Origin of the sequence: Roseibium album (assembly GCF_001404515.1) — a bacterium.
GTDB classification, from domain to species: domain Bacteria; phylum Pseudomonadota; class Alphaproteobacteria; order Rhizobiales; family Stappiaceae; genus Roseibium; species Roseibium album.
This window is the reverse complement of record NZ_CXWE01000008.1, coordinates 115,343-170,797: the sequence shown is the minus strand read 5'-3', so window position 1 is coordinate 170,797 and position 55,455 is coordinate 115,343. Positions and strand designations below refer to the sequence as shown.

Below are 55,455 nucleotides of genomic sequence, written 5' to 3'. Positions count from 1 at the left end.
ACGCCTGCGGAAATCCGTTTGGCAAAGAAACTTGGTGCGGACGCAGTCGGCATGTCAACGGTGCCGGAGGTCATCATCGCACGCTTCCTGGGCCTCAGGGTCGCGGCGCTTTCGATCATCACCAACTATGGCGCCGGACTGCAGACCCATGCTCTGTCCCATGATGAGACCAAGACCATGGCTTTGATGGGCATGGAACGGATGAAACAGCTCGTAAGGGCCTTTGTGAAGGAGATCGGTCAATGAGCGATATGATCGAAATTGCAGCGCGTGCCCTCGGGCTCGTGGACCTGACCAACCTGAATGACGACTGCACTGCTGAAGACGTCAGCAGTTTGACGGATCGGACCGTGACCGACCACGGTTCCGTGGCCGCTGTGTGCGTCTGGCCTCGCTTTGTTGCACAGGCTGCGAAGGAATTGACCGGAACGGGTGTCAAGGTTGCCACGGTCGTCAACTTTCCGGACGGCGGCGAAGACACGGACGCCGTTGTTGCCGAGACTGAGAAGGCGCTCGCAGACAGAGCCAACGAGATCGACCTGGTCATGCCTTACAAGGCTTTCTGCGAAGGCCGGAAGGGCTTTGCCGAGGAGCAGATCATCCGCGTGAAAGCGGCGATCCCGGAGCCGGCTATTTTAAAAGTCATTCTGGAAACCGGTGAAATCAAGGATCCGCTTTTGATCCACGCCGCATCCAATGTGGCGATCGCTGCCGGAGCAGATTTCATCAAGACCTCCACGGGTAAGGTTGCAGTCAACGCCACTTTGGAAGCCGCCGAGATCATGCTGACGGCGATTGAAGAAGCGCGCCGGGACGATGCGGAACGGGTTATCGGCTTCAAACCGGCCGGCGGTATCAAGACAGCTGAAGATGCGGCCGCATATCTTGCGCTGGCCGACAGGATCATGGGTCACAACTGGGTGTCGGCGACAACGTTCCGGTTTGGCGCAAGTGGCTTGCTGGACTCTCTGATTTCCACCATCGAGGGTCAGGAAATCGTTGACCATTCCCACCACGGCTATTGAGACGGCGTCAAAAAGGACAAGAAGAATGTTGCCGCAGGAACTCATTCGCAAGAAACGCGACGGTGGAACGTTGGACGCCGAAGAAATTGCATTCTTCGTTCGTGGGCTCGCAGATGGCTCGGTCACCGAAGGGCAGGTTTCCGCGCTTGCCATGGCCGTGTTCTTCAAGGGGCTCACGGTCGAGGAACGGGTTGCGCTGACCCTGGCCATGCGTGACAGCGGTGACGTAATGGACTGGATGGAAGTCGACGCGCCAATTCTGGACAAGCATTCGACCGGCGGTGTCGGTGACAATGTTTCTCTCATGTTGGCTCCGGCGCTTGCTGCCTGCGGCGCTGCCGTTCCGATGATTTCCGGACGTGGCCTCGGTCATACCGGCGGTACGCTTGACAAGTTCGACAGCATCCCGGGCTACCAGACGCAGCCGGACAATCTTCTTTTCAAGAAGGTGGTCCGCGATATCGGGTGCGCTGTCATTGGCCAGACCGGCAATCTTGCACCAGCGGACAAGCGTTTTTATGCGATCAGGGACGTAACGGCGACTGTCGAAAGCATCGATCTCATCACGGCATCCATTCTTTCAAAGAAACTGGCTGCCGGGCTCCAGGGTCTGGTGCTGGATGTCAAATGGGGATCAGGTGCTTTTATGGCGTCTCTGGAAGAGGCCCGGGCTCTTGCTGAAAGCCTGGTTCTGGTTGCCAACGGCGCTGGTCTCAAGACGACTGCACTCCTGACCGACATGAACGAGCCACTTGCGTCGGCTGCGGGCAACGCGGTCGAAATGCAGAATGCAGTCGATTTTCTGAAAGGCACAGCAGTGGACAACCGCCTCTGGGATGTCACCGTTGCACAGGGTGGCGAATTGCTGGCGTCCGGGGGCATCGCACCCACCGCCGAAGCGGGTGCTGAAATGATGCGTGAAGCCTTTGACAGCGGCAAGGCCGCAGAGAAATTCGCGCAGATGGTCCACGCGCTTGGCGGTCCGGTCGACTTCCTGGAAAAATGCGAGGTCTATCTTGCAAAGGCGCCGGTCCAGGCTCCGGTATATGCCGAAATGGAGGGTGTTGTGACCGCGGTTGATGCACGCGCTGTCGGCGTTGCTGTGGTGGCACTAGGCGGTGGACGCCGGGCCGCGGCCGACGTGATCGATCCTTCTGTCGGCCTGACGGATCTGGCCGGTATCGGCAACACCGTGGATTCGGACGCTCCACTTGCCATTGTTCACGCGCGTTCGGAGCAAGAAGCCGAAACAGCAGCAGTAGCTGTTCGAAACGCCTACACAATCGGTGCGGCGATGGACGTTGCAGACAACCCGAGCATTGTCGGCCGCATCGCTCCTTGAACAGGTATGCCGGGACTTCGGTCCCGGCGGTTTTCCGGTCCGGAGGACCGGCAACAAACAGATTTGTGGAGAAACCCATGCCTCGTGCAATCCTGTGCGTTCTGGACAGTTTCGGCATTGGCGGTGCCACGGATGCGGACGCCTTCGGCGATGCCGGGTCCGATACACTCGGCCATATCGCCGAGCACTGCGCGGACGGTAGGGGCGACAGGGAAGGGCTGCGCAGCGGTCCCTTGTCAGTGCCCAACATGGATCGGCTCGGACTTGGGGCTGCGGGGCGTCTTTCAACCGGAAAGGCTATTCCCGGCCTGGATTTTCCGGGAGATCCAGATGGTCTCTGGGGATATGCTGCTGAAGTCTCGCACGGCAAGGATACTCCGTCCGGTCACTGGGAGATCGCCGGTGTTCCCGTGCGCTTCGACTGGGGCTATTTCCCGGAAACAATTCCGGCTTTTCCGAAGGAACTTGTCGCAAAGATCAGCGAAGCCGCAGGGTTGGACGGAATTCTCGGTGACAAACATGCATCTGGAACCGAGATCATCGCAGAACTTGGCGAGGAACATGTCAGGACAGGCAAACCGATCTTTTATACCTCTGCGGATTCCGTCATCCAGATTGCGGCACATGAAGGACATTTCGGTCTGGAGAGGCTCCTGAAGCTCTGCGAAACAGCTCGTGAATTTGCCGACCCCTACAATATTGGCCGTGTCATTGCCCGCCCGTTTGACGGCGAGTCGTCCGAAACGTTCCGACGCACCGCCAACCGGCGCGATTACTCCGTCCTGCCGCCTGAACCGACTTTGCTGGATCGCCTGAGTGATGCCGGGAGAACGGTCATAGGTGTCGGCAAGATTTCGGACATCTTTGCGCATCAGGGTGTGGCCAGGGTTTTGAAGGGGGCAGGCAACGATCAACTCTTCGATCGGACCCTCGAAGCGATGGAGATGGCACAAGACGGCGATCTGGTCTTTTCCAACTTCATCGATTTCGATTCGCTATATGGGCATCGGCGTGACGTTCCGGGCTATGCGGCTGCCCTGGAACACTTCGACCGGCGGTTGCCGGAAATGATCAACAGAATGCGGGCGGGAGATCTGCTTGTTCTGACAGCTGATCACGGCTGTGATCCAACCTGGAAGGGAACCGACCATACTCGGGAAAATGTTCCGGTGATTGCGACCGGCCCGGGCATTGCGGGGAAAAGCGTCGGTGGTAGAAAAACCTATGCGGATATCGGCGAGAGTGTTGCGGCCCATCTCGGGATCGCGCAAGGTCCGCATGGAACGAGTTTTCTACAGATTGATTGATCCTCACACTCAAAGCAGGTCTCGCCGGAAATGAACGAAACGCTCAACGTCCCGAAGGCCGAACTGCATTGCCACATCGAAGGCGCTGCGCCGCCCAGCCTCGTACGACGACTGGCCGGACAGCATGGCGTCGACGTCACGGAAGCAATTGACGGCAACGGAAAATACATCTGGTCCGATTTTACCAGCTTCCTGAAGGCCTATGATGTTGCCAGTTCGGTGTTCAAGACACCGGCGGATTATTCATTGCTTTCGGAAACCTACTTCAGGATGTTGGCCGCCGAAGGTGCCATTTACGGCGAAATCACCATATCGCCGGACCATGCTCAGGCAGCCGGGTTGTCATACAGGTCCTATGTCGAGGGCCTTGCCGCCGGGATCGAACGAGCCAAGACCGATACGGCTATAGAAGGCCGCATGATCGCGATCGGAGTGCGCCATTTCGGGTCCGCATCCGTCGAGCGCGTGGTCAAGGAAGTCATCGGAAATCCGCATCCGCTTGTGACCGGGTTTGGTCTTGCAGGAGACGAACGCGCGGGCCATCCGGCAAATTTTGCCAAGGCTTTCAGAATGGCATCCGATGCCGGTCTTGGAACCACCGCACATGCAGGCGAGTTCGGCGGTCCGGACAGCATCATCGCGGCCCTGGAATTCTTGCGGGTCAAACGCATCGGGCATGGCGTTCGTGCCATCGAGGACAAGGAACTTGTGAAGCGGCTTGTCGATGAGGACGTTGTGCTGGAAGTCTGTCCGGGATCGAATGTCTCGCTCGGCGTCTATTCTCATCTTCGCTTTCACCCGGTGAATATCCTGCGCAAGGAAGGCGTGAAGGTCACGCTGAACTCCGACGATCCGCCGTTCTTCGGAACGACGCTCGGCAAGGAGTACACCTCTGTGGCGGAGACATTCGGCTGGTCGTTTGAAGATCAGATGGCCATTACCAGAACCGCGATTGAGGCAGCGTTCTGCGAACCGGCGGCGAAGAACCGGCTGCTGGTGCGCCTGGACAGCGCCAAACAAGATCGTGGCGGCAACTGAGGGGGGATACGTCATGGAGACATCAAACTCCACGCTGGATCTTTTTCGGCCCGAGGAAGTCCGGCGCCGGTCACAGGACCTTCTCGGCGTTGCCGGTTCTTCGGGTCTCCAACACGTTGACGTGGACCTCTCCGGACTTTCAGACATCCTTGTGATGCTTCTTGAGACCACCAGGGAAAACTATCCGGATTTTCATATTCCGCCCTACGGTGTTTGGCGTGACTTCGAGGCGGGCGACATCGACCGCTGGTCGGCTCTTGCCAATGCCCGTGCATTCGAAAGCGCCGAGGAACTGCTGGCCGCCGCAGCCGATCTCGCCATCCTGGGTGCCTATATGAAAACGTTGCATCCGTCCGGCTGGACCTATGAAGACCAGATGACCGAAACCCGGGTATCCGGCAATCAGGCGTCAGCTCTTGCCACTTTTCACATGTTCGCGGCCGGATCGTTTTCAAGCGAAATGACCGATCCCTATCGCGTGGACGCGGACACCTTGATCCGGATGGAAAAGGACGAACTCGCGTTTGGTCTTCAATGGGATCTTCAGGACGACGTGGATCTTCTCGAGGCAATGCAAAAGCACCTCAAGCGCCTTGGTGAAGCACTCGCCTTGCGTCCCGACCTGTTCTCGAAAGGCGACGATACCAGGCCGGGGCTGCTGGCCGTTGAACTTGCAAAGGAAAGCGGGGAGGCTGTCAGTGCGAATGTAATCTTGGACAAGCTTCTGGAAGCGCTGGCTCCTGTGTGGGTCGGTGGTGCGGAAACCGGTGACATCACGCTTGGGGACAGCTTCCGTCATTCAGGGACCGGAAGTGCGGAAACCGACACTGTCATTCCCTTTCACATGGCGGCGCAGGAAATGGTCTACGCTCTTGTTGAGCCATTCGCCTGGGCCGGTTTCGAAGTTTCGGAACTGGAACTCCTGACCGCACCGGCCGATGACGTGCATGCCAGCGTATTCCTGAAAGCCGGCGTGCTGAAGATCAGGGATGGTCCCGAGGCTCCGACAGAAGATGGTGTGCGGGACAGGATGGTTGAAATCCGCGCAATCACCATCGCATTGACAGACAAACTCGCGGACTTGTTGCGGCGTGAACTGGACGTTCCGGCTGAGCAATTGCCCCTGACATGCATCCTGGAGGGCGGTACCAGCCGCCTGGGGACGCGATTTTTGCGGGAAGGCTTCGGCGAAAGCGAAAAACTCGGGCGATATCTCAACCCGGGGGCTGTTTTTTGGTTGCCGTTCGGGGCATAGCTCCTGAACATTAAGAAACAACGGAACCGGTCCTGTCCGCAGGACCTGAGCAAAGAGAGGCAGACATGTCCGGAGCCAACGTCATCAGCCATCCGCTGGTCCAGCACAAGTTGACCATCATGCGCGACAAGGGAACATCGACACAGGGGTTCCGGCGCCTGTTGCGCGAGATATCGACCCTGCTGTGTTACGAAGTGACCCGCGATCTGCCCCTGGTCCGCCAGACCATCGAAACGCCGCTCGCCGAGATGCAGGCGCCAATGCTGGCAGGCAAGAAACTCGTGTTTGCGTCCGTTTTGCGTGCGGGCAACGGTTTGCTCGAAGGTATGCTGGAACTCGTGCCTTCAGCCCGGGTTGCACATATCGGCCTCTACCGGGATCCGGAGACGCTTCATCCGGTCGAATATTATTTCAAGGCACCTGACGATCTGAACGAGCGTCTCGTGATCGTCGTAGACCCGATGCTGGCAACCGCCAACTCGGCGATCGCTGCCGTTCACAAGATCAAGGAACGGGGGGCGAACAACATTCGCTTCCTGTGCCTGCTGGCCGCGCCGGAGGGTGTTGCGAAATTCAACGAGAACCACCCCGATGTTCCGATCTTTACCGCTGCGATCGACGAGAAGCTCAACGAAAAGGGTTATATCGTTCCGGGTCTCGGCGATGCCGGCGACCGGATGTATGGCACCAAGTAGACGGGCTGTTTCGTCATGATCACGGTTTTTGGCTCGATCAACCTCGACCTTGTTGTCGTCCTCCCGCGTCTGCCAAAGGCGGGAGAAACAGTCAGCGGTCCGGATCATCAGACGTTCCCGGGCGGCAAGGGTGCGAACCAGGCCCTTGCTGCAAGACGGGCCGGTGCAGATGTGCGCATGATTGGCGCAGTCGGGCAGGATGCGTTTGGTGCGCTGGCCCTGTCCAACATGCGTAGTGCGGATGTGGACCTTGCCGGCGTCAGATCATTGACCGGCTCGACCGGCCTGGCCCTGATCGGGGTTGATGCCGCAGGAGAGAACCAGATCATTGTGGCCAGTGGAGCCAATGCGCGCGTTGACTCCAGCTGGCTTGTTGGCGGATCGAACGCCGGCGGATTGCTGATGTTGCAGGGAGAAATTCCGTTCCCCGAGACCGAAAGGTCAATAGGGCACGCGCGCAACGCCGGCGCCGATGTTTTTTGGAATCCCGCACCGGTGCCATCGGAGGATCTCTCCGGATTGCTCGAGGGCATCACCACGCTTGTCGTCAATGAAGGTGAAGCTGCGGACATTGCATCGAGACTGGGAATATCGGGTGATCCCGATGCATTTGTGGATCGTCTGGCGGACGAAACGCATGCGATTGTCGTCACGCTCGGAGCAAGAGGCGTGTTGGCCGGTAAGGGCCCGGATCGTATTCAGATTGGATCTCCTGATATTGAGCCTGTCGATACAACCGGTGCCGGGGATGCTTTCTGCGGCGCGCTCGCAGCAGCGCTAGATGCCGGAACTGCGTTCGAGCGGGCGCTCAGGGAGGGCGTTGCCGCCGGTGCGCTCGCCTGTACCGCGACCGGGGCTCAATCGAGCGCGCCGGCAAAAGAAGACATTAGCCGACTGGCGGATCAAATCGTCTGAATTGGTTTTACAGGACACTAAGGAAATTGTGGTACCCGGAAGAAAGCTTCGAATAATCCGGGTGCACTATGCTGCGGTATGCCGTCATCTTGTTGATCCTTGTCGGGGTTGCCCCGATCGTGCCGATCCTCGTTGAGGCGCGTATCGGCACCGATGACCGCGCAAACACGGCGCAGGATGAGGTGGACGCTGGTTCGGGACCAAGGACACACCGGATATCGGTTGACCGCCGAGGACACTATGTTGCCGATGCCTATCTGAATGGCAGGGCGATCGATATGCTTGTCGACACGGGCGCAACCGTCACAGCCTTGCCGGTTTCGGTTGCCGAAGACATTGGAATCTTCCTGAGTTCCTCCGAGTACAAGCACCCGATCGGAACAGCAAACGGACGGGTTTACGGTGCCAGAACGGTGATCGACAAGGTCCGCATCGGCGCGATCCGTTTCCGCAATGTTGAAGCGATCGTCCTGAGCGATGACAGTCTGGGTGTGCCGCTTCTGGGCATGTCCGCGCTCAGCCAGCTCAGGCGGTTTGACATTTCCAGCGGCACGTTAGTACTTGTTCAGTAATCCCGAATACAATCCGATTTCCCGTACCCACGTCCGGGTTTCCGACCGGCACTGAGAGGCATCGATGTTTCCAAAACCACGCCCGGAGCTGTTTCCCAACACGTTCGAGTATGAATCTCTCCCCATGGTGAAACCCACCGGCTTCAGGGAGTACGATGCCCGCTGGTTGTTTGAAAAAGAAATCAACCTCATGGGTATGCAGGCGCTCGGAATGGGGATCGGTACTCTCATTCACGAGCGGGGCGTTCGTCCCGATATCGCCGTCGGCCATGATTTTCGCGGATACTCCTCGTCCATCAAGATGGCGGTCGTGAATGGCCTGCTCGCAGCCGGTGTCAATGTGCACGATATTGGCCTGGCATTGTCTCCGATGGCTTACTTCGCGCAATTTGCGCTGGATGTGCCGGCTGTTGCCATGATCACCGCGTCCCACAACGACAATGGCTGGACCGGCGTGAAAATGGGTATCGACCGGCCATTGACGTTCGGTCCGGACGAAATGGGGCGACTGAGGGAAATCGTGCTTGACGCGGCCTATGATTTGAAGGGCGGTGGCAGCTACCGTTTTGTGGACGGGTTCCCGGACATCTATTTCAAGGATCTTACCGACAGGCCCAAACTGAAACGCCCGATTAAGGTCGTCGCGGCCTGCGGAAACGGGACAGCTGGAGCGTTTGCACCGAAAATACTGGAAGCGGTGGGTGCGGAAGTCATCCCGCTTGATACTGAGCTCGATCACACATTTCCCCGCTACAATCCAAATCCGGAAGACATGCAAATGCTGCATGCGCTCCGGGACAAGGTTCTGGAAACCGGTGCCGATGTCGGCCTCGGTTTCGATGGCGACGGTGACCGTTGCGGTGTCGTCGACAATGAGGGTGAGGAAATCTTCGCGGACAAGGTTGGTGTGATGCTAGCGCGTGATATTTCTGCACTTCATCCCAATTGCCAATTCGTCGTCGATGTGAAGTCGACCGGACTGTTCAACACCGACCCGGTGCTTCGGGCGAACGGTGCCCGGACCGACTATTACAAGACGGGGCATTCCTACATTAAACGCCGCGTTACGGATCTTGATGCGATCGTCGGGTTTGAAAAGTCCGGCCATTATTTCTTCAACAAGCCGATCGGACGCGGATATGACGATGGGCTTGTCTCGGCAATCGCCATTCTCGACATGCTCGACCGGAATCCCGGAAAGTCGATGGCAGACCTGCGCCGTGATCTGCCGAAGACCTGGGGTTCTCCGACCATGTCGCCGAAATGCGCCGATGAGATCAAATATGATGTTGTCGAGCGTGTTGTCTCGAAGTTCCACGAAATGAAAGACAGAGGCGAGACAATCGCGGGCCATGAGATAACCGACCTGATAACGGTCAACGGCGTGAGGGTCGTCAGCAGCGACGGCACCTGGGGACTTGTTCGCGCGTCTTCCAACAAGCCGGAACTGGTTGTGGTGGTCGAGAGCCCGGTTTCGGAAGAAAGGCTGCATGAAATGTTCAAGGCAGTTGACGGCATTCTTCGTGAAAATCCGGAAGTTGGCGAATACAATCAGACACTCTAAGGTTTGGCGACATGTCACAGGGCAGCGAATGATTCCGCCGTCCAGGCGTATCTCAGGCAAGCCTTTTTGGAAAAATCTGCATGATCAGTGAATTCGGCACCCTTCCGGACGGCACGTCTGTCCAGGAAATCACGTTGAAAAAAGGGTTTCTTGAAGCGTCCGTCCTGACATTTGGTGCCATCATCCGAGACTTGAAGGTAGACGGTCAATCGGTGGTCCTCGGATTTGAAGATCTGCACAGTTATCTCGATCACTCTGCTTATTTCGGGGTAGTTGCCGGGCGCTGCGCCAACAGAATTGCCGGCGGAAAGATCAAGATCGAAGGGGAAACCTATCAGCTCGATTGCAACGACGGCGGGCTGCATCACCTTCATGGCGGCGCGACAGGGTTTTCTTCAAGAAACTGGCAGGTGGAACAGAGCGACAAGGCCAGCGTGCTTTTGAAACTTGTTTCCGAAGATGGAGACATGGGATATCCGGGCCAGGTCGAGGCACTTGTGCGCTACACGCTGACCGGATCAGGCGCCTTGAGGGTCAAGATCTCCGCGACAACAGACAAGGCGACACCCGTCAATCTGACCCAGCACAGCTATTTCAATCTTGAGGGCAGCGAGACAATTCTGGACCACAGCCTTGAGATTGCGGCAGAAACTTATCTGCCTGTTGATGAGACCCTGATCCCGACCGGCGAAGTCAGGCGCGTGGAATGGACGCCCTTCGACTTTCAGGATGGTCGCAGTCTTCGACGGAAGCCAGGCGAGGAGGATCTGCAATATGATCATAATTTCTGTCTGGCGGGAGAACCCCGGTCATCGATGGGCTTCGCGGCAGCGCTGGAAGATTCTACAGGCGAACGGCGGATGGAAGTCTGGACGACCGAGCCGGGTCTTCAGCTTTATGATGCGGCAAGATTGAACGTGCCTGTTCCAGGGCTTGGTGGCAAGACCTACGGTCCGCATGCGGGCCTGTGTCTGGAGGCGCAACGATGGCCGGACAGCATCAATCAGAAAGAATTTACACCTGTCCTGTTACAACCATCACAGACCTATAGTCATGTGACGGAATTCCGTTTTTCCTGAGATGGGTTACATTGAAGCAGGCGGCGGCAAAGCCGATGTGAAACGATGAAGGCAAAGGGGGCAGCGATTGAAGACGGTATTTTCTGACCTCCAGCTCGCGCATGCGCCGGCACAGGAGATTTCAGATGGCGAGTTGAAGCCGGCTGTCGAAATCCCACGCCGCGCCGAAATCGTTCTGGAAACTGTCAGGCAAAGGAAAGTCGGAGACGTCGTCGGTTCGGAAGAGTTTCCGATCCGTCCACTTCAGCGGGTCCATGCCTCACACTATGTTTCGTTCCTGGAAAGCTTCTGGGGGAGGTGGACGGAAGCGGGCCGGACCAAGGAGGCATTTCCGTTCGTGTGGCCCATTCGCAGTCTGCGGCAGGATGTCGAGATCGAGCATATCGACGGTTTGTTGGGCCGCTACTCGATGGATGCCGGAACACCGGTTGGAGAATTCACTTATCAGGCGGCACGCGCATCGGCGAACACCGCATTGACCGGCGCCAAACTCATTCTGGATGGTGAAAAGTCGGCTTTTGCCCTGTGTCGGCCACCGGGTCACCACGCCGGCTTTGATTTTTACGGCGGATATTGTTTCTTCAACAATGCGGCAGTCGCTGCACAATATCTGCGCGACTACGGTTTGAACCGCGTTGCCATTCTGGATGTCGACTATCATCACGGCAACGGCACGCAAGCTCTCTTCTACGACCGCCCGGATGTCCTGTTCCTGTCGATCCACGCTGATCCGAAGAATGAGTATCCCTATTTTCTGGGATTTGCGGATGAAACGGGTGAACATGCCGGAACCGGTTTCACCCGCAACTGGCCCTTGCCTCTCGGCACCGATTGGGATGCCTATACGCCTGCCCTTGAAGAGGCCTGCCGCTGGCTTCTGGTCTACAAGCCGGATGCGATGATCGTGTCGCTCGGGCTCGACTGCTTCGAGAACGACCCGATCTCGGGGTTCAGGTTCAAGAGCGAGGACTACATCCTGCTCGGGCAACGCCTTGCCAAAGTAGGTGTGCCGACGCTTTTCCTCCTGGAAGGGGGATATGCGGTCGACGCCCTTGGCACAAATTGCGTGAACGTCCTGGAAGGTTTCGGGGGCTCATAGCAAGCCGAGTTGCCTGAGATCTGCGGCGAGAATGTCTGCCGACGTGAAGTGATGCGCCCTCATGCCGACGCCTCTGGCGGCTTCGACGTTGGCGATGGAATCGTCGATGAACAGACAGGTTCCCGCGTCCAGCCGGTTTCGCTCAAACAGGACGCTGTAGATCCTTGGGTCAGGCTTGATCATCCTTTCTTCTGCTGAAACGACGATATCCAGGAAACTGGTTCTTAGGAACGGAAACCGGTCCTGTGCCTCAAGGAATTTCTCGGACGAGAAATTGGTGACTGCGTAAAGCGGAATACCTTTCGACCCGAGTTCCTCCAACAATTGCCGCGTCCCCGGTATCTCGCCCGGGACCATGTCGTGCCAATGATCCGAATAAGCCGCAATGAGCTCTGCCTTGTCAGGATGAAGCGCACAAAGCGTTTCCACGCCTTCCTTCCAGGAGCGGCCGAGGTCCTGTTGCAGATTCCAGTCGGGAGTACAAATTGATGCCAGAAACGACGTCCGCTCCGTTTCGTCTGGAATAAGGCGTCGATAGAGATATTCCGGATTCCATTCGATCAGGACATTACCTATATCGAAGACAACCGTCGTGATAGCATTGGGCATTGAATAGTCCGATATATGTTGTGAGAGAATTTTTGGGCGATGTGCGAATTTTCGATCTTGATCAAAGAGTTATGACAGGACTATGGCCTTGTTGACCAATATCACCAAACTTGTTGCTCTGATTCTTTGCCTTTTCGCCCCTGTTGTTTCTGCCGAGGCCAAAGATCCTGAAGTCATGCCAGACCGGCTGCGTCTCGGTGTCGTCGTTGGCGCGGATGAAAATGCACGCGAGCGCGTTGAACCTTTTCGGCTCGCGCTTGAGGAAATTGCTGATCTTCCGGTTGATCTGTTTTTGATGGAAACACTGGGGGAGGCGGTCGAGGGCCTCGTCAACGGACGGATAGACTATGTTCGCCTGTCTCCTTCTGCCTACGCGGCGGCTCATCGGCTTTGCAAATGTGTAGAGCCGCTTGTGACTGCCGGGCCGGACGATTTTCCAGCCCGCTTCTATGCCATCCTCGTCAGCAAGCGCGGCGGAGACAGCACCTCGATTGAGGATCTGAAAGGCACTCGTCTTGCTGTTGGAAACAAGCATGCAGTCGCGGCATATCGTGTGCCGATTGCCAATCTTGCCGCCGACGGAATTGACGCCAGGTCTCATTTTCAGACGTTGGTCGAGGTCCAGAACCCCGTGGAAGGCCTGCAGGCACTTCTGGATGGACGCGTTCAGGCTTCGCTCGCCTGGTCGAGCCTTGCAGGTGAGGCCAAGAACGGCTTCACGGCAGGGACATTGAACGACTACTACGTCTCGGGCAGCAAGGGCTTCAATGATCTGCAGATCGTCTGGCGGTCCCCGCCCATTCCATATTCCGCGCACAGCATTTCAAAAGATCTGCCCGACGCGCTCAAGCGGCGTCTTCGGGCCGGCTTGATGGACATGCGCCGAGAGGCGCCAGGCGCCTACCTGGCGATTGAACCTGACTTGCCCGGAGGGTTCGAGCCGGTGGTGCATGCGGATTACAGGCCTGTTCTCAGAACGTTCGAAGATGAGTATTCGAGCCTGCTTGAGGTGGAGGGTCGACGTTAGCTGCCTGCAGGAAAGGCTTCAGCACGCATCAGACGCTCAGTATGGCGGCGGATCATTTCTTCTTCGTTGGTCGGGATGACCAGCACCCTGACCCGAGATGTTTCAGCAGTGATATCTTCAACACGCGCATTGTTCTTCTCCTCATCGATGGAGAGCCCGAGCCAATCCTGATCGGCACAGACCATGGATCGGATTACCGCTGCGTTTTCACCAATCCCGCCAGTGAAGACGACAGTGTCCAACCCTTTCAGGATTGCTGCCATCGCACCGAGTTCCCGCCTGATGCGGAAAACAAAATAGTCAATTGCCGCTGACGCCCCGGGATCGTCGCTTTCCGTCAGTGTGCGCATGTCCTGGCTGATGCCGGACAGACCCTTGAGCCCGGATTGCTTGTAGAGGAGGTCCGAGATCTCCTCGGGCGTCATGCCTTTTGTCGTCATGAGATACAGCACGACCCCCGGGTCGAGCTGTCCGCAGCGCGTGCCCATTGGCAAGCCGTCGAGGGCAGTGAAACCCATCGTCGACCCGATGCTCTGACCATCCCGGATCGCGCACATGGAGGCTCCGTTACCCAGATGGGCGACAACCAGTTTGCCTGCTCCGAAGTCCTGGCCGGTTTCCTTGAGATGGCTGCAGATATATTCATAAGAGAGGCCGTGAAATCCATAGCGGCGCACGCCTTCTTCGTAAAGTGACTGCGGCAGCGCGAATGTATCGTTGACCCAGGGATGGTTGCGATGAAAGGCCGTATCGAAACAGGCGGTCTGGATCGCATTTGGAAACGCTGAGCGTGCCGCATCGATCCCGGCGAGATTGTGCGGCTGATGCAAAGGCGCCAGTGGTTCGAGCGACTTGAGATCCGAAAGAACGTCATCCGTGATCTGTAAAGGCGTTGCGTACTGCATGCCTCCATGAACGACCCGATGCCCGACCGCGTCGACCTTCTGCCCGTTTGTTTCCTCTTCAAGAATGGGAATCAGTGACGCGAGTGCCGACCGGTGCGTCCTGCCTGCTTCGGCGGATAGCTGTCTGTCTATTCGGCCGCCGGTCCTTTCTGATTTGAGGTCAATGTGCGGTTCTGCACCCAGACCTGAAATCTGTCCAGCCAACCGGGGGCGATCACCTTCAAAGAGGGTGAACTTGATGGACGAGGAACCTGAATTGAGAACAAGAATGACGGGTGTCATCGTCATTTCACGTCACGGTCCAGAAATCCGACCGGCGCACCGCTTGCTTTCCAGTGCACATAGAGCAGGGCAAGGGCGCAGGATGCGAGCCGGGAACGGCCGTCGTCGGCCCGGCTGGTCAGCATCACCGGAACTTTCGCGCCGATCACAAGACCGGCAGCTTCGGCATGGGCGATGAACGTCAGTTCCTTTGCCAGCATGTTGCCGGATTCCAGATTGGGGACAATCAGGACTTCGGCGCGGCCCGCGACCAGAGACGTGATGCCCTTCGTGCGCGCCGCCTGCAGGTCGATTGCGTTGTCCATTGCCAAAGGTCCGTCGACGACAGCGCCTGTGATCTGGCCACGTTCGGCCATCTTTGACAGCACCGCGGCATCAAGGCTCGACGGAATGGCCGGGTTGACCGTTTCGATGGCGGACAGAATGCCGACACGCGGCGTTTCCAAACCGAGTGAACACGCTGCGTCGATGGCGTTTTGCGTGATATCGACCTTCGTGTTGAGGTCCGGCGTGATGTTGATCGCCGCGTCGGAGATCAGAACAGGCGTTTTGCGGCCGGGAATGTCCATTACGAAAACATGGCTGATACGACGCTTCGTTCTAAGGCCACCATCGCGTTTAACCACGTGATGCAAGAGATGATCGGTATGAAGGTGACCCTTCATGACAGCTTTCACCTTGCCTTCGTGCACCATGGCGACGGCCCGGCCGGCGGCCTCCATCTCATCTTCGATATCGATCAGTTCGTAGGCATCGATGGTTTCACTGAGTTCCTTGGCCGCGTCTTCAATCCTGCTTTTCGCGCCAATAAGAACCGGCCTGATCAGGCCTTCCCGCGCTGCCATCAGGGCACCCTCGAGAGAATTGGGGTCATCTGGAGCAACCACCGCCGTCGGCAAGGCGGGGAGTGTTTTTGCGAGCTCGATCATTCTGTTGAAGTGGCGGTGACGTTGCACCAGCAGGGCGGGGATGTCGCTGGAATCGAATTCGATGGTCTCCGTGGGCGCGGCGACCTCGGCAACGCCTTCCACCAGGCGAAAACCATCGCCGCGGGTCACGGTCAGATCAAAGACGACAATGTTGTCCGGCCGCTTTTCGGTCGCGGTCACTTTCACGTGCAAATGATCGCCCACCGCAGCTGCACCTAGAAAACGAAACGACTGTGATTTATAAACCGTGCCGGGACCTGGCAGAATGTTTCCGAGAACCGCGGATGCCAGTCCACCGACCCACATGGCGGGCGCGACCGGTTTGTCGACGATACCGTCGCCGGTCCAGTCGGTATCGGGCAAGTGGATCGGATTGCGATTTCCGGAGGCATGCGCGAAAACCAGCAGGTCATTGCTGGAACACTCCCGGACGATTTCCGCCGTGTCGCCTACGGCAATCTGTTCGAAAGTCTTGTTTGTCGCCATCGGTTCAAGGTCCCCAACTGAAACAGGAATATTGCAATGCAATGTAGCCTGATGAGGGTACGCGCGCTATGCGACGATGCAAATACGGGAAAGATAGTGTTGGCCGCTGAAACCCGGGTCAGCAATTGCTGCAGGTGACAGTCCCCGTGATCCTTGGCGTCAGGAAATATGTGTCGCTAAGGTTCATGACCGAAGGACTCCATTCGAATATTCCCGAAAACAGTCCCGTGAAGCTGGGAGTGTAGGTCAGGTTGGACTGCCCAACGACAATTGAAGAATTCGGTACGGCTACGGTGCCCGGCAAGGTGATTGGGGGCGCGGCACCCGTCGACCAGGGGGTGGCTCCGGCTGAATCGCGGCTCCAGTCAACGCTGGCATCGCCGTCGTCATCAAAGGAGACGCTGGCAACGATCACCTGCAGGTTTGTCGACGGATAGGGGTCAAGGATCTTCTCGCCGATATTCATCAGCGAATCGAGGTCGGTCCTGGAAACGGCTTCTTCCTGTGCGATCAGGTCGGCCACGGCGTTTGCGATGCGGCTGACCTTCCTGTCCTGGTTGAGAGCTTCCGCCAGCTCCGTCATGCCAATCAGAAGAAAGAACATGAACGGAAGGATCATGGCGAATTCAACGGCGGACACGGCATTGTCGTCACGGCGGAACTTTTTCATGGCTCCAGTGGCAAAATTCGTCGCGGTAACCAGGGTTGGCATGAAGTTATTCCCAGGGTTCATTGCGGAATACCATTGTTGACGTCAGAAATCGCTCGGTCCCGTGGTCATTTAGTGCAAGATTTAGTGCGGAAGTCATCATTGGCCACTTGTAAATCAATTTCACAACAACGATGTCACCGGCGCCACCGGGCGCGTGAGAAAAACCGTCCTCTTTAAGGTCGCCATGTTCATCGTAAAGACTTGCTTTATCGGAAGCCTCGGAAAAGGTATTGGCTGTTTCGACAGCGACAATGATCCTTTCGATATCGCACATAAACGCAGGCATGAATCCACAAATCTTGTTTTTGAATTCTTCATTGCTGGAAATGTCGATATGTTGTCCAGTCCTGATCAGTCTCGAAGCACTGATCAATGCGTTATCGACCATGCGATTTACAAACATCGTAATGCCGACTTCCATGATGCCGAAGACGATGATGAAGAATGGCAGGGCCACCATCGAAAATTCGATGGCCGTCACACCCTCACGGTCCTTCAGGAGCGACCGTAGTAATCTGGTTCCTAGGAACCGGCGGTGTTTTTCTCTGCCACTCATCGTTTTCTCACATTATATGACGGTCACTTCACGCCTGCCGCGCTGGCCGCCATGGAGTTTCTGGAGTTTGCCTGCTCGGCAATCCCGTTGAATGCATTGACATCGTCGCCCAGGCGCATTGTTGGCTCGCAGCTTGGATTGCAAGACATGGTCGAGCGCAGCGATTTGCGATAGACGGCAACAACGTCGTCCTCCGAAGCGCGAACTGTTATGACTTCGTCGACGATAGGCTTGCTGTTGCTGTCCAGGATGACGAGGTTGGTCGTGCCGTAACTCTTTCCGGTTATCACAACCGTATTCTCATCAAACATGGACACGTCTGCGATGAACGGGTTTCCGACGATGACGGCCGAGGCCCCATCGTCGATCCGAAAGATCTTGGCACGGTCAACTGTCACCATGACCGGTCCGTCCTGCGCCATTGCAATGCTTGTCTGTGCTGCAAACAAAAGCACGCCAGTCCATCTGATTAGGTTCATAAACATGCTTATGAATACTCCATTAGTGCCAATTCTTACGAGATCATGCCGCAAACGTGGTGAACGATCTGCTAACGTGACGAAAATTGGCGAAGAACTACTGACACGTCGATATGCTTTAAGAGTCTGAGGTGTTTTGAATGCAAATTCGAAATTATTCCTGAGACTCCTGAATTGTTACAATGTTTTTTTCGAAGAGAATGCCACCAAGAATAATATTCGAAATAAAACAATAAGTATAAGATTGACAAATCCGTAAAAAAGTTATGTATGACCGGAGATCTTACGAGGGTATTTTAATTTATACTGCAAAATATTTTGAATTTCATTAGAAAATAAGCTGAGTTAACCATTTTTTATCTATACCGATTTTTAACTATAGTTACATTTATGAAGATTGCCCCGGAATCATGTGGTCGCTTTAACTGGTTGGAAAGCTCTCTGCCCTAGGTTGGGTTCATGTTCGAACGGACCAGAACAAGATCCGGCGGACTTGAAGCTGTCAACTCAGTGGTACTTGGAGCAAAAAACATGAAAACTCTTATCAACCGTTTCGTAAAAGACGAATCTGGCGCAACTGCAATTGAATACGGCCTGATCGCCGGCTTGCTGTCCATCGTCATCATCGCGGCTGTATCTCTTGCAGGCACGTCCTTGACGGCAGTGTTTGAAAATATTGCCGGAAAACTAGATGAATCTATCACCACCCCCTAACTTCGGTTGGTTTCGCAAGGCTGATTTCAGCGCTTGCTTCCGAGAAACGGGCAGTTTTCTGCCCGTTTTTTCGTTTTGGTATCCGTCTTTCGTTAACTCTCCGCGCCTATACTTCTGAAGACAGGAACAAAAAACGGGTTCTCCATGTTATCGGCAGCTCTTTTGGTCATATTTCCAATGCTCGTTGCGTTCGGCGGTGCCACTGACTTGCTGACGATGACCATTCGGAACCGGGTTTCAATTCTCCTGTTGGCGGGATTTGCTGCGTTGGCACTGGCAACAGGCCTGCCGCTTTCCGCCTGGGGTTCACACGCCTTGGGATTGCTGGTCGTGTTTCCTGTCTGCTTCGGCTTTTTTGCCGCAGGCTGGATGGGTGGCGGTGACGTGAAATTCATCAGCGCCATTTCCCTGTGGATTGGTTTTAGTCCGGAATTGGCAGGATTTGTCTTGCTGGTATCGACTTACGGTATGTTGCTGACCCTCGGTCTGCTTTTCATGCGCACGAGTCTCGTGCTCCCCGCTTCGCTGGCACGGCAGGAATGGCTAGCACGGCTTCACGATCAAAAAAGCGGCATTCCCTATGGGGTCGCCATCGCGGTCGCCGGGTTACAGATTTATCCCATGACGTCCTGGTTCCAGCAGATCAGTCAGGCCTACTAGACGTTCCCCATGCATTGCTTCAGGGCATCGCCGTCACTATCTCCAGGTGTCACCTGCGGAGAGCGCGGCGAAACGCCGACCTGTAATCTGGCGAGCTCAGTCTGCCTGGAGCGCATCCATTGAATGTTGGTTCGTTTGATGCCGGAAAGCAGGTCACTCGGCAAGGCGCGTCACGAAGGGCGATGCGGTGCATCGGTCAAGTGGCGCAACGCTGCCGATGCGCTGCTTTCCGGCACCCGAAGGGCCGGGCTCATTCTCCCGCTGACTGTGTTGGCTTGCGCTTGTGGTGGGCTACACTGCTGCACACAATCCGCCTGGTCAGCAAAAGAAAGCGCGCCGGTCAAATGATCCAACATTCAATGGATGCGCTCTAGAACGGTTTTCGATGTCGCCGGTTTCTTGGCTCTGACGGTCGGCACTTGTTTTCGGCATGGCCACTCGTGGCGCGCGCAGCTCAGACCAGCCTATTGAACGATCCTTTGGCTGAAGCTGGCCCGTTTTCGAAAATACTCGAACTATCGGAAATTGCACAAAGCCAAACAGCATCGAGGATGGACTGGTCGCCACCAGTTTTTGACGAGCCGCTCGATCTTGCAGCCTTCGGTCCGGATCGAGGACAAAACATCTTCTGCGCCGTGACATTGGTCGTTGTCCGGTTGTGAGCCTGGAAGGGAAGGGGACCGGCTCCTGTTTGCTCAATCGTTAATTCGAATCACTGGCAGCACTGAACGGTTGATTCGGCGGATATGCAGACTGTGGACAAGCGTCTCTGTACTCAAAGAAGGCTCGATTTACGAAAATTTCTGCATTCTGAACAGCATAGGTTCGGGTGCAGTAGCGGTGCGGCATCCGCGTGTATCCAGCGTCAAAAGCCGGGTTTTTCGCAAATTGAAATCGAATTAGGAAGGTTTTTAGTAAAGTTAACGGAAATTAACCAAAAACTTCTACTCCTGATTAACCATGTTTTGACCAATTACCCGTCATCCTGTCTTCAACAAACGCATCTGCGCACAGGATCATTGGATTTTTTGTCATGAAAGTCGCTCGAATCTTAGTATTGGTTGTCGCGGTGGTCGCCGGCTTGCTGGCATTTCGCATGGTCATGTTGTCGGGCGGTGGTGAACCGGCGCCGCAGATTGTCCAGGCACCCACAGAAACCAAGACGACCCAGGTTCTTATCGCCGATGTGGATATTCCTCTCGGTGCGAAACTGACGAAAGAGAATTTCGACTGGAGCGACTGGCCCGAAGATGCGCTGCCGCGTGGCGCAGTGACCAAAGCAAATACTCCTGCCGCGCAGGAAGATTTCCTGGGGCAAATCGCCAAGGCGCCGATCTTCGCCGGCGAGCCGATCAGGCCGGAGCGGCTGATCAATACCGACAAGGGCTTCATGGCAGCCATACTTCCGAAAGGAAAACGCGCCATTGCCGTCAGGGTGGAGGAGGAAACGACCGCTGGTGGTTTCATTCTTCCCGGCGACAAGGTCGACCTGATCCTGACGCGCAGGTTTGACGAAGGCGCGGTCAGCGAGACCATCCTGGAAAACAAACGTGTGTTGGCGATCGACGCCACCACGGCAGGCGAACAGGACCAGAAGAACCTGTCTCCCAAGAAAACGGCGACTTTGGAATTGACGCTGGCAGAGTCGGAAATCGTTGCGCAGGCCCAGCAGACCGGGACGATCTCGCTGGCGCTGCGAAGTGCACAGGACTCGGCGGACGATGCCGAAGAAGACAAGAGCCGCCGCAATGACGTGAGTTACGTGAAATACGGCATCACAAGCAAGGCAATTGCGCCATGAAACCGGATCTGACGAGAACGTCCAGCATGAGGGGCGCGATGAAAAACTATATAATCAAATTTGCAGCTGTAGCTGCCATCTTCGGAGCGACATTTGGAATGTCGACGCCCGGGACACAGGCGCAGGAGAACTTTCCCAGCCAGATCCACGTCGCAGCTGGTGAACGTGCCAGCGGACGGATACTGAATGTCGGGATAGGGAGATCGGTTGTCATCAATCTGGCTGAAGATGCTGCCGACGTTCTGATATCCAATCCAGAAATCGCAGATGCGGTTCTCCGGACACCGCGCAGGATCTTCGTTCTTGGCAATTCTGCCGGTCAGGCGCGGCTTGTTCTTTTCAGCCGTAGCGGACGCGAGCTGGCGAGTTTCAACCTCCGTGTTGAAAACGACACTTCGGATCTGGCCCGGATCATCCGAAAACTCATTCCAGGCACGAACATCTCTGCAGAGTCGGTGAACGGTAACGTGATCCTGAGCGGGACAGCGAGAAGCACGCTCGAGGCACAGCAGGCCGCTGACATCGCGGCGAAGTTTCAGGGCGCAGGCAGCGCGACGGAAGTTGTCAATCTGATTTCGGTTCAAGGCAAGGACCAGGTCCACTTGAAGGTCACCGTGGCGGAAGTCGAGCGTTCGATTGTCAAGCAGCTCGGGGTAACCTTCAACGGCACCGTGGGCACCGGCAACTACACCCCCCGGTTTTCAAACGCCCCCGGGTTCAATGTGAACCCGTCGATCGTGAACCAGGCGGTCGCAGGCATCACGTTTGCAGCCGGAGCAGCCAATATCAATGCGCAAATCGAAGCCTTGCAGCGCGAAGGTGTCATCCGGACGCTGGCGGAACCCACGCTGACGGCGATCTCGGGTGAAAATGCAAGTTTCCTTGCGGGTGGCGAATTCCCGATCCCGGTTGCTCAGGACGACAACACCGTGAGTGTTGAGTTCAAGAAGTTCGGTGTAGGTCTCGATTTCACGCCTGTGGTCTTGTCGGAAGGACGGATCAGCCTGCGCGTCCTGACAGAGGTCAGCGAACTCAGCAACGAAGGCGCCGTAAGTGCCGGTGGCATCACCATCTCGGCCCTTAAGGTTCGCCGTGCGGAATCAACTGTGGAGTTGCCGTCGGGCGGCACTCTCGTGATGGCCGGATTGCTGCAGGAATCCTATCAGCAGTCGATGGAAGGCATTCCGGGTCTGATGCAGATCCCGGTCCTGGGCGCATTATTCAAGAGCCGTGACTTTCTGAGGGACCAGACGGAACTGGCAGTATTCGTCACTCCCTACGTTGTTCGCCCCGTGGCGGCAAACAAGATGGTCCGGCCTGACAAGAACCTGTTCCCGCCATCTGACGCGGAAAGCATTTTCCTGAACCGGCTGAACAAGATCTACAACCCTGCGGGCGATGTGGCTGAAGGTGAATACCACGGCCAAGTCGGATTTATCTACAAGTGAGGACGGACGGATGAAGACGAAAAAAACGGTCCGGATATCAACCGTATCCAAATCCGCCCTCGTGATTGCCGGATGCCTCGTTGCGGTTGGTTGCCAGAACAGGAACCAGACAGATGCCGAAATGCTGGCATCGCACGACTATCGCTACAGGCATCCCATTGTCATCACCGAGGAACCGGAAACGCTCGATCTGCCGATCGGTCAGAACACCCGCAACCTGTATGGCCCGATTGAAGGCACGATAACGGCCTTTGCCGCCGAATCGCGCAGAAAGGGTAATGGGGCGGTTGAGATTCTGGTGCCCTCCGGCGGTGCAAACGAGGCTGCTGTTCATGCGGTCACGGGAGATATCAGGAACGCGCTGCAGCGCGGCGGTGTCAGCCGTTCGCGTATCTCTACCCGGACCTATGCCGTGCCGGACCCGAGCGCTGAAGCGCCGATCCGGCTGTCATATGCGGCCATGCAGGCAACCGCCGGACCGTGCGGAGCCTGGCCGAAAAATATCGGCGGCGGCATAGGCGAAAACACCGAGTACGAAAACTTCGGCTGCGCAACGCAGTCCAACCTGGCGGCAATGGTCGACAACCCGTCCGATCTCATCACGCCAAGGGCATCTACGCCGTCCGATCAGGGACGGCGCGCCGTGGTTATTGAAAACTACCGAGAGGGTTCGGGAACCACGAGTAGCTACACTGAAGGTGTCGGTGCAGAGGTCTCAGAATAGGTGGAAGTATGAGCACGAACGCAGAATTGAAAGATACGCCGGGCTATCTCGATCCTATCTCGGAACCTGTTGAAAATCAGTATGCAGGGACCGAGGAAGCGGCGAAAATTGGTTCGGTACCTCGTATCACGGTGCATGGCTTCTGCCTGACAGATGCGACAATGCACATGGCCGAGACCGCCATGGAAGATCGCCGCATGGCGAAGGCGCATCTGAAGCTGGACATGGGTGGAATACCTGCGGCGATCGACATTTTCGCGCAGGCGCCGACGCCGAACCTGATCATTGTGGAAACCAACGGGCAGAGGGAGGAACTTCTTTCCAACCTCGACCAGCTCGCCGAGTATTGCGATGCCGGTACCAAGGTGATCGTGATAGGGAATGTGAACGATGTTCTTCTCTACCGGGACCTTATCGCTCGCGGGGTCAGTGAATATCTGATCACTCCGGTCAATGTCTATCAGTTGATCGGCTCCATTGCCGAGCTGTATGCCGATCCGGAATCCGAACCGCTCGGCCGCACCACTGCCTTTTTTGGTGTCAAGGGAGGTTGCGGGTCTTCCACCGTTGCACATAACAGTGCCTGGGCGCTCGGACGCAACTTTCAGAGCGAAGTGGTCGTAACCGATCTGGATTTGCCGTTCGGAACGGCAGGACTCGACTACAATCAGGATCCGTTGCAAGGCGTTTTCGAGGCGATTTCGTCTCCGGACCGGCTCGATGAAACCTATCTCGACCGGATCCTTTCCAAGTGCAACGATCACCTGAGCTTGCTGGCGGCACCGGCAACCCTGGAGCGAACCTACGACCACAGTGAGAAATCGTTCGAGCAGCTTTTTGAGACCATGCGCTCAAGCGTCCCGAACGTTGTTCTCGACGTTCCACACACATGGAACTCCTGGGTCAAGAACACGTTGTTGAACGTCGATGAGATCGTTCTGGTGGCCGAGCCGGATCTGGCCAACCTGCGCAACGCGAAAAATGCCGTGGACATGCTCAAGCAGCTACGTCCAAATGATCGCCCGCCCCATCTTGTCATGAACAAGGTCAACGTGCCCAAACGGCCGGAAATCAAGCCGGAGGAGTTTGCGGCAGCGCTCGGGCTGACTGTTCAGGCATCGATCCCGTTCGAGCCCCATCTTTTCGGAACGGCGGCAAACAACGGGCAAATGATTAGTGAAATGGACGGAAAACATGCCGTATCGCGCATGTTCGACGATCTGGCCAATGCGATTTCGGGCAAGGTGCAACCGGTCAAGATATCGCGGTCTCCTTTGGGCGGCTTCTTTACAAAACTGAAACGCAAGTCCGGTTGACTGGTTCGTAAGCGGAGCTGATAGATCGCTATGTTTGGAAGACGCGGTAACTCATCGTCTGGAGCTCAAAGCTCCCATCAGGGGGGCGTTCCCGGAGGCCTGCAGGAACGGCCTGCAGAACCTGAAGCTCCAGTCCAGACCGTAGAGCAGGAAGCGCCACCTAAATCGGTGGAGAGCGAGAAACCGGCGGCTGCACCGGCTGCACCGGCCGCTACATCTGCGCCGGCTCCAGCACCGGAAGCACCGGCGACGGCACCTGCACCACGAAAGAAAAACAACGAGTATTACGAGACAAAGGCTCAGATCTTTAACGCACTTGTTGAAGCGATCGATCTGTCTCAGCTTGCGCGTCTCGACGCGGAAGACGCACGCGACGAAATTCGCGATGTTGTCAACGATATCATCGCGCTGAAAAACGTCATCATGTCCATCGCCGAGCAGGAAGACCTGCTTGAGGACATTTGTAACGACGTACTCGGATACGGGCCGCTGGAACCGCTGCTGGCGCGCGACGACATCGCCGACATCATGGTCAACGGTGCGCACACCGTCTATATCGAGACTGCCGGCAAGGTCGAACAGACCGGTGTGAATTTCCGCGACAATGCCCAGCTGATGAACATCTGCCAGCGCATCGTGAGCCAGGTTGGCCGCCGTGTCGATGACGCCAGCCCGATCTGTGACGCCCGTCTTCCCGATGGTTCGCGTGTCAACGTGATCGCACCGCCTCTTGCGATCGACGGACCCGCGCTCACAATTCGTAAGTTCAAAAAGGACAAGCTGACGCTCGATCAGCTCACAAAGTTCAACTCGATCACGCCGGAGGGGGCGACCATCCTGCAGATTATCGGCCGTTCGCGCTGTAACGTGCTGATCTCTGGCGGTACCGGTTCGGGTAAAACCACGCTTTTGAACTGCCTGACTGCCTATATTGAATCGACCGAACGTATCATCACCTGCGAAGACTCGGCTGAACTTCAGTTGCAGCAGCCTCATGTCGTTCGTCTGGAGACGCGTCCTCCCAACCTGGAAGGTCAGGGGGAGATTACGATGCGTGACCTCGTCAAGAACTGTCTGCGTATGCGCCCTGAGCGGATTATCGTGGGCGAGGTGCGTGGCCCGGAAGCCTTCGATCTGCTTCAGGCCATGAACACGGGTCACGACGGATCGATGGGAACACTTCACGCCAACTCGCCACGGGAAGCCCTGTCCAGACTTGAATCGATGATCACCATGGGCGGCTTCTCACTGCCGTCCAGGACACTCCGGGAAATGATCGTGTCGTCAATCGACGTGGTTGTGCAGGCGGCGCGTCTTCGCGACGGTTCGCGCCGCATCACGCACGTGACCGAAGTCATCGGGATGGAGGGTGACATCATCACGACGCAGGATGTCTTCCTCTATGACATTGTCGGAGAAGATCCCAATGGCCGGATCATCGGTCGTCACCGCTCGACCGGGATCGGCCGGCCGAAATTCTGGGAGCGTGCGCGCTACTTTGGTGAAGAGTCGCGTCTTGCTCAGGCGCTCGATGCCGCCGAAGTGCCCGACTATGTAGGGGAATAAGAAGCGGATGTCCGGTTTAGAAGAATTCCTAACTCCACAGGTGACGGGTATTGCCGTTGCCGGCCTGGTCATGCTTGCGGTCGCAGGCGTGATTTTCAGTCTTTTCGCGCCGAGCCTGTCCGGAACGAAACGCCGGGACCAGCGAATGCAGGCTGTTGCCGCGCGTCCGCAAACAGAGAAGCAACGAAAACTGATACGTGACGACGACCGTCGCAAGAAGTCCATTCAGGATCAGCTCAAGGATTTTGAGGAACGGCAGAAGGCCAAGCACGACAGGCAGCAGAAAGTCCCGCTCAAAGTCAAGATGGAGCAGGCCGGCCTGGGCTGGGAAATGAAGCATTTCGTCATTTTCAGCATTGTATCCTGCCTGATTTTTCTCGTGATAGGTTTCCTTGCAAGCGGAAACATCTGGATTACCTTTGCCGCCGGTTTCGCCGGTGCGCTTGGTTTTCCGCGCTGGTATGTCGGCAACAAGCGTAAGCGCCGTTTCAACAGGTTCCTGGAGGAACTGCCGAACGGGGTGGACATCATCGTGCGCGGTGTGAAGGCAGGTTTGCCGCTCGGCGATTGCATCAAGGTGGTTGCCCGTGAATCCCGCGAACCCGTGGCAACCGAATTCCGGAAAATCACCGAGACCCAGATTATGGGTGTATCGCTGGCGGAAGCCGTCGCAAAAATGCCGGAACGTGTGCCTTTGGCGGAAGCGAATTTCTTCGCGATCGTTGTCGCCATTCAGCAAAAGGCCGGTGGCGGCCTGGCCGAAGCACTTGGAAACCTGTCGAAGGTATTGCGCGGCCGCAAGGCACTGAAGGGCAAGATCAAGGCACTGAGTTCGGAAGCAAAATCCTCTGCCATGATCATCGGTGCCATGCCGTTCGGTGTCGGAGGCATCATCTTCCTGATCGCGCCCGACTACATCATGATGCTGTTCAATACCACGGCCGGCAACATCATTATCGCTGGCTGTCTGTTCTGGATGTTCATCGGCGTGATGGTCATGCGCCACATGATCAACTTCGACTTCTAGGGGGGCGGCATGGATCTCGAAACCATCGCATCGAGTCAATTTCTGGCAGGTCTGCTCGCAATGATCGCGGTGACCGGAACGATCTTTTCGCTCGTTGCGCCGATCCTGTCCCGCGATGTGCTGAAGTCACGCATGAAAACGGTCGCGATTGAACGCGACAAGCTTCGTGCCAAGGAGCGGGCGCGTCTTCAGTCGAACCCGCAGGATGCCCGCGCATCCCTCAGGAACCAGCCGAAAGCCCAGATGAAGAGCCTGGTCGACCGGCTCAACCTGAAGGAAATGCTCTCCGACGAGCACACGATGGATAAGTTGAGAATGGCCGGGTATCGTGGCTCTGCACCGCTCTACTACTTCCTGACTGCGCGTATCGCACTGCCGGCCATCATTCTGGTGATTGCCCTTTTCTATGCCTTCGTCGTCATACCGGATTTGTTGCCGACTGTTGCCAAGGTATGCCTTAGTATCGCGATTGCCGGCATCGGAGCCTTCCTTCCCAATCTGTTTTTGAAAAACAAGATCGACAAACGCAAACTCAACATTCAGCGTGCCTGGCCGGATGCATTGGATTTGATGCTGATCTGTGTTGAATCGGGCATGTCCATTGAAGGTGCGTTCCAGAAAGTCGCCGAAGAAGTCGGCGTTCAGTCCGTGGACCTCGCCGAGGAACTGTCCTTGACGACTGCGGAGCTCTCCTATTTGAGCGAACGGCGCGGCGCTTATGAAAACCTGGCCAAGCGCACCGGCGTCGATGGTGTGAAGAACGTCATGATGGCACTCATTCAGGCGGAACGCTACGGTACACCGGTTGGAACCGCGATCCGTACGATGGCGGACGACACGCGCGAGCAGCGCATGTTGTTTGCCGAGCAGAAGGCTGCATCGCTTCCGCCCAAACTCACCGTACCCATGATCCTGTTCTTCCTGCCGGTTCTGTTTTTCATCATCATGAGCCCCGCCGTCATGCAGGTTATGGAACTCGACAGTTTCTGAGGCAATCGCCGGCGACAACGGCGAATGGCCGGAAGTCTGACCGAACAACAAGAAAGCCCCCTTCGATCGTTTCGGATCGAAGGGGGCTTTTTCATTGATTGGCAAGGGCTGCAGCGGCCATCATGAGGCTTGCAAGCTGGCGTTGGGTGGCGACAACATCGGTTCGTGGGAGTTTGCAAAAGAAGGAACCAGGCATGATCGAGGCCCCTCCACTTCTAACCGTCAAGGCTTCAATGAAACGGCCGACAGAAGCCCAGACCGCTTCCTTTCAGGGGGTGCCGACAGGGTTTGTCGTCGACGCTCTTTATGGCGGCGGTGCGTTGTCGCAGAATATTGGCCCACTCGGCGATGGTCGGGATGTGCACTGCGTGGCGGCTGGACCGGCGCTTACCGCGGATTGCGGTGCGGCCGACGTCCTTGCTGTCTTCGCCGCACTGAAATTCATTCAGCCCGGTGATATCGTCGTTTCGTCGTTTGCCAATCACTCCGGCTGTGCAGCCGGCGGAGACGGCTTGGTCGGCATGATGAAGAATTGTGGCGCAGCAGGGTTCGTTACCGATGGGCCGATGCGTGATTATTCCGGAATGGTTCGGGTAGGATTGCCGGTCTGGTGCACCGGTATAACGCCTGCGTCACCGCATATGTCAGGTCCTGGTTCCGTCGGGTATCCGATACAGATCGGTGCACAGGAAGTCGAAACCGGTGACATGATCGTGGCCGATCAGGACGGGGTTGTTGTTGTCCCGTTCGAACGCCTCGACGAAGTCATCTCGAACCTTGAAAGCATACGTGTCTCGGAGCAGACCCAGGATGCCAGGGTCGCAGCAGGAATGCGCATGCCTGAATGGGTGGAGGAACTGCTGGAAAGCGACCGGGTCGTCGTCAGGGATTGACGCTGCCCGCTGACCGACCGATGGGCGTTCGCGGCGTGGGGACAGACCTGGTCTGTCCGCAAAGTGCTCGTTTTGCTCCCGCCATGGATTCCTTCCAGGCAAAGCAGGGAGGGGGATGGTTCAGCCCTGGCTTCAGCCGCGCTGACGGGTCTGCATCATGTCGCGCAGGTATGCGATGTTCGCTTGTGCCTGTCGAGGGTCAAGTTCCGCAGTGGCAACTTCGACCGCTTCCTCGAATTTACCCTGTACGCCAAGTACAAGGGCAAGATTCTGGCGAACACGGCTGTCTGCATTCGGCAGGCTGGCGGCGCGTCGCAAATTGTATTCTGCGTCCGGCAGCTTGTTGGACAACAGGTAGGACAGCCCGAGATTGTTGAGAAGGCTGGGGTCGTCCGGAGCAATCTTGAGAGCCTGCTTGTAAAGACTGCGAGCCTTCTCGTGGTTGCCGGTCTGATCATAGATAGCCGCTTCGGCCGACATGATTTTCCAGTCCGGCATATCCGGCCGCTGCGCCCGCCTTAGGACATTGAGGGCTTCGTCGAAGCGCCCGTTCATGGCCAGTATCTTGCCATAGGCGGATGCAATTTCGCGATCTTTCTGATGGGCAATCACACCGGACCTGAGAACGGCCAGGGATTGTTCGATCTGGCCATTCTGGCTCAAGGCGTTGGAATATCCGAGGATCGCCGTCCGATTGCTGCGGTCCTTGTCGTATCTCTTTGCCCATTTGCCGACTTCCGCCCGCGCCAGATTTGAACCGGGGGAAACCGAGTGGCTGCCGGAGGCAGGAGAGTAGGTCCCGGTGTTGGACTTGTTGGAGGCGCATCCGGTTACCAGGACAAGCGCCGTCATGGCAACAAGCGCAGAGGCCACTCTGGTGCGGCGTGATACGGATCCGATTCTGGGCGCTTGCATTTTCAACATCCTTGTTGTCCGCAGCAGTAAAGGTCTCCTAGAGAAATAGATAATTAACCCTAATGGATGGTTAAGCACCGTTGCGAATTGCAAGATTTGCAGAAGCTCAGCACATCGTATTGCGTCTTCCGGCAAGGCGGCTTACCTGTTGAACCACATTGTTCCAGTCAACGGAGTGCTGCCTGTGCGCGAAATCCTCGTCCGCAATACCGATTTGTCCGAAGCAACCCCCATTCTCGCTGTCACGGAAGCCTCGCTTGCCGAAGTTCTCGCCGGGCTCGGGCAGAGTGCCGGGAATTGGTGCGCCGTCAACGATTTCAGCGGCAGGCCCTCCTCGTGTTTGCTGATCCCGTCTGCAGAGGGAAGCGGAGCGACAGTTCTTTTCGGTGTGGAGGAGACGGGATTGCCGCATCCCTTTGCCCTTGGGGCCATTGTCGGCAGCCTGCCGAAAGGTGATTATAGCCTCGCAGACGGCTTTCCAGATCCGGAGCAGGCAGCACTCGGATTTGCGCTGTCGGCCTACCGTTTCGAACAGTATGTTACTCCTTCCCGGAAGATCCGCAGGCTCGGCGTTGGCAAGGACGTCGACCTCGACAGGATCGGCATTGTCCTCGATGGCGTGAAACTGGCACGGGATCTCATCAACACCCCGGCAAACGATCTGGGTCCTGAGGAACTGGCTGCTGCTGTCGCGGCGCTTTTCGAAAAGCATGGCGGAGCCGGGCGTGTGGTTGTTGGTGAAGACCTTCTCGACGAGAATTTTCCGATGGTGCACGCGGTTGGGCGCGCAAGTTCCAGAGCACCCCGCATCGCTGATTTTACCTGGGGAGAGGCGTCAAATCCCAAGGTTACCCTGGTCGGCAAGGGTGTCATCTTTGATACAGGCGGTCTGAACCTGAAGCCGGGGTCTTCCATGTCGTTGATGAAAAAGGACATGGGTGGCTCAGCCAATGTCCTTGGCCTGGCCTCGATGATTATGGCGGCAAAACTGCCCGTTCGACTTCGGGTCATCGTTCCGTGTGTTGAAAATGCGGTCTCCGGGAATGCCTTCCGGCCGGGCGATATCCTCTCAAGCCGCAAGGGTTTGAGCGTGGAAATCGGCAATACAGATGCCGAAGGCCGTCTGATACTGGGAGATGCGCTTGCATTGGCGGACGAGGAAAGTCCGGATCTGATGATCGATATGGCAACCCTGACAGGAGCAGCGCGCGTCGCGCTTGGTCCGGATCTGCCGCCATATTACACACATGACGAAGGTCTTGCCGAAGACATTGCCGTCATGGCGGAAGCCGCGGCCGATCCCTTGTGGCGTTTGCCGCTCTGGCAGCCATACATGAAGTATCTCGACAGCAAGGTCGCCGATATCAATCACATCAACACCTCAGGCGCGGGATTTGCCGGCTCGATCACGGCAGCCCTGTTCCTGTCCCGGTTTGTTGAAAACACGGAGAGCTGGATCCATTTCGATATATTCGGCTGGACACCGGCTGATAAACCGGGGAAACCCGCCGGTGGCGAAGCACAAGGTATCCGCTGCCTGTTTGACCTGATATCCGAACGCTATTCGTCAGCACAATAACGGGTCCGAAACGTTTTTGTGCTTTTATGGCCATGAAGAATGGGTGAGACGGGCTCTGTCATGGCGGTCGACATACGCGCCTCTCAGGCGTTGAAATTGTTGCATGAAGTCAATCTGGCGCTGGTGCGCGACAGTGAACAGGACCTGTCTGCGCGCCAGTTGACGATCCTGCTCACGGTCTATCTGGAGCCTCCACCTCACACGGTGCGCGGTCTCGCCGCGAAACTGAATGTCACAAAACCGGCCATCACGAGAGCGCTCGATACGCTCGGCAGTCTCCGGCTTCTGTCGCGCAAACGCGATGAGGCCGACAAGCGCAACGTGATCATAACCCGAACAGTTGTCGGTGCTCTTTATCTGGAGCAATTGGGCGATCTCGTGGTAGAGAAAGCCAAGGAACTGCCGCGCTAATTGCGCACCAAACCTGGATATGAAAATCTAACATGACGACTTCCTTCGACCGCCGCCTCCATCCTGTCCGACCCGATCTTGCCGCTCGCGACTATGAAGGAAAAGTTGAAACGGGCCGTTTTGTCGATGGCGAAGTGTTTCAGGTGACCGCTGACAGTCTTGCCATCCGGCCGGATCCACGGCCGGACTGTCCCATCGACACCGAAGCCTTGTGCGGGGAGTGGATCACCGTTTACGAGAAGACGGCTGAGGGATGGGCCTGGGGCCAACTCGACACGGACGGCTATGTCGGCTGGTTTTCGTCTGATGGGCTAGGGTCCGTAACGGCGGCAACACATCGGGTGAGGGCGCTGAGGACCTATCGCTATCCCGGTCCCGATCTGAAATTTCCGCCGCGTGATCTTCTCTCCATGGGGGCTCAGGTGACGGTTGTCGGCGAAACAGAAACGCGCGGCCTCAACTATGCAATTCTCAATGACGGCTCTTCTGTCGTCGCCAAGCATCTGGTTTCTCTGGACGACTATGACGCGGACTGGGTCGCCGTGGCGGAGGAAATGCTCGGCACACCCTATCTCTGGGGCGGTCGCACAACTGTCGGCCTGGATTGTTCCGCACTGATCCAGTTGGCCGGACAGGCCAGTGGTCTCGACATACTGCGTGACAGCGATATGCAGGAAGCCGAGGCCGGACACGAGATCCCGCATGACGATCCGTCAGCGTTACAGCGGGGCGACCTTGTGTTCTGGAAAGGACATGTGGCGATCGTTACCGGCCCGAACAGGTTGCTCCATGCCAACGGTTTCACGATGACGGTTGCCTATGAAGATCTCGACCGGGCGATATCACGGATCGCCGCAACGGAGTGGGGAGCTGTGACGAAGGCACGAAGGCTCCAGAGAAGGTCAGAGTGACCGGACCATGTTCTGCCACAGGGTTTCGATGTCGTTTTCTACGGGTTTGCAGGCCCTGCGAAACCAGTAGCCTGCGTTGCCATGATCACCCTCGATGAGGTGGCAAAGCGCATGTATCCAGTCATGGGCCGGTTCGCCCTCTGCACTTTGACAGATTTCATGTGCGGCCTCCCATTCCGGTCCGATGGCCAATCCTCCCTTTTTCAGCCACCAGAGCGCAGCCATGGGCCTGGAAAGGTCATCGGACGGTTCGGCGGTTGAGACATCCATGAGTGTGTTTTCGGACATTGAGACACCTGATTTCAGATTGAGGGCAGCCTTTCGGCTTTGTTTTGGTAGCGAAGCAACATCGGCCTCCGGTTTTTCGGGGCGTGCTCTAGGAATTCGGTGTAATTGCCAGGCGCGGCTCATCAGGTTCCTGCGTCTCCTTGGCGGCTTCGATTTCACCAAGCTCAAGATCCTCGATCTTGCGGCTACGCTTGGTAATCTTGTCGGTGGAGATCAGGATTTGGTCAATGTCCTTGTTTGCCTGGGTAAAATGGGACTGAAGCTTGCCGACACGGTCATTGAGGCGGCTGACATCCGCAATCAGATGGCCGACTTCCGCCTGGATCAGGTGTGCCTGCTCTCGCATCTTGGCGTCTCGCAGCACGGACTGAATGACCTGAATCGAGAGCATCAGGAGAGAAGGTGACACGATCACCACGCGGGTTCTGTGTGCCTTTTGAACCAGGTCCTCGAAGCCCTCGTTGAGCTCTGCAAACACGCTTTCTGAGGGGACGAACAGGAAGGCGGTGTCCTGGGTTTCTCCAGGCAGGAGATACTTCTCGCCGATATCCTGGATATGCTTGGAAAAATCCCGGCGGAACTGCGCCTGAGCGTATTTCAGCTGCTCCTCTGTCTCCGCCTTGCGCAGGAGGTTGAACCCTTCCAGCGGAAACTTGGCGTCGATCGCAAGGGAAGGTGCGCCGTTCGGCATATGGATAAGGCAGTCGGGCCGGTTGTTGTTCGAGAGTGTCGCCTGGAACGAATAGGTGCTTGGGGCCATCTGATCCTGGATGATGGCTTCCATCCGGCCCTGTCCGAAGGCGCCGCGCGTTTGCTTGTTCGAAAGAATCGACTGCAATTGACCTACCTGGCCGGAAAGGTCGGTGATCGTCTGCTGAGCCCGGTCGATCACCGCGAGGCGTTCGTGAAGGTGCCTGAGACCGTCCTGGGTTTTCTTCGTCGTGTCGGCCATCGAGATACCGAGTTTGTGCCCCATCCCGTCGAGGCGCTCGTTGACTGCGCGCATCATGTCCGATTGGCGCGAACCGAACACTTCGGCCATCGTTTGCATGCGTCCCGTCATCTCGCCCTGAGACTTGAGAAGTTGCGAGAGGTGGCTCTCAAGCTCGTGTATCTGTTCCGTCGCGGCGCTGTCGGCATCCGCCCGCTGGCGGATCTGGCGCATGGTCTTCAGAACCAGCCAGACGATCAGCGTCAGCAGGAACAGTCCGCCTGCAATGGCGGTTTCCAGAACCGTCACCGGACGGCCACTAAACTCAAACAGGATCTCGTTCATGAAACAAACATAGAACGATTCGGCCAGAAGGCACATCCGCAACGCAATTCTGATGCGTTCAAAACGCAGGCGAACCCGTTGATTTCCGCGTTGACCACTGCCGCTTGATTGCCTATGTCAGACGCATGACTAAACGCTCGATTGTTACGATTCCCGACCCGGTTCTCCGCGAAGTCTGTGCGCCCGTCGATACGGTTGACGACGACATCCGCGCCCTGTCCGACGATATGCTTGAAACCATGTACGACGCGCCGGGCATCGGCCTCGCCGCCAGTCAGATCGGCATCCTGAAGCGCATGTTCGTGCTTGATGTCGCCAAGGAAGATGCGCCGAAGGAGCCGATGGTTTTCATCAACCCGAAAATTGTCTGGTCGAGCGAGGATTCGTCCGTCTATCAGGAAGGCTGCCTGTCCATCCCTGAATACTTCGAGGATGTCGAGCGTCCGGCAGAAGTGATGGTGCAGTTTCTGGATCGCGAGGGCGCCGAGAAGGAAATCAGGGCGAACGGCTTGCTGGCTACCTGTGTTCAGCATGAGCTTGACCATCTCGACGGGAAATTGTTCATAGACTACCTGTCGAAGCTGAAGCGGGATCGGGTGATCAAGAAGTTCACGAAGCAGGCAAAACTGGCCGGCAAGGACTGAACGGGACAAGGGAGATTGCCCAGTGGATCAGGAACTGTTCCTGAAAACATTCGCCGCGCTCTTTGCGATCATGAGTCCGATCGCCAACCTGCCGGTATTCCTGGCGCTGACATCGGACCGTGGACCTGCGTTTGAACGCAAGGTGGCCTTTACGCTTCTGATCAGCCTGACGGCCGGATCCGTCGTGATCGGCCTGAGCGGCGACATCATATTGAAGGTTTTCGGCATCAGTCTTGATGCCTTTCGACTTGCAGGCGGTTTCCTGATTCTTCTGATTGCACTCGACCTCATTTCCGGGCAGAGCACCAAGGCCCACCACGGTTCGTCGAAGGAAAAGGAAAACATGAAGTCGCAGGACAATCCGGCGATCTACCCTTTGACAGTGCCTGTGCTTCTTGGGCCCGGTTCGATTTCGACAATGATCATTTTCCGCGGGCAAGTGCACAATACCAGCCAGGAAATTGCCTATGTCGCCGCCGTTGCCGCGGCCATCGCGCTCCTGATCGCAACGTTCTTCGCCGCCCCATTCCTGTCACGCTTTCTCGGTGAGACCGCAAACAGCGTCATGAGTCGTTTGATGGGCATGATCCTGGCTGCAATCGCCATGGAAATGATGACGGGCAGCCTCAAGGTCCTGCTTCCCGGCCTGGCCTGACAGGGCGCGTTTGCAAACTATCGACATCCTGCGAGCGCGTGTCCGCACAATCTCGATGGATCGGCGGCTCAACTGGAAGCCATTGGCCAGTCGTTCGCAACAAGAGCAATCCCGCATCACGGGTTGAAGAGGAACGAGCGTTCAGCACGTTGGACTATCGAAGGCGTGCGATGCCATATCCAGGCGACTGGACATCTGTACACTTGCCCGGACCGGCGTAAGGCGTAATAAGGGGCAAACTTTCGAAGAACCCTCAGGAACCTCATGTCTCTTCGCGTCGTCTTTATGGGCACTCCGGAATTTTCCGTGCCGACCCTCATGGAAATCGTTGGACAGGGGCACGATGTGGTCGCCTGCTATTCACAGCCACCCAGGCCGGCCGGAAGAGGCATGGATCTGAAGAAGTCTCCCGTACATGAGGCGGCTGAATCATTCGGTATCCCTGTTTTTACCCCCAAGAGCCTGAAGGACACCGCCGAGCAAACCCGGTTTGTTGATTTTGAAGCGGATGTCGCGGTTGTTGTCGCTTACGGACTGTTGCTGCCGGGGCCTGTGCTCGACGCGCCACAATTCGGTTGCCTGAACCTTCATGCCTCGATGCTGCCGCGCTGGCGAGGGGCCGCGCCGATCAACCGGGCGATCATGGCGGGGGACAAGGAAACTGCCGTTCAGGTCATGCGTATGGAAGAAGGGCTCGACACCGGCCCGGTCTGCATGTCGGAGACTGTTGCGATCGACAAGAACATGACCGCGGGGGAATTGCATGATCGGCTTTCCGGTCTTGGCGGTGACTTGATGGTCCGCGCGCTGGCAGCCCTGTCACGCGGTGCGCTGGGCGAGCAATCCCAGGCTGAAGAAGGCGTCACCTACGCGGCCAAGCTGTCCAAGCTGGAAACGCGTATCGACTGGTCGAAATCGGCTGAAGAGGTTCACAATCACATTCGCGGACTGTCACCCTTTCCAGGGGCCTGGTGCGAAATGCCTCTGGGCAGCAAACCTGAAAGAGTCAAGGTCCTGCGAAGCTCGGTTGCCGATACCGGCGGGAAACCGGGGACTGTCCTTTCGACAACTGATGTTCCGGCTGTCGCATGCGGGGCGGGTGCCGTGCGCCTGGAACAGGTTCAGCGGGCCGGCAAGAAACCGATGAGCGGTGAGGAATTCCTGCGGGGCGTATCTCTTTCTGATGGCACGCAACTGGATTAAGCTCAGGTAGCTGGAGAAAATCATGAACGACGCAGTCGGGACACTCAATCTGACAATTCGCGATGTTGTGCGCGAAGACGAGGCCGTTGTTCGCGAACTGCTGATAGCCGCCTTTCCCTCTGATATCGAAGCGCGACTTGTCCACAAACTGCGCCACTGCGGCGCACTCGTTCTGGAGCAGGTGGCCGTACAGGAAACCGGAGATGTTGTCGGCCATGTCGCTTACAGCCGGGTGACGCCCGCAGCAATCGGTTCCGGCCAGGGTCTTCAGGTCTGCTGTCTGGCACCGGTATCCGTTCGACCGGAAAATCAGCACACAGGCGTCGGTTCTGCGTTGATTACGGCATCTCTTCAGACACTGAAGAACCTTGGCGAAGATCTCGTCCTGGTTCTCGGACCGCCGACATATTACCCGCGTTTCGGCTTTGATCCGGTTCTGGCTCGCAAGGTTCAGGCGCCCTACGCGGGCGATGCCTTCATGGCGCTTGCGCTGACTGCTGCCGGCACCGATGATCTGCCTATTGAAGTGGCCTTTGCCACGCCGTTTGAAGAATTCGAATAATGCCGCGTTACAAGCTGACGGTGGAATATGACGGTCGGCCTTTCTGCGGCTGGCAGCGACAGGCCAACGGGCCGTCTGTGCAGGCGGTGATCGAACGGGCGGTCCAGGCATTTACTGGAGAAGTCGTAACGATCGGCGGCGCCGGGCGCACCGATACCGGTGTCCATGCGACCGGGCAGGTGTGTCACATTGATCTGGTAAAACCCTGGCCGGTCAGGACCATTATGGGGGCAATGAACTTTCACTGCCAGCCGGACCCGGTGGTGATCCTTGATTGCACCGAAATGCATGAGGGTTTCGACGCCCGTTTTTCCGCAATCCGCCGCTCTTACCGTTACCGCATTCACAACCGCGTGCCGCCGCTGACCCATCAGCGCGGTCTTGCATGGCATGTGAAACCGGATCTCGACGCCGACGCGATGCATGAGGCCGCCCAGGAATTTGTCGGGCATCATGACTTCACGACGTTCCGCCACTCCCGTTGCCAGGCCAGGAGCCCGGAAAAAACGCTTGAGGAATTCCGCGTTTACCGGGAGAGGGAACTTGTCATCGCCGAATGTTCGTCCCGTTCGTTCCTGCACAACCAGGTTCGCTCGATGGTCGGTACGCTGAGACTGGTGGGAGAAGGCAAATGGGGGACGGGAGATATCACCAGGGCGCTCCAGGCCCGGGACCGTAACGCCTGCGGCCCGGTCGCCCCTGCGGACGGCCTCTATCTTACCCGCGTGGATTACCGTTCGGCGGAGATGGACATCGAACTCCTGCGGGACTGGCAGGCGCGCAAGGCTTTGCTGGAAGCCGAGGGCGCCAGTGAGGCGTAAGGTCGGGACGGCGCCTTGTCAAAACATGACCTGGTTGCCTCTTCCGCGGGGAAATTGATCCTGCCGTCGATCAGGTTCACTCAAGTGCCTGGCTGAATTCTCGCGCGCAATCGCTATCCCCCTGTGATGCCTCCCAGTATGTCGCCGAGATTTGCCAATATGTAGCCGATGATGATCACGCCGGCGATGATCATGACCGTCCAGACGAACAATTGAAAACCGATTGCCAGGCCACCCAAACCGACGGCAGCGGCGACCACCCGTCTGTTTTCCCGCATGACGAAACCGATGACGCCGAGAACGATTGCAATCCCGGCAAGCACATAGGCACATGTTTGCAGAATGCGATCCAGACCCCAGACCTGTGCCTGGGGTTCCGGTTGCGGCTCACCTTTAAGGCCACGCAGAGCGGACTCACGGATGTCTGCCGCAATTTCCCCGATTGACTGCCCGATGGTTGGCTGGGGATCGATCGGACCGGCGCTGTGCAGAAAAAGCGCCAGAACCAGCGCGACGGCACCGAACACTATACCGGCAAGACCGGACCACGATTTCCTGTCGATTGATGCTTCGCGCATGAATCGTCCTCCGTGATGATGAAACCACGGCCGCAGAGTGCCACGTTCCGCTTAAGCTTGTCTTCACGGCAGGTGCCTGGATTTGTCATGCATCGAAAGCTTCCGTTAAGCCGATGCCGTCTGACTATTGTCCTGCGGGATCACCACGCACTTCTTGTAGAGATGCCAGGTCGTGTGACCGAGTACCGGCAATACGACGATCAGACCGAGAAACGCAGGGACCATCGAAACAATCAAAAGTGCGGTTACGACAAAGGCCCAGCCGATCATTGGAACCGGTGAGGTAACGACAGCGCGTACGCTGGTGATCATCGCGGTGATGAAGTCCCGGTCTTCTTCCAGAAGCAGCGGAAAGGAGACAACCGTCAGCGAGAAGAGCAACAACGAGAGAATCGCACCGACTACGTGTCCCACAGCCAGGAACATCAATCCTTCGGGGGTTGAGATAACCTGTGTCAGGAATTCGTCGAACGATGCAAACGACTTGAACCCGAGGAAAAGCGCGAGCAACAGCCGGACCTGATACATCCACATGATCTGGATGAACAGTACGACGAAGGCCATCCAGGAAAGTTCGCGGCCCTTCTGAGCCCACATGGCACCGAATATGGCGGACCAGGAAAGCTCCTCCCCGGAGGCGAGGCGCCGACTGACCTCGTAGAGCCCAACGGCTGCGAACGGACCGATGAGGACGAAGCCGGCCGCTGCGGGGTATGCCAGATAGCTCATGTTGAGCGCCGCGGCACTCAGGATGACAAACAGCCCGCCGGCGGCAAAAAGGGCGCCGATGGCCAATCCGTAGACTGGAGCCTTCCGGAAATCCATCAAGCCGGCTGCCAGTGCATCGATGACGTCGTTGGCGGTGATCCTGTTGACCTGCGGCATCGGGCGAAGGGTGTCATTTGCTTTTGACGCGGATGTCTCGGGCGCAGCCTCAGTCCTGACGCCGGTTTCGCTTGGTGCCGTTGTCTTCTCGTTCATATGGCAGCTTCCTCCCAAAAGCCGATCGCAAAAATCTGCACTCCGGCAGACACGCAATCTTAGGCATGGAAGCTGTTCCCGCTCAATGAGGAGAAAGGCTTACGTTTCCCTGTTTTCGCCCTTTGCGCTATCCCGCCGCAGGCTTCTTGTCTTCGGCCGCGGACGCTGCCGCCGCTGCGGACGCAAGCGCTTCCTTCTGTTTCTCGTCCAGATTGGCGTTTTCGGGTAGCTGCACGCGGACTTCCTTGCGGGCAAACTGGATGTCGTTTTCCTCGAAGGTTTTTTGAACGCGCTTGTAGATTTCCTTGCGCACGCCGAACTGCTTGCCAGGCTTGGTGGTAAACTTCCCACGCACCACGATGCCGACGTCGTCGACGTCCGCCACGCCCTGGCCCTTGAACGGTGCCAGCAGGTCGTCCTTGAACTCCTCCATTTCCATTATTTCCTGGCCGATCTTCTTGAAAAGCTTGCGGACCTTCTCGACATCCGTATCGAATGGAACCGTGAACTTCAGCTTCATGATCACCCAGTCGCGGGAAAGGTTGGTGAGTTTGGGGATCTGGCCGTAGGGCACGATATGAACGGCACCTTTCGTGCCGCGCAATTGCAGTGACCGGATCGAAATTTTCTCGATCGTGCCCTGTGTGCCGCCGGTATCGATGAACTCTCCCAGCCTGAAGGCATCATCCATCAGGAAGAACACGCCGGAAACGACGTCCTGAACCAGGGTCTGGGCACCAAAGCCGATTGCCAGGCCAATGACGCCGGCACCGGCCAGCAGCGGCGTGATGTTGATACCGAGCTGGCTGAGCGCCAAGAGGCCGGTAAGCGTGATGATGGTGACCTGAAGGACGACACGCATCAGAGGCAGTATGGTGGCGAGACGCGACTTGCCGGCCCCACCCATTTCCGCGTCGTCGTCCTGTGTCTCGGCGGGCGGCGAATCTTTCGCCAGCTGGTGCGCAACCCAGAGGTTGGTGACTTCCCAGGCCAGGTAACCTGCGGCCAGGATCAGGAGAAAGATAACGCTGTTTCGCGCAACTGCCGAACCGTCATCGCCGCCAAGGGCGAGGAGGTTCAGCCCGTAAATCCGTCCGACAACCAGGATCAGAAAGGCAAGCAGAGCGACGCGTGCGATGCGGACATAGCTGTGCCGTGTCTGAAGATGGGCAGCTTCAGCAACAGGACCGTCACCCTGCATGGGCGGCACGATGTGCGAAACGATGCCGCGCACCATCGTGTCGAGAAACGGTGCAAAGACCACGAGGACGATGACGGCGAGAGAACGTCCGGCGGTCAGCGCTTCGACCCCCATGCTTGCGGTAAATTGCACCAGCAGCCAGTTGAATGCGATAAAGGCCATTGAGAAGTAGGGCCAGAACCGGGCCATGCGCTCAAGGCCGGACGTCGGATCTTCGTCGTCGCCCAGTATGATGCTGGTCAATCCGTGCCGCGCCTTCCAGATAACCGCGATAATCCAGGCATTCACGCCGAAGCCGACGAAGAAACGGAACGTTCCGCCGGCTTCCGCTCCCGCGCCCTCCATGACGTTCCGCAGGAAGAAGGCCACGCCGACCACCGCAAACAGGGTTGTGAAATTGTGATAAAGCGACCTGGCGGTCGGATCATCCGCTGTAACAAGGCGAAGTTCACTACGGTTTGGTGCAAGTGCAAAGCGGAGGAGGGCGGCGATCAGCCGGGGCATGAAGACGATCCAGAAGACGGCTTGCAGGGCAAAGAACCGCGTGACCGGATCGAAAATGGCAATGCGTCCCACAATCAGCGCGACAAGGGCAAAAATCAGCAGCCCACCAAGATCGAGCCCCGCACGCGTGGAGACCAGTTTGACCGTCTCAAACAGGCTTTCAGGGGATTTGTTCTGGATCGTGTCGCGTTTGGCAGCTGTCAATCGGTTGACCAGAAATTCCGCTGCAAAGCCTGCTGCCAGAATGATGGCGATAGCACCGATCAGTATGTGGATAGGACCGGCGACGGTGCCCGACACGAGAGCCCCGATACTTGAAATCATACCGGAAAACAGATCAGGAAGGTCCTGAAAGTGCCCGATGACCATGGTGCTGAAATTCGAGAACGCCGTTTGCATCTGCTGAAGCAGTCCCGGGCCGTCGGAAGCGACGTTTTCGGTACGACCATTGGCTGCGGCGCTTTGCTGCAGCAGCGTCATCAGGTCTGTCAGCGCTTCAACCTGCTCCGGATCAAGGTCGGAAACGAGCTTTTCCATTGCATCGGACTGAAGCGCCGGCGGCAGCTCGGACGAGGTTTCCTGGGCCAATCCGGTTGAAGGAGAGAAAGCGGCGATGGAGAAAAAAACGCTGATTGCACAGGCGAGTAGAATTTTTTGACAAGCACCGGTCATGATCGGGCCCCCGACGGTGTTGGTTCGTATTACCTCAAATTAGACATGCTTGCCGTGCAAAATCCATAAATATTCCGCGGCGTTATTTTCAGAGTGTGGAAACTTTTTGCCATGCAACTTTGGATCTTCGGCAAAATAGGCGGAATTCAAAGGGACAACGGTGCTTGATCCGAACCGCTTATGCGTCTACCTCCATGCCAGAACAATTATTGTGAGCGGGATTGAATGAACACACCCCCACCTAGTGCCAATATTGCGCCCGGGCCGGTCTGGGCTTTGCTGAGTCCCATCGGTCGCCTGAGCCGGGAGCCCTATTGGTTGAGTTTTGCCTTTGTTCTGGTGATTATCGGAATCCCCGTCAAAATCTGGCTGTCTTCCCTGATGGAATTTCAGGCAAATGAAAACCTGACGCTGGAAACCCTGCCGATCAACGACTTTATGGCGTCCAATCCACTATTGCCGATTCTTTATCTGGTTTTGAATTGGGTACATCTGGCCCTGGTTATCAAAAGACTTCAGGATGTCGGGCTGAGCGGGTTCCTGGCGCTATTGATTTTTGTCCCTGTTGTGAGTTTGCTTCTTGTGATCATCCTGGGATTCGTTCCCAGCCAGGCGAAGCCAAACCGCAGCGGACCGTTGCCGAACAGCTACTGGCGCAAAAGCTGAAACGTATCAAAACCGTCAGACTCTTCCAATCTGGAACCTTGCCTGCCATGCCGTCAAATGCCGTTTCCATCACCCAGGACCTCATTCGATGCCCGTCCGTCACGCCAGTCGAGGGCGGAGCGCTCGCAACGCTTGAAAAACTGCTCGGCGATGCAGGCTTTGCAGTTTCCCGGGTGACATTCCGCGATGAGGACACGCCGGACGTTGAAAATCTGTTCGCAACGATCGGGTCCGGAAAACCGCATTTCGTTTTTGCCGGTCATACCGACGTCGTTCCGGCTGGCGCGGCAAGCGACTGGAGCCAGGGTCCGTTCGACGGCAACATCAAGGATGGTGTCCTTTACGGACGCGGCGCGGTCGACATGAAGGGCGGCGTTGCGGCCTTTGCCGCAGCAGCACTCGACTTTGTCGAGGAATTTAGTGCCGGATTTGGCGGGACGATTTCGTTCCTGATCACCGGGGACGAAGAAGGACCCGCCGTGAATGGTACCGTCAAGCTGCTTGAATGGGCCGCGGGTCAGGGCCACACGTTTGATGCCTGCATCGTTGGCGAACCCACGAACCCCGAAAAGCTCGGCGACGCGATCAAGGTTGGCCGCCGGGGATCCCTGTCAGGAATTGTTACGGTCTCGGGCATCCAGGGACATGCCGCCTATCCCCATCTTGCCGATAATCCGATACCCGGGCTCACAAGGCTGCTTGCCGCACTTGACGTGTTGGAACTCGATCTCGGCAATGAGCGATTTCAGCCCTCCAACCTTGAAATCGTCAACCTGGACGTCGGCAATTCGGCATTCAATGTCATACCGGCCAGAGCCGAAGCCCGCTTCAATATCCGCTTCAATGACGAATGGTCGCTGGAAAGCCTCAAATCGAAGATACTTGAGACACTCCAGGCGGTGAACCTGGGCGATCTGGAGCTGGATGTCGCATTCAAGCGCGATGCCAGTGAATCCTTCCTGACGAAGGATGACAAACTGATCGAAACCCTGGGCAGTGCAGTAAAGGCAGAGACCGGGCGCAGCCCCGAACTCTCGACCGGAGGCGGTACCTCTGATGCACGGTTTATTAAGAACTATTGCCCAGTCGTTGAATTCGGGCTGGTCGGACAGACCATGCACAAGGTTGATGAATGCGTGAGTATTGAGGACCTTGACCGGCTGGCGACAATCTATAAACGATTCCTCGTCAGTTATTTTGCCAAGGACTCGGGAGCACGTTGAACTTGATCGGCATGAATGAAATCCGGGCAGCGCTGGACGGGTCCTGGCTTCTTTTGCGCAACAGGCCCGAAGGCATGGCGTTTTTCGACCAGTCGCTCCAGGGGTTCTGGCGCTCGTTTCAGGTCGTGTTTCTGCTGATACCGGTCTTTCTGCTCAGTGGGCAGATTGAAAAACAGGGTTATTTCTCCGAAAACGTATATCACCCCGAAGCGTTTCCGGACGGTGCCTACTGGACGGCACAACTCCTGGGTCTGGGAGTTGACTGGATCGCCTTGCCAATTATCCTGGCTGCCCTCGCGGCGCCTATCGGCATCTCAAATCGCTATGTACCGTTCATTGTCGCGCGCAACTGGACAAGTTTGCTCGCTTCCGTACCGTTCTTGATCACCTACAGCCTGTTTATGCTCGGAATCATACCGCTCGGCATCATGGTTCTTCTGTCGCTGACAAGCCTGGTGGTGGTTCTTTGGTACCGTTTTCTGGTCGCGCGCATCGCTTTGCAGGCCACAATCAGTCTTGCTGTTGGAATTGTGATTCTGGATTTCCTGCTTTCCCTTGTAATCGCGCAAATCGTTACAATTTTTTGGCAGGTATAGTCCCCCCGTTCCCTCCAGGGAACGGGAGAACAGTGATCTTCACAGGGTTCAGTCGCGCAGCAACTCGTTGATTGCGGTCTTTGACCTTGTCTTCTCATCGACGGTTTTCACGATCACGGCGCAGTAGAGGTTCGGCGCCGCCTCGCCATTGCCCATCAGGCTGGAAGTCGGCATGGACCCGGCAACGACAACGGAATAGGGCGGTACTTCACCGTAGCTGATTTCACCGGTCATGCGGTTCACGATACGCGTCGATTTGCCGATAAAGACACCCATGCCCAGCACGGCCCCTTCGCGCACGATACAGCCTTCCACGACTTCCGAGCGCGCACCGATGAAGCAGTTGTCCTCGATGATCACGGGACCCGCCTGCAAGGGTTCCAGCACGCCGCCGATGCCGACGCCGCCGGACAGGTGCACGTTCTTGCCGATCTGGGCGCAGGAACCGACCGTTGCCCAGGTGTCGACCATCGTGCCTTCATCCACATACGCGCCGAGATTGACGAAGGACGGCATCAGCACCACACCCTTGCCGATGAAGGCCGAGCGCCGGACGGTACAGTTCGGCACGGCGCGGAAACCGGCATTTTCAAAATCCGGACCGCTCCAGCTGTCGAATTTGGACGAAACCTTGTCCCACCAGACGGCTTCTCCCGGTCCGCCCTTGATCACTTCCATGGGGTTCAGCCGGAACGACAGGAGTACCGCCTTCTTGGCCCATTGGTTGACGACCCAGTCACCGTCATTCTTCTCGGCAACGCGCAGTTCCCCGCGATCGAGAAGGTTCAGCGTGGTTTCCACGGCATCCCGGACTTCACCGGTGGTGGAGGTTTCGATGGAAGCGCGGTCTTCAAAAGCCGCGTCGATAATCTGGGACAGGGCGGCAAGATCATGGGGCATATGACAGAGGTCTCCGGGCGTTAACAATTCGTGCGCGGACCTAAGCCGCCGGACCGAGACCTGTCAAGCGCTGGGGGGAAGCCATGTGTTCCAGGGACGACATTGCGGAGCCTGGAAGGTCCCGGATGACGACTGAACACTGTTGGTACAATGATCATGTGGCCCCGCTTCGAGCCGGGGCATGCCGCATCCACCTGCAAGGGTAGAAGCAGCAGTTGATTGCCCTCCGGCTGCAACGGGTCTGATGGTCGTGATGCTGTCGTGACCGACACCTTTGTGTTTGCGCCGGCCGTAGATATCGGATCCCCGCATTGGCACTTCAAATCGGGATGAAAATCCGGGATCGCAATCGATCCTGAGACGAACTTCCGGTCGGGATACGTGATATTGAATTGAGATAAAATAACTTATCTCTTCTGTTTTTCGCTAGTTTCTAATGAAATCGACCGGCTTAGGATGATCTGAAATCAACTGAGGGAAAAGGCGATCATCGTGGAACTCTGGATCCCGATCACAATTTTCGCGGCGTTCTGCCAGAACCTGCGAACGGCGATGCAAAAGCATCTGAAGGGCAGGCTTGGCAACACCGGCGCGACATTTGTCCGCTTCGGATATGGCGTTCCATTCGCGCTTCTTTATGCTGCGGTCCTGTATTTCGTGTTCGACAATCCATTGCCCCGGCCGGGAGCAACACTGCTGATTGCCGGAGCCCTCGGCGGCCTTGCCCAGATCCTGGCGACCTTTCTGCTGATCTACCTGTTTTCTTTCCGCAATTTTGCAGTCGGTACTGCATACTCCAAAACCGAACCCATCCAGGCGGCCCTTTTCGGACTGGTGGTGCTTGGTGAGCACGTGACGTGGACCGCAGCTCTCTGCATCATGGTCGGCATTGCAGGCGTGATAACGATCTCGCTGGCACGTGTTCCGATGACGATTTCGGCGGTCCGAAACTCCCTGGTCGGCCGCCCGGCCCTGATCGGGCTGGCATCCGCCGCCCTGTTCGGTGCATCAGCGGTGGCCTACAGGACAGCATCCCTGTCACTGGAGGGGACGACCGTCGCAATGCAGGCTGCGACCGCGCTGGTTTACGCCACCATGTTTCAAACGCTTGCGATGACCATCTGGATGGCTGTCCGCGAACCGGACGAGTTGCGCGAAAGCCTGAAGGCCTGGCGTGCCGCGATCTGGGTCGGCGCTTCGGGTGTCGCCGGTTCCATCGGCTGGTTCACGGCCATGACCCTTCAAAATGTCGCCTACGTCCGGGCGCTCGCGCAGATAGAACTGGTCTTCACCTTCCTGGCCTCCTGGCTGGTGTTCAAGGAAGTGATCGCGCGTTCGGAGATCTTCGGCTGCGTCCTGATTGTCGCGGCAGTCGTCGGGATTATCCTGGTGGGCTAGAGTATTCGTTTTGATCAAGCCGGATTTGGTTTCCATTTCAATCCTGCTTGATGAGGAAATGGGTCAACTCACCTTCAGAACGATCTTTCCGACATGACCTTTTTCACCGAAGGCCTTTTGCGCGGCGCCGATGTCTCGCAGCGCATAGGTTTCCGCGACAAGTGGCTTGATTTCGTCGCTTTCGATCCTCTTCACCAGATTTCCGAACACCTGCGGTTCGAGGACAGTGCAGCCGAAGCAGCTCAGATCCTTCAGATACAGCGTTCGAACATCCAGTTCGACGATCGGGCCTCCAATGGCACCTGCAACTGCATATCGACCACCAGGCTTCATGACATCCAGAAGGGACGGCCATTTGTCGCCCGCAACGAGATCGATCACTACGTCCACTGAATTGACACCGAGCGTTTCGGCGTAGTCGGCATCGCGGTTCAGCGTCCGCTCTGCACCAAGTTGTTCCAGGGTCTTGGCTTTCGAAGGGCTTGTGACGGCGATGACGCTCGCTCCGCGCGCACGTGCAAGCTGTATGGTTGCCGAGCCAACGCCTCCGGAGCCTCCGGTGACAAGGACCGTGTCGCCAGCTTTTACCCGCGTCCGCTCTAGCATGTTTTCTGCTGTTGAGTAGGAGCAGGGGAAAGAAGCCAGTTCCGCATCGGATAGGTCACAGTCAACCGTATGGGCGTGCCGCCCCGCAACCTTCGTGAATTCTGCAAAGCCACCATTGCACTCAGATCCGAAGTACCATGGCGAGGCAAGCATCTTTCCGTCCGCTTCAACAAGACACGGTTCAATCAGGACACGGTCGCCGATCCGCGACGGGTCGATACCCTCACCAACGGCGACGATGGTCCCGCATGCATCAGCCCCCTGGATGAGCGGAAGCTTCAGCGCCACCCCCGTCCAGGCCGCGTCCTCCGCATCATTGTCACCCTTCGAATACCAGCCGATACGGGTGTTGATATCCGTATTGTTGACGCCTGCCGCACTGACCTTGACGAGAACGTCTCCCGGCCCAGGTGTTGGCACGATCAGATCGTCGCGCCACTCGAGTACTTCGGGACCGCCATGGCCGGTAAGAACGACTCCGCTCATTTTGTCAGGAAGTGTCATGGGCCTGCTCCGGTAGAATGAATGTTCTACTTGCTCAGGTAGAGGATTTGCTCTACCTCGTCAAGCATGCCTGACACAAAAACCAGAATTGCCGCAGGACTGGAACGGGCCTTTGCGGAAAACGGGTTCGCGGAACCGAACATCGACAGCCTGCGCGAGGCAGCGGGCGTCAGTCTCAGAACGCTGTACAAGTACATGCCCTCGCGTGAGGAAATGGTCCTGAGCGCGCTGGAGCACCGTCATCAGCGCTATATGCAGTTTGTCTTCGCCAAGCTGCCATCGGACGAAAAGCCTGTTCTGCATATGCTGTTTGAAAGAGTTTCAGAGTGGATGTCGACAGAGGCAGCGCATGGATGCCTGTTTCATGCCGCCGTCGCCGCGGCCCCGAGGGACGCGAGGCTTCGCAGCCTTCTGGCAAGGCACAAAACGGACGTTGCACATGAAGTTGCCGCGTTGTCGGGCCTGCCGGATCGGCAGGGCGAGATTACGCTGATCGTTGAAGGTCTGATGCAGGACTGGCCGCTGCATCGCGGCAAGGCAACCGAATGCGCGATACATCTGGGCGATCTGTTGTTGAAAGAAAACTGAGCCACGTGGCCGGCAACCCTTGCAGGAAGACGATGATTTGGAATAACTGACAAACCCGCCATGCAACTGACGACGGGTTTGCACACAATTGGCTCTTTTCTTCGAGTGCTCAGGGTTCGATGAAATTCCGAATGGCATCGGTGTACTCGTCGGCGGCCTGGAACGAAGCAAAATGACTGACATCCTCAAGGACCAGGAAATCTGCGCTTGGCATGATCTCGGCAATCATCTTCGAGTGGTCCATCAGGATGGCTTCGTCAAATTCGCTTTGCACCACAAGCGTCGGGACCGTTACGGACTTGAGAGCGTCGGGTCCACCCGGTTTTGAAGATCCCCACATTTTGGCAACAGCACCCAAAAAATTCTCGAACCCGTCCGGGGTCGGTGACATTTCGGCATAGTCACCCGCCATCATTCCAACATAGGTTCCGAAGACCTCGTTTGTCTCGACAGACGGATCGACACCATCAAGCGTGATGTTGCCGGCATGGGCGAAATGGCTCGCAAGGCGCTCAGGATTTGTCTGCGAAATCGAATATCCGATATTCGCCCCATCCGACCAGCCGACCAGATGTACGCGATCAACACCGATCTGGTCGAGCAACGCCAGGTAATCCGCAGCCAGGCGGGCGTAGGTATACTCGCTGCCGTCGTTTGTCGAGCGCCCGTGACCGCGGGTATCGGCAACAATCACCGTGTGGTCCTGCATGAGGTCGGCGACCTGGGCGGCCCATATATCGCCATGGGCGAGACCACCGTGGATCAGCAGGATCGGTGTGCCGTCGGCATCCCCGTAAATCGCATGATACATGTCGATGCCGTTGACATTCACCGTTCCGCTTGATGCGGCTTCCGGCATCGGCGGGGCCGGCGGGATCGACATCCAGCGATCTTCGGCCTGCGCCGGAATTGTCAGGAAAAGCACAAATGCAGCGATGAGATATTTGATCATGCTACCCTCCCGGTGTGACTGGTTTTCAGGTCTTTTGACTGGATCAAGCGTAATCCACGGAAGGCTCTGAGTGGTAGGTCTTCAGCGCAAGGGAGGTGTGACTGTTCGTCATGAAAAGCACAGTAATTTCAGAGCGTTGGTTTCCCAGATATGGCTTTGGCGCAGAATGCGGCTTCCTCGCCGACAACGTGTTTTGCGACTACGACCAGCAGGCGGAACAGCTCACGGGTCACGAACAGTCTTACCTCCAGCTGACGTCCGGCGCCTTCCGTGGCAGGTTCCTGTCCCTGTTTCTCGGACCTGACGCTGCTGTCCATATGGAATTTTGCAACCAGGGTCTGGAACAGGAGGTCATCGGCGCGAGCGACCACATTTCCTTCGGTGTCGTGCTGAATGCTCCAGCTCCCTTTGTCGTCATGGGGCAGCATATGAGCGACGCGGATGTATTTGTATTACCCCCGTTGGGGCACCTGCATCTGGTCAGCCCAGTCAATGGGTCGGTGATGGCGGTTGCGATCCGGAAAACCACGCTTTTGAAGCAGAATGTCCTGTCTCCTGCGCTGGCTGACTGGCTGGAGCACTTGTCGGGCAAACCACGTTTTCTGAAAGCTCCGGGTTTGGCGGCACGGCTACGCGAAGACGCGATATCGGCGATGGAATGTGCCATCGAGCCCGAAACGCGAAATTCGGACAGAGTTGCCGGCCGTGCCCTGATTGCCAGTATCGCATCGAAACTCTCGCTGGATGTGTCCATGGCTCGATTGGCCAGTTCCGCTGAAGACCGGGTATTTGAACGTTTCCTGCAGTGCAGGACGTCGTTGAAATCGCGATCATCGCTGTCAATGAGTGCCAATGAGCTGGCACAATTCACCAATGTATCGAAACGATCGGTCCAGCAGGCGTTCTCCTCACATGTGGCGATGGGACCGCTTGCCTATCTTCGCCTCTTGAAGCTGCACGATGTCCGGCGCAAATTGACTGACAGGCGCTTTTGTCGTCACTCAATCGGAGACATTGCGGCACTCCATGGTTTTTGGGACGGGAGCCGGTTTGCGCGTCAGTACCGTTCTCATTTTGGTGAGCTGCCATCCGCAACACGCAGCGCGGCCATGGCAGAAGAACAGTCGCCAGTTCGCTAGGCTCGGGCTGCGCCCTGCAGCCATTCCCTGAACGTTGCAACCGGCCGGGTCAGGGTTCTCGCAGGAGATCTGACGAACCAGTAGCCTGTTTCCAGTTCCAGAACTGGCCAGTCGGGCGAAATCAAATGACCGGCGTCGAGTTCCTGGGAGATGAAGCGGCGGTCGATCGCGATGGTGCCCATGCCCGCGATCGCAGCCTGAATCGCGAGATCGCGGCTCTGAAGGACTGTGCCCGAGTGAACATCGGGATGTGAAATTCCAGCCTCTTCCAGCCATTCGGTCCAGTCGTTTCGCCGCGCGGAACTGTGCAGCAGCGGAAGGTCCAGCAGTACCAGAGGGTCCGACGGATCCTTTCCGCTCAGGAGACTTGGAGCCATGGCAACGGCAAGATGTTCATTCCAGAGCAGGTGGCTTTCGACATTTGACCAGTTGCCCGTGCCGAGCCGGATCGCACAATCGTAGTTTTCCCGGTCGAGATCGACCATGCGTGTGGAGGCGGACAGGAGCAGTTCCACGTCGGGTTGTTCGGCCTGAAAATCGGGTAGGCGGGGAATCAGCCAGCGTGTCGCAAACGTGGAGACTGTGCTGATCCGCAATTCTGTCCGTCCGCGCCGTTTGAAGCTGTCGACGGCTTCCGCTATCCGGTCGAAGGCATCCCCCAGACTGAGAGCCAGACGCTGACCCTCGTCGGTCAGTGTCAGACCGCGTCCGTCACGGTTGACCAGTGTTGCTCCCAGTTCGCTCTCGAGCTTGCGCATGAGGTGGGAAAGGGCCGACGGCGAGACCCCGAGTTTTTCGGCTGCAATCGACGCGCGGCCATGACGGGCCAGCAGGGAAAAGGCATGAAGGGCGCGCAGGGAAGCCATTTGAGGTCACGTTCCACGAGTTGAGTTTTACTCAATCTAGAGGAGTTTCTTGGAAATAAGAATACTCTCGGTGAAAACGGCATTTGGCCGCCGCTTCCATCTCAATCCAATATCGGTAAATCCGGACGATAGATCCTGCCGATAAATCCTGTGGGTGCAGCCAATGATTTGTGTTGCCACCCACAAGACTGGCGAATGGCCTTCCCCAGGGTTGAAACCTCGATAGCCGAGCGTCAGAAAAGGGCTGACGACCGCGATGCTTGACCTTTGGCAAGCTCACCAGATTTGGATCATCATCTTGAGAAATCATACGCGCAGTCCACCATTACGGCAGCGCGTTTCGTCTCAAAGAGCATTCCATGCCTGTGAATTTGACTGCATTTTCGTGGGCCCGGGCACTTTAGCTCAGTGCACCCAAGACAGCCCTCAGGAAGCCTGTCAGGTCTTCGGTGACAAAATCGACATGAGGGTAGGGATCGCCTTCGAGATCCCAGCTTTCCTGGAAGACGCCCCGTGAACCCTTCGGAACAATAAGGGCCGTGCGCATGCCAAGTTGATGGGGAACGCTCAGGTTCTTGGAAAGATCTTCGAACATGGCTGCCCGGGCGGGGGAAATTCCGGTGAGGTCAATGAACTTGTCATAGGTCTCACGATTGGGCTTTGGCACGAGATCAGCGGAGACGATATCGAAAATGTCTTCGAAATTGTCGGAAATGCCCAGGGCCGCAGCGGTCCGTTCCGCATGCGGCCGGTCGCCATTCGTGAAGATGAACTTCTTGCCGGGAAGCGCGTCGATTGCTGCGCTCAGGTCGGGGTTGGGTTCAAGGCCGGAATAATCGATGTCGTGAACGAACGCGAGATAGTCGTCAGGATCGATTTTCTGCGTTGTCATCAAGCCACGCAGGGTTGTTCCATGTTCGTGATAGAGCGCCTTCTGGTGCACCATTGCTTCGGACCGGTTCAGGTCCAGGACCTTTTGCACATATAGCGCGATCTGTTCGTCTATCTGGGAAAAGAGATCCGCCTCGTGAGGGTAGAGTGTGTTGTCCAGATCGAAAACCCAGGCTTCGACACCCTTGAAGACCCTGAGGTCCTGGCGATGTGCGTGTTGGCCCTCCAGGGGCAAAATGCGTTTACCGGTCACGGGCGGATCAACGTCCCTGCGCCGCCATCGGTGAACAGTTCAAGCAGGACGGCGTGGGGAACCTTGCCGTTCAGGATAACGACACCTTCCACGCCCTTGTCGAGTGACCCGATGCAGGTTTCGACCTTGGGGATCATCCCGCCGGAAATGGTACCGTCTTTCATCAGTTCGCGTGCCTTGGCAACGCTGAGCTGCTTGATCAGATTGCCGTCCTTGTCGAGAACGCCGGGAACATCCGTGAGGAACAGCAGGCGCTTGGCATTGAGCGACCCGGCGATCGCACCTGCCGCGGTATCCGCGTTGATGTTGTAGGTCTCTCCGTCCTCGCCATGCGCAACCGGGGCAACGACCGGTATGATAGCTTCCTTGAGAACCAGCCGGAGCACTGTCGGGTCGACGCTGGCAGGCTCGCCGACGAAGCCGAGATCGACAACGCTTTCGATGTTGCTGTCCGGGTCGACGACGGTGCGGTTGAGTTTTCGGGCAGTGACCAGATTGCCGTCCTTGCCGCAAAGGCCGACGGCCCGGCCGCCTTCGGCATTGATCATCTGGACGATTTCCTTGTTGATCGACCCGGCAAGAACCATCTCCACAACTTCGACCGTGGCCTTGTCGGTCACGCGGAGGCCGGCCTTGAATTCACTGACGATGTTGAGCCGTTGCAGCATCTTTCCGATCTGCGGCCCGCCGCCGTGCACCACGACCGGATTGACACCCGACTGACGCAGCAGCGTGATGTCGCGTGCGAAGGCCTGGCCAAGTGAAGGATCGCCCATCGCATGACCGCCGTACTTCACCACCACGGTCCTGTCGTCGTAGCGCTGCATGTAAGGCAGGGCTTGCGCGATAATATGGGCGCGGCTGGCCATGTCGGGATTGGTCATCAAAGCTTTTTACTCAACTGGAATTGATCTCTTGCAGAAGAACCCTGCTATAACCGGTTTGCCGTTTCTTCACAATTCTCGGAACTGTCGGCGGCCTTCAAAGATTACTGATTGGCCAGAAGACAGAGTTCGGCTCTCAATTCGTCGATACCCAGGTTCTTTTCGGAGGATGTTGCGACGATCAGCGGGTGTGCTGCGATACGTTTTGCAAGCAATGCCTGCGTATCGGAAATGAGCCGGGCAAGTTGGGTCGGCTTGATCTTGTCGGACTTGGTCAGCACCACCTGATAGACGACGGCAGCCTTGTCCAGAAGGTCCATTGCCTCAAGGTCGTTTTTCTTGATGCCGTGCCGGCTGTCGATCAAGAGGATGACCCGGCGCAGGTTCGGGCGGCCGCGCAGGTAGGAGAAGACGAGTTGCGTCCACGCTTCGACCAGCTCTTTCGGCGCCTGGGCATAGCCGTAGCCCGGCATGTCAACGATTGTCAGGGGCGTGTCCGGTGCGATGAAGAAGTTCAGCATCTGTGTCCGGCCCGGTGTCGATGACGTGCGGGCCAGACCCTTGCGCCCGGTCAGGGCGTTGATCAGGCTGGACTTGCCCACGTTGGAGCGCCCGGCAAAGGCGATCTCGGTGCCGGCCGCATCCGGAAGGTTGGACATATCGGTGACGCTGGTCAGAAAATCCCAGGCGCGGGCAAACATCAGCCGGCCCGCTTCCAAGTCTTCCTGAGTATAGGTTTGTTCGTCGTTCATGAAGCGCTTTTAGCTTGCCTTTTCGTTCACGTCGAGGTTGCTGTCGTGATTGGCGGCCGCTCTCTCAAGAACGCCGGCGTCGGCCCCCCAGATTGCGGAAAGATGGCGTGTGATCTTTTCGATCGGCCAGTCCCACCACGCAACGTCCAGGAGACGGTCGATTGTCTGCTCGTCGAAGCGCAGTCGCACAACCCGTCCCGGGTTGCCGACCACGACCGCGTAGGGTGGCACGTCCGAAGCGACAACGGCGTGGGCGCCTATGATGGCGCCGGAGCAGATGGTGACCCCGGGCATGACGGTAGAGTTGGTTCCGAACCACACATCATTGCCAACAATCGTGTCGCCGCGCAGATGGTCGAAGATCGTTGCCGGGTCAAATTGTTCCGCCCAGCCCTTGTCGAAGATATGAAAGGGATAGGTTGAAATCCCAGTCATTGCATGATTGGCGCCGCTCATGATGAAACTGGTGCCTGCCGCCAACGCGCAGAACTTGCCGATCTTCAAGCGGTCGCCAATGTTGTCAAAATGATAGCGCACGTTCCGGTTTTCAAAGTCCGAGGCGTTTTCGAAGTCATGGTAGTAGGTGTAGTCACCCACTTCGATCGTTGGCCTCGTGATGACGTTTTTCAGGAAAACCGTATGAGATTCGCCGTTGAATGGATGAAGTGTGTCGGGTGAGGGGCCGTGCATGGGACCTCCAATATGCAAGAATCAAGGGAAGAAATGTGAGCGCATGTTGCGCGATCGACCTGCCGGTCGGCGGCTTCGCCTTGCTGAACAGGTCTTGCTTTATCGGATCATTGGTCTGCACTCTCCATGACTTGCTGCAATAAAAAGGCCCCGCCTGTGGGCGAGGCCTTGCTGTCTATCAGGTCTTTTCAGGCTTGTCAGCCCTTGTCGTCCGAGGCCGGTTTCTTTCGCTTGAACATGGACCCTATATTGTCCCAGAGTTCCACCTTGGCTCCCTGACGGCGCATGATCACGTATTGCTGCGTAATCGACAGCGTGTTGTTCCAGGCCC

59 protein-coding genes (2 of these 59 only partly in view) are annotated in these 55,455 nt (G+C 57.0%); 38 read left to right on the top strand and 21 right to left on the bottom strand.

Annotated features, from left to right (window positions below; all coding sequences use genetic code 11):
- The 12 genes from LA5095_RS25205 to LA5095_RS25150 all read left to right on the top strand — a co-directional run.
- Positions 1-246, top strand: partial view of a purine-nucleoside phosphorylase gene (locus LA5095_RS25205; protein WP_055120086.1) — the final stretch only. Its footprint begins 564 nt before the window's first position; the window shows 246 of its 810 coding nt (coding positions 565-810); its start codon lies off the left edge, out of view; its stop codon occupies positions 244-246.
- Positions 243-1,025 (top strand): deoxyribose-phosphate aldolase, encoded by a 783-nt coding sequence (gene deoC / locus LA5095_RS25200; protein ID WP_055120085.1) that lies wholly within the window; start codon positions 243-245, stop codon positions 1,023-1,025. Before LA5095_RS25205 ends, deoC begins: the two co-directional genes overlap by 4 nt.
- 25 nt (positions 1,026-1,050) lie before the next feature.
- Complete coding sequence (gene deoA, locus LA5095_RS25195; RefSeq protein WP_055120083.1) at positions 1,051-2,367, top strand: thymidine phosphorylase; 1,317 nt, start codon at positions 1,051-1,053, stop codon at positions 2,365-2,367.
- A gap of 77 nt (positions 2,368-2,444) precedes the next feature.
- A complete protein-coding gene (locus LA5095_RS25190) occupies positions 2,445-3,674 on the top strand; it encodes a phosphopentomutase (RefSeq protein ID WP_055120412.1) in 1,230 nt (409 codons plus the stop codon).
- A gap of 30 nt (positions 3,675-3,704) precedes the next feature.
- Positions 3,705-4,712 carry an adenosine deaminase gene (locus LA5095_RS25185; RefSeq protein ID WP_055120081.1) on the top strand — a complete coding sequence of 336 codons (1,008 nt, stop codon included), beginning with the start codon at positions 3,705-3,707 and terminating at the stop codon, positions 4,710-4,712.
- 13 nt (positions 4,713-4,725) lie between these two features.
- Positions 4,726-5,967 carry a DUF1688 family protein gene (locus tag LA5095_RS25180; protein ID WP_055120079.1) on the top strand — a complete coding sequence of 414 codons (1,242 nt, stop codon included), beginning with the start codon at positions 4,726-4,728 and terminating at the stop codon, positions 5,965-5,967.
- A 65-nt stretch (positions 5,968-6,032) separates the two neighbouring features.
- Positions 6,033-6,662, top strand: a complete 630-nt coding sequence (gene upp, locus LA5095_RS25175; RefSeq protein WP_029062114.1) for a uracil phosphoribosyltransferase — start codon at positions 6,033-6,035, stop codon at positions 6,660-6,662.
- A gap of 15 nt (positions 6,663-6,677) precedes the next feature.
- Positions 6,678-7,577 (top strand): ribokinase, encoded by a 900-nt coding sequence (locus tag LA5095_RS25170; protein WP_055120077.1) that lies wholly within the window; start codon positions 6,678-6,680, stop codon positions 7,575-7,577.
- Positions 7,578-7,645: 68 nt separating this feature from the next.
- On the top strand, positions 7,646-8,149 hold the full coding sequence (locus LA5095_RS25165; RefSeq protein ID WP_055120075.1) for a retropepsin-like aspartic protease family protein: 504 nt from the start codon (positions 7,646-7,648) through the stop codon (positions 8,147-8,149).
- A 64-nt stretch (positions 8,150-8,213) separates the two neighbouring features.
- Positions 8,214-9,713, top strand: coding sequence for a phosphomannomutase/phosphoglucomutase (locus tag LA5095_RS25160; RefSeq protein WP_055120073.1), 1,500 nt, complete (start codon positions 8,214-8,216; stop codon positions 9,711-9,713).
- Between the two features lie 80 nt (positions 9,714-9,793).
- Positions 9,794-10,792, top strand: coding sequence for an aldose epimerase family protein (locus LA5095_RS25155; RefSeq protein WP_055120071.1), 999 nt, complete (start codon positions 9,794-9,796; stop codon positions 10,790-10,792).
- Between the two features lie 67 nt (positions 10,793-10,859).
- Positions 10,860-11,891, top strand: coding sequence for a histone deacetylase family protein (locus LA5095_RS25150; protein ID WP_055120069.1), 1,032 nt, complete (start codon positions 10,860-10,862; stop codon positions 11,889-11,891).
- Here the strand turns inward: LA5095_RS25150 and LA5095_RS25145 are convergent.
- Positions 11,886-12,500 carry an HAD family hydrolase gene (locus LA5095_RS25145; RefSeq protein WP_055120067.1) on the bottom strand — a complete coding sequence of 205 codons (615 nt, stop codon included), beginning with the start codon at positions 12,498-12,500 and terminating at the stop codon, positions 11,886-11,888. The two genes, LA5095_RS25150 and LA5095_RS25145, sit on opposite strands and share 6 nt — an antisense overlap.
- A gap of 82 nt (positions 12,501-12,582) precedes the next feature.
- Here LA5095_RS25145 and LA5095_RS25140 point away from each other — a divergent pair, with 82 nt between their 5' ends.
- Positions 12,583-13,527 carry a PhnD/SsuA/transferrin family substrate-binding protein gene (locus LA5095_RS25140; protein ID WP_082442958.1) on the top strand — a complete coding sequence of 315 codons (945 nt, stop codon included), beginning with the start codon at positions 12,583-12,585 and terminating at the stop codon, positions 13,525-13,527.
- On the opposite strand, the gene LA5095_RS25135 is transcribed toward LA5095_RS25140, so the two are convergent.
- The 5 genes from LA5095_RS25135 to LA5095_RS25115 all read right to left on the bottom strand — a co-directional run bounded on the left by LA5095_RS25135 (position 13,524) and on the right by LA5095_RS25115 (position 17,882).
- A complete protein-coding gene (locus tag LA5095_RS25135; RefSeq protein ID WP_082442975.1) occupies positions 13,524-14,714 on the bottom strand; it encodes an acetate/propionate family kinase in 1,191 nt (396 codons plus the stop codon). The genes LA5095_RS25140 and LA5095_RS25135 overlap by 4 nt on opposite strands.
- A gap of 2 nt (positions 14,715-14,716) precedes the next feature.
- Positions 14,717-16,129, bottom strand: a complete 1,413-nt coding sequence (locus LA5095_RS25130; RefSeq protein ID WP_055120064.1) for a bifunctional enoyl-CoA hydratase/phosphate acetyltransferase — start codon at positions 16,127-16,129, stop codon at positions 14,717-14,719.
- Positions 16,130-16,247: 118 nt separating this feature from the next.
- Entirely contained in the window at positions 16,248-16,841 is a 594-nt protein-coding gene (locus tag LA5095_RS25125) for a TadE/TadG family type IV pilus assembly protein (RefSeq protein WP_208992854.1), read from the bottom strand.
- 4 nt (positions 16,842-16,845) lie between these two features.
- Positions 16,846-17,397 (bottom strand): TadE/TadG family type IV pilus assembly protein, encoded by a 552-nt coding sequence (locus tag LA5095_RS25120; RefSeq protein ID WP_082442957.1) that lies wholly within the window; start codon positions 17,395-17,397, stop codon positions 16,846-16,848.
- A gap of 23 nt (positions 17,398-17,420) precedes the next feature.
- Positions 17,421-17,882 carry a pilus assembly protein N-terminal domain-containing protein gene (locus LA5095_RS25115; protein ID WP_055120060.1) on the bottom strand — a complete coding sequence of 154 codons (462 nt, stop codon included), beginning with the start codon at positions 17,880-17,882 and terminating at the stop codon, positions 17,421-17,423.
- 525 nt (positions 17,883-18,407) lie between these two features.
- Here LA5095_RS25115 and LA5095_RS25110 point away from each other — a divergent pair.
- The 11 genes from LA5095_RS25110 (at position 18,408) to LA5095_RS25060 (ending at position 29,015) form a co-directional block, all read left to right on the top strand.
- Positions 18,408-18,590: a Flp family type IVb pilin gene (locus tag LA5095_RS25110; protein WP_055120409.1), complete on the top strand. Its 183-nt coding sequence runs from the start codon at positions 18,408-18,410 to the stop codon at positions 18,588-18,590.
- Positions 18,591-18,767: 177 nt separating this feature from the next.
- Positions 18,768-19,250, top strand: a complete 483-nt coding sequence (locus LA5095_RS25105) for an A24 family peptidase (protein ID WP_306361839.1) — start codon at positions 18,768-18,770, stop codon at positions 19,248-19,250.
- 123 nt (positions 19,251-19,373) lie between these two features.
- Positions 19,374-19,598 carry a hypothetical protein gene (locus LA5095_RS25100; RefSeq protein WP_055120056.1) on the top strand — a complete coding sequence of 75 codons (225 nt, stop codon included), beginning with the start codon at positions 19,374-19,376 and terminating at the stop codon, positions 19,596-19,598.
- 685 nt (positions 19,599-20,283) lie between these two features.
- On the top strand, positions 20,284-21,051 hold the full coding sequence (cpaB, locus tag LA5095_RS25095; RefSeq protein WP_055120054.1) for a Flp pilus assembly protein CpaB: 768 nt from the start codon (positions 20,284-20,286) through the stop codon (positions 21,049-21,051).
- Between the two features lie 38 nt (positions 21,052-21,089).
- Positions 21,090-22,499 carry a type II and III secretion system protein family protein gene (locus LA5095_RS25090; RefSeq protein WP_208992853.1) on the top strand — a complete coding sequence of 470 codons (1,410 nt, stop codon included), beginning with the start codon at positions 21,090-21,092 and terminating at the stop codon, positions 22,497-22,499.
- Between the two features lie 10 nt (positions 22,500-22,509).
- Positions 22,510-23,223 (top strand): CpaD family pilus assembly protein, encoded by a 714-nt coding sequence (locus LA5095_RS25085; protein WP_029062288.1) that lies wholly within the window; start codon positions 22,510-22,512, stop codon positions 23,221-23,223.
- An 8-nt stretch (positions 23,224-23,231) separates the two neighbouring features.
- Positions 23,232-24,539: a CpaE/TadZ family protein gene (locus LA5095_RS25080; RefSeq protein WP_082442955.1), complete on the top strand. Its 1,308-nt coding sequence runs from the start codon at positions 23,232-23,234 to the stop codon at positions 24,537-24,539.
- A gap of 30 nt (positions 24,540-24,569) precedes the next feature.
- Positions 24,570-26,105, top strand: a complete 1,536-nt coding sequence (locus LA5095_RS25075) for a TadA family conjugal transfer-associated ATPase (RefSeq protein ID WP_082442954.1) — start codon at positions 24,570-24,572, stop codon at positions 26,103-26,105.
- 7 nt (positions 26,106-26,112) lie between these two features.
- The gene (locus LA5095_RS25070) at positions 26,113-27,132 is read left to right on the top strand and encodes a type II secretion system F family protein (protein WP_055120052.1); all 1,020 of its coding nucleotides are present in this window, start codon (positions 26,113-26,115) and stop codon (positions 27,130-27,132) included.
- A 9-nt stretch (positions 27,133-27,141) separates the two neighbouring features.
- Entirely contained in the window at positions 27,142-28,122 is a 981-nt protein-coding gene (locus LA5095_RS25065; RefSeq protein WP_055120050.1) for a type II secretion system F family protein, read from the top strand.
- A 194-nt stretch (positions 28,123-28,316) separates the two neighbouring features.
- Positions 28,317-29,015, top strand: coding sequence for an RraA family protein (locus LA5095_RS25060; RefSeq protein ID WP_055120401.1), 699 nt, complete (start codon positions 28,317-28,319; stop codon positions 29,013-29,015).
- 132 nt (positions 29,016-29,147) lie between these two features.
- On the opposite strand, the gene LA5095_RS25055 is transcribed toward LA5095_RS25060, so the two are convergent.
- A complete protein-coding gene (locus tag LA5095_RS25055; RefSeq protein WP_055120400.1) occupies positions 29,148-29,930 on the bottom strand; it encodes a tetratricopeptide repeat protein in 783 nt (260 codons plus the stop codon).
- Positions 29,931-30,114: 184 nt separating this feature from the next.
- On the opposite strand from LA5095_RS25055, the gene LA5095_RS25050 reads away from it, so the two are divergent.
- Genes LA5095_RS25050 through LA5095_RS25040 form a run of 3 tightly spaced genes read left to right on the top strand, consistent with a single transcriptional unit; the run spans position 30,115 to position 32,831 of the window.
- Positions 30,115-31,509, top strand: coding sequence for a leucyl aminopeptidase family protein (locus LA5095_RS25050; protein WP_082442974.1), 1,395 nt, complete (start codon positions 30,115-30,117; stop codon positions 31,507-31,509).
- A 60-nt stretch (positions 31,510-31,569) separates the two neighbouring features.
- Entirely contained in the window at positions 31,570-31,920 is a 351-nt protein-coding gene (locus LA5095_RS25045) for a MarR family transcriptional regulator (protein WP_029062280.1), read from the top strand.
- A 32-nt stretch (positions 31,921-31,952) separates the two neighbouring features.
- A complete protein-coding gene (locus LA5095_RS25040) occupies positions 31,953-32,831 on the top strand; it encodes a C40 family peptidase (RefSeq protein ID WP_055120048.1) in 879 nt (292 codons plus the stop codon).
- On the opposite strand, the gene LA5095_RS25035 is transcribed toward LA5095_RS25040, so the two are convergent.
- Together LA5095_RS25035 and LA5095_RS25030 are read right to left on the bottom strand one after the other, a co-directional pair.
- Positions 32,823-33,119: a hypothetical protein gene (locus LA5095_RS25035; RefSeq protein WP_055120046.1), complete on the bottom strand. Its 297-nt coding sequence runs from the start codon at positions 33,117-33,119 to the stop codon at positions 32,823-32,825. The genes LA5095_RS25040 and LA5095_RS25035 overlap by 9 nt on opposite strands.
- An 88-nt stretch (positions 33,120-33,207) precedes the next feature.
- Entirely contained in the window at positions 33,208-34,395 is a 1,188-nt protein-coding gene (locus tag LA5095_RS25030) for a DNA recombination protein RmuC (protein ID WP_055120396.1), read from the bottom strand.
- Between the two features lie 125 nt (positions 34,396-34,520).
- On the opposite strand from LA5095_RS25030, the gene def reads away from it, so the two are divergent.
- From def to truA, 5 genes are all read left to right on the top strand, one after another.
- On the top strand, positions 34,521-35,039 hold the full coding sequence (gene def / locus LA5095_RS25025; RefSeq protein ID WP_055120394.1) for a peptide deformylase: 519 nt from the start codon (positions 34,521-34,523) through the stop codon (positions 35,037-35,039).
- A gap of 22 nt (positions 35,040-35,061) precedes the next feature.
- Positions 35,062-35,694 carry a MarC family protein gene (locus tag LA5095_RS25020; protein WP_055120044.1) on the top strand — a complete coding sequence of 211 codons (633 nt, stop codon included), beginning with the start codon at positions 35,062-35,064 and terminating at the stop codon, positions 35,692-35,694.
- Positions 35,695-35,958: 264 nt separating this feature from the next.
- Positions 35,959-36,897, top strand: coding sequence for a methionyl-tRNA formyltransferase (gene fmt / locus LA5095_RS25015; RefSeq protein WP_055120042.1), 939 nt, complete (start codon positions 35,959-35,961; stop codon positions 36,895-36,897).
- Positions 36,898-36,919: 22 nt separating this feature from the next.
- Entirely contained in the window at positions 36,920-37,459 is a 540-nt protein-coding gene (locus tag LA5095_RS25010; RefSeq protein ID WP_055120040.1) for a GNAT family N-acetyltransferase, read from the top strand.
- Positions 37,459-38,280, top strand: a complete 822-nt coding sequence (gene truA, locus LA5095_RS25005; RefSeq protein WP_055120038.1) for a tRNA pseudouridine(38-40) synthase TruA — start codon at positions 37,459-37,461, stop codon at positions 38,278-38,280. The genes LA5095_RS25010 and truA overlap by 1 nt, the downstream gene beginning before the upstream one ends.
- Before the next feature lie 113 nt (positions 38,281-38,393).
- Here truA and yidI read toward each other — a convergent pair whose 3' ends face one another.
- From yidI to LA5095_RS24990, 3 genes are all read right to left on the bottom strand, one after another.
- A complete protein-coding gene (yidI, locus tag LA5095_RS25000; protein ID WP_055120036.1) occupies positions 38,394-38,858 on the bottom strand; it encodes an inner membrane protein YidI in 465 nt (154 codons plus the stop codon).
- 105 nt (positions 38,859-38,963) lie between these two features.
- Entirely contained in the window at positions 38,964-39,743 is a 780-nt protein-coding gene (locus LA5095_RS24995; RefSeq protein WP_055120392.1) for a DUF2189 domain-containing protein, read from the bottom strand.
- Between the two features lie 223 nt (positions 39,744-39,966).
- A complete protein-coding gene (locus LA5095_RS24990) occupies positions 39,967-42,216 on the bottom strand; it encodes a mechanosensitive ion channel family protein (protein WP_055120034.1) in 2,250 nt (749 codons plus the stop codon).
- Positions 42,217-42,441: 225 nt separating this feature from the next.
- On the opposite strand from LA5095_RS24990, the gene LA5095_RS24985 reads away from it, so the two are divergent.
- The 3 genes from LA5095_RS24985 to LA5095_RS24975 are packed head-to-tail and all read left to right on the top strand — an operon-like array spanning position 42,442 to position 44,701.
- Complete coding sequence (locus LA5095_RS24985; protein ID WP_055120032.1) at positions 42,442-42,882, top strand: DUF805 domain-containing protein; 441 nt, start codon at positions 42,442-42,444, stop codon at positions 42,880-42,882.
- A gap of 47 nt (positions 42,883-42,929) precedes the next feature.
- On the top strand, positions 42,930-44,105 hold the full coding sequence (gene dapE, locus LA5095_RS24980) for a succinyl-diaminopimelate desuccinylase (RefSeq protein ID WP_055120030.1): 1,176 nt from the start codon (positions 42,930-42,932) through the stop codon (positions 44,103-44,105).
- Positions 44,106-44,116: 11 nt separating this feature from the next.
- Positions 44,117-44,701, top strand: coding sequence for a hypothetical protein (locus LA5095_RS24975; protein ID WP_235808901.1), 585 nt, complete (start codon positions 44,117-44,119; stop codon positions 44,699-44,701).
- Between the two features lie 48 nt (positions 44,702-44,749).
- Here the strand turns inward: LA5095_RS24975 and dapD are convergent, their stop codons facing one another.
- Positions 44,750-45,601, bottom strand: a complete 852-nt coding sequence (gene dapD, locus LA5095_RS24970; RefSeq protein ID WP_055120026.1) for a 2,3,4,5-tetrahydropyridine-2,6-dicarboxylate N-succinyltransferase — start codon at positions 45,599-45,601, stop codon at positions 44,750-44,752.
- A gap of 492 nt (positions 45,602-46,093) precedes the next feature.
- Here dapD and LA5095_RS24965 point away from each other — a divergent pair, with 492 nt between their 5' ends.
- Positions 46,094-46,999: a DMT family transporter gene (locus tag LA5095_RS24965; RefSeq protein WP_055120024.1), complete on the top strand. Its 906-nt coding sequence runs from the start codon at positions 46,094-46,096 to the stop codon at positions 46,997-46,999.
- A 63-nt stretch (positions 47,000-47,062) separates the two neighbouring features.
- On the opposite strand, the gene LA5095_RS24960 is transcribed toward LA5095_RS24965, so the two are convergent.
- Positions 47,063-48,109, bottom strand: coding sequence for an alcohol dehydrogenase family protein (locus LA5095_RS24960; RefSeq protein WP_055120023.1), 1,047 nt, complete (start codon positions 48,107-48,109; stop codon positions 47,063-47,065).
- A gap of 66 nt (positions 48,110-48,175) precedes the next feature.
- On the opposite strand from LA5095_RS24960, the gene LA5095_RS24955 reads away from it, so the two are divergent.
- Positions 48,176-48,697, top strand: a complete 522-nt coding sequence (locus LA5095_RS24955; RefSeq protein WP_055120021.1) for a TetR/AcrR family transcriptional regulator — start codon at positions 48,176-48,178, stop codon at positions 48,695-48,697.
- A 109-nt stretch (positions 48,698-48,806) separates the two neighbouring features.
- Here the strand turns inward: LA5095_RS24955 and LA5095_RS24950 are convergent, their stop codons facing one another.
- The gene (locus tag LA5095_RS24950; RefSeq protein ID WP_055120019.1) at positions 48,807-49,649 is read right to left on the bottom strand and encodes an alpha/beta fold hydrolase; all 843 of its coding nucleotides are present in this window, start codon (positions 49,647-49,649) and stop codon (positions 48,807-48,809) included.
- 110 nt (positions 49,650-49,759) lie between these two features.
- Here LA5095_RS24950 and LA5095_RS24940 point away from each other — a divergent pair, with 110 nt between their 5' ends.
- A complete protein-coding gene (locus LA5095_RS24940) occupies positions 49,760-50,788 on the top strand; it encodes a helix-turn-helix domain-containing protein (protein WP_082442951.1) in 1,029 nt (342 codons plus the stop codon).
- Here LA5095_RS24940 and LA5095_RS24935 read toward each other — a convergent pair.
- From LA5095_RS24935 to yidC, 6 genes are all read right to left on the bottom strand, one after another.
- Positions 50,785-51,654 carry a LysR substrate-binding domain-containing protein gene (locus tag LA5095_RS24935; RefSeq protein WP_055120013.1) on the bottom strand — a complete coding sequence of 290 codons (870 nt, stop codon included), beginning with the start codon at positions 51,652-51,654 and terminating at the stop codon, positions 50,785-50,787. The two genes, LA5095_RS24940 and LA5095_RS24935, sit on opposite strands and share 4 nt — an antisense overlap.
- A 400-nt stretch (positions 51,655-52,054) precedes the next feature.
- Complete coding sequence (locus LA5095_RS24930; protein WP_055120012.1) at positions 52,055-52,798, bottom strand: pyrimidine 5'-nucleotidase; 744 nt, start codon at positions 52,796-52,798, stop codon at positions 52,055-52,057.
- Complete coding sequence (gene argB, locus LA5095_RS24925; RefSeq protein ID WP_082442950.1) at positions 52,795-53,682, bottom strand: acetylglutamate kinase; 888 nt, start codon at positions 53,680-53,682, stop codon at positions 52,795-52,797. The genes LA5095_RS24930 and argB overlap by 4 nt, the downstream gene beginning before the upstream one ends.
- 104 nt (positions 53,683-53,786) lie before the next feature.
- A complete protein-coding gene (gene yihA / locus LA5095_RS24920) occupies positions 53,787-54,434 on the bottom strand; it encodes a ribosome biogenesis GTP-binding protein YihA/YsxC (protein ID WP_055120010.1) in 648 nt (215 codons plus the stop codon).
- Between the two features lie 9 nt (positions 54,435-54,443).
- Positions 54,444-55,124 (bottom strand): CatB-related O-acetyltransferase, encoded by a 681-nt coding sequence (locus LA5095_RS24915; protein WP_055120008.1) that lies wholly within the window; start codon positions 55,122-55,124, stop codon positions 54,444-54,446.
- Between the two features lie 197 nt (positions 55,125-55,321).
- On the bottom strand, positions 55,322-55,455 hold the 3' end of the coding sequence (gene yidC, locus LA5095_RS24910) for a membrane protein insertase YidC (RefSeq protein WP_055120388.1). 1,696 nt of this gene lie beyond the right edge of the window; only the last 134 of its 1,830 coding nucleotides appear in the window; the start codon falls outside the window, past its right edge; the stop codon is at positions 55,322-55,324.

What these genes read in the sequence shown, in the direction of transcription:
- deoC (WP_055120085.1), top strand. Translation starts at nt 243, where the DNA reads ATGAGCGATATGATCGAAATTGCAGCGCGTGCCCTCGGGCTCGTGGAC.
- deoA (WP_055120083.1), top strand. Translation starts at nt 1,051, where the DNA reads ATGTTGCCGCAGGAACTCATTCGCAAGAAACGCGACGGTGGAACGTTG.
- LA5095_RS25190 (WP_055120412.1), top strand. Translation starts at nt 2,445, where the DNA reads ATGCCTCGTGCAATCCTGTGCGTTCTGGACAGTTTCGGCATTGGCGGT.
- LA5095_RS25185 (WP_055120081.1), top strand. Translation starts at nt 3,705, where the DNA reads ATGAACGAAACGCTCAACGTCCCGAAGGCCGAACTGCATTGCCACATC.
- LA5095_RS25180 (WP_055120079.1), top strand. Translation starts at nt 4,726, where the DNA reads ATGGAGACATCAAACTCCACGCTGGATCTTTTTCGGCCCGAGGAAGTC.
- upp (WP_029062114.1), top strand. Translation starts at nt 6,033, where the DNA reads ATGTCCGGAGCCAACGTCATCAGCCATCCGCTGGTCCAGCACAAGTTG.
- LA5095_RS25170 (WP_055120077.1), top strand. Translation starts at nt 6,678, where the DNA reads ATGATCACGGTTTTTGGCTCGATCAACCTCGACCTTGTTGTCGTCCTC.
- LA5095_RS25165 (WP_055120075.1), top strand. Translation starts at nt 7,646, where the DNA reads ATGCTGCGGTATGCCGTCATCTTGTTGATCCTTGTCGGGGTTGCCCCG.
- LA5095_RS25160 (WP_055120073.1), top strand. Translation starts at nt 8,214, where the DNA reads ATGTTTCCAAAACCACGCCCGGAGCTGTTTCCCAACACGTTCGAGTAT.
- LA5095_RS25155 (WP_055120071.1), top strand. Translation starts at nt 9,794, where the DNA reads ATGATCAGTGAATTCGGCACCCTTCCGGACGGCACGTCTGTCCAGGAA.
- LA5095_RS25145 (WP_055120067.1), bottom strand. Translation starts at nt 12,500, where the DNA reads ATGCCCAATGCTATCACGACGGTTGTCTTCGATATAGGTAATGTCCTG.
- LA5095_RS25140 (WP_082442958.1), top strand. Translation starts at nt 12,583, where the DNA reads ATGGCCTTGTTGACCAATATCACCAAACTTGTTGCTCTGATTCTTTGC.
- LA5095_RS25135 (WP_082442975.1), bottom strand. Translation starts at nt 14,714, where the DNA reads ATGACACCCGTCATTCTTGTTCTCAATTCAGGTTCCTCGTCCATCAAG.
- LA5095_RS25130 (WP_055120064.1), bottom strand. Translation starts at nt 16,129, where the DNA reads ATGGCGACAAACAAGACTTTCGAACAGATTGCCGTAGGCGACACGGCG.
- LA5095_RS25125 (WP_208992854.1), bottom strand. Translation starts at nt 16,841, where the DNA reads ATGCCAACCCTGGTTACCGCGACGAATTTTGCCACTGGAGCCATGAAA.
- LA5095_RS25120 (WP_082442957.1), bottom strand. Translation starts at nt 17,397, where the DNA reads ATGAGTGGCAGAGAAAAACACCGCCGGTTCCTAGGAACCAGATTACTA.
- LA5095_RS25115 (WP_055120060.1), bottom strand. Translation starts at nt 17,882, where the DNA reads ATGTTTATGAACCTAATCAGATGGACTGGCGTGCTTTTGTTTGCAGCA.
- LA5095_RS25110 (WP_055120409.1), top strand. Translation starts at nt 18,408, where the DNA reads ATGAAAACTCTTATCAACCGTTTCGTAAAAGACGAATCTGGCGCAACT.
- LA5095_RS25105 (WP_306361839.1), top strand. Translation starts at nt 18,768, where the DNA reads ATGCTCGTTGCGTTCGGCGGTGCCACTGACTTGCTGACGATGACCATT.
- LA5095_RS25100 (WP_055120056.1), top strand. Translation starts at nt 19,374, where the DNA reads ATGTTGGTTCGTTTGATGCCGGAAAGCAGGTCACTCGGCAAGGCGCGT.
- cpaB (WP_055120054.1), top strand. Translation starts at nt 20,284, where the DNA reads ATGAAAGTCGCTCGAATCTTAGTATTGGTTGTCGCGGTGGTCGCCGGC.
- LA5095_RS25090 (WP_208992853.1), top strand. Translation starts at nt 21,090, where the DNA reads ATGAAAAACTATATAATCAAATTTGCAGCTGTAGCTGCCATCTTCGGA.
- LA5095_RS25085 (WP_029062288.1), top strand. Translation starts at nt 22,510, where the DNA reads ATGAAGACGAAAAAAACGGTCCGGATATCAACCGTATCCAAATCCGCC.
- LA5095_RS25080 (WP_082442955.1), top strand. Translation starts at nt 23,232, where the DNA reads ATGAGCACGAACGCAGAATTGAAAGATACGCCGGGCTATCTCGATCCT.
- LA5095_RS25075 (WP_082442954.1), top strand. Translation starts at nt 24,570, where the DNA reads ATGTTTGGAAGACGCGGTAACTCATCGTCTGGAGCTCAAAGCTCCCAT.
- LA5095_RS25070 (WP_055120052.1), top strand. Translation starts at nt 26,113, where the DNA reads ATGTCCGGTTTAGAAGAATTCCTAACTCCACAGGTGACGGGTATTGCC.
- LA5095_RS25065 (WP_055120050.1), top strand. Translation starts at nt 27,142, where the DNA reads ATGGATCTCGAAACCATCGCATCGAGTCAATTTCTGGCAGGTCTGCTC.
- LA5095_RS25060 (WP_055120401.1), top strand. Translation starts at nt 28,317, where the DNA reads ATGATCGAGGCCCCTCCACTTCTAACCGTCAAGGCTTCAATGAAACGG.
- LA5095_RS25055 (WP_055120400.1), bottom strand. Translation starts at nt 29,930, where the DNA reads ATGCAAGCGCCCAGAATCGGATCCGTATCACGCCGCACCAGAGTGGCC.
- LA5095_RS25045 (WP_029062280.1), top strand. Translation starts at nt 31,570, where the DNA reads ATGGCGGTCGACATACGCGCCTCTCAGGCGTTGAAATTGTTGCATGAA.
- LA5095_RS25040 (WP_055120048.1), top strand. Translation starts at nt 31,953, where the DNA reads ATGACGACTTCCTTCGACCGCCGCCTCCATCCTGTCCGACCCGATCTT.
- LA5095_RS25035 (WP_055120046.1), bottom strand. Translation starts at nt 33,119, where the DNA reads ATGTCCGAAAACACACTCATGGATGTCTCAACCGCCGAACCGTCCGAT.
- LA5095_RS25030 (WP_055120396.1), bottom strand. Translation starts at nt 34,395, where the DNA reads ATGAACGAGATCCTGTTTGAGTTTAGTGGCCGTCCGGTGACGGTTCTG.
- def (WP_055120394.1), top strand. Translation starts at nt 34,521, where the DNA reads ATGACTAAACGCTCGATTGTTACGATTCCCGACCCGGTTCTCCGCGAA.
- fmt (WP_055120042.1), top strand. Translation starts at nt 35,959, where the DNA reads ATGTCTCTTCGCGTCGTCTTTATGGGCACTCCGGAATTTTCCGTGCCG.
- LA5095_RS25010 (WP_055120040.1), top strand. Translation starts at nt 36,920, where the DNA reads ATGAACGACGCAGTCGGGACACTCAATCTGACAATTCGCGATGTTGTG.
- truA (WP_055120038.1), top strand. Translation starts at nt 37,459, where the DNA reads ATGCCGCGTTACAAGCTGACGGTGGAATATGACGGTCGGCCTTTCTGC.
- yidI (WP_055120036.1), bottom strand. Translation starts at nt 38,858, where the DNA reads ATGCGCGAAGCATCAATCGACAGGAAATCGTGGTCCGGTCTTGCCGGT.
- LA5095_RS24995 (WP_055120392.1), bottom strand. Translation starts at nt 39,743, where the DNA reads ATGCCGCAGGTCAACAGGATCACCGCCAACGACGTCATCGATGCACTG.
- LA5095_RS24990 (WP_055120034.1), bottom strand. Translation starts at nt 42,216, where the DNA reads ATGACCGGTGCTTGTCAAAAAATTCTACTCGCCTGTGCAATCAGCGTT.
- LA5095_RS24985 (WP_055120032.1), top strand. Translation starts at nt 42,442, where the DNA reads ATGAACACACCCCCACCTAGTGCCAATATTGCGCCCGGGCCGGTCTGG.
- dapE (WP_055120030.1), top strand. Translation starts at nt 42,930, where the DNA reads ATGCCGTCAAATGCCGTTTCCATCACCCAGGACCTCATTCGATGCCCG.
- LA5095_RS24975 (WP_235808901.1), top strand. Translation starts at nt 44,117, where the DNA reads ATGAATGAAATCCGGGCAGCGCTGGACGGGTCCTGGCTTCTTTTGCGC.
- dapD (WP_055120026.1), bottom strand. Translation starts at nt 45,601, where the DNA reads ATGCCCCATGATCTTGCCGCCCTGTCCCAGATTATCGACGCGGCTTTT.
- LA5095_RS24960 (WP_055120023.1), bottom strand. Translation starts at nt 48,109, where the DNA reads ATGACACTTCCTGACAAAATGAGCGGAGTCGTTCTTACCGGCCATGGC.
- LA5095_RS24955 (WP_055120021.1), top strand. Translation starts at nt 48,176, where the DNA reads ATGCCTGACACAAAAACCAGAATTGCCGCAGGACTGGAACGGGCCTTT.
- LA5095_RS24950 (WP_055120019.1), bottom strand. Translation starts at nt 49,649, where the DNA reads ATGATCAAATATCTCATCGCTGCATTTGTGCTTTTCCTGACAATTCCG.
- LA5095_RS24940 (WP_082442951.1), top strand. Translation starts at nt 49,760, where the DNA reads ATGAAAAGCACAGTAATTTCAGAGCGTTGGTTTCCCAGATATGGCTTT.
- LA5095_RS24935 (WP_055120013.1), bottom strand. Translation starts at nt 51,654, where the DNA reads ATGGCTTCCCTGCGCGCCCTTCATGCCTTTTCCCTGCTGGCCCGTCAT.
- argB (WP_082442950.1), bottom strand. Translation starts at nt 53,682, where the DNA reads ATGACCAATCCCGACATGGCCAGCCGCGCCCATATTATCGCGCAAGCC.
- yihA (WP_055120010.1), bottom strand. Translation starts at nt 54,434, where the DNA reads ATGAACGACGAACAAACCTATACTCAGGAAGACTTGGAAGCGGGCCGG.
- LA5095_RS24915 (WP_055120008.1), bottom strand. Translation starts at nt 55,124, where the DNA reads ATGCACGGCCCCTCACCCGACACACTTCATCCATTCAACGGCGAATCT.